The sequence below is a fragment of the Pseudomonas sp. FSL R10-0056 genome (assembly GCF_009600105.1).
Classification (GTDB): Bacteria; Pseudomonadota; Gammaproteobacteria; order Pseudomonadales; family Pseudomonadaceae; genus Aquipseudomonas; species Aquipseudomonas bubulae.
Map to the genome: position 1 here is coordinate 55,826 of NZ_WIWL01000011.1, position 40,852 is coordinate 96,677.

Here is a 40,852-nt window from a genome sequence, read left to right on the forward strand (position 1 = left end):
TCGGTATAAGTAGGGAAACCCTCTACCAGTACCTTCGCAGGGATGACTGACACATGCTCCGTCGCTCGATCCTTTCGGCCACTGAGCGCGACACCCTGCTTGCCCTGCCGGATAGCCAAGACGACCTGATCCGCTATTACACCTTCAACGAGTCCGACCTGTCGCTGATCCGTCAGCGCCGGGGTGATGCCAATCGCCTTGGCTTTGCGGTGCAGCTCTGCCTGCTGCGCTACCCCGGTTACGCGCTGGCCAGCGACAGCGTGCTGCCCGATCCGGTCATTGAGTGGGTGGCCCGACAGGTTCAGGCGGCGCCTGAAAGCTGGCCGAAGTACGGCGAGCGCGATGTCACCCGCCGCGAACACGCCCAGGAGCTGCGCACCTACCTTGGATTGCTGCCGTTCGGGCTTTCGGACTTTCGCGCTCTGGTACGCGAGTTGACCAACTTGGCCCAGCAAACCGACAAAAGCTTGTTACTGGCCGGGCAGGCCCTGGAGAGTCTGCGTCAACAACGGCGGATCTTACCGACATTGACGGTGATCGATCGGGCCTGTTCTGAAGCCGTGGCACGAGCCAACCGCAGGGTTTACCGTGCCTTGATCGAGCCGCTGAGCCAGCAACATCGGAACAAGCTCGACGAACTGCTAACCCTCAAGGCCGGCAGCAATAGCACCTGGTTAACGTGGCTACGCCAGTCTCCACTAAAACCGAACTCGCGGCACATAATGGAGCACATCGAACGGCTGAAGATCTTCCAGCTGGTGGGTTTGCCCGAAGGGCTCGACCGGCTAATCCACCAGAACCGGTTGCTGAAGCTGGCCCGTGAAGGCGGGCAGGAACAACGCTGGGCGCAGGACCACGATCGACTGCAGAGCACCCTGCACACGTCCCAGGAGTCGCTGATCCTCAGCCGCAGCGCACAGGAGCAGTTGGCACGGCAACTCGCCGAGCTGAAACAGATCCATCAGGCACTGGAGCAGCGGCATGTCCAGGACGAACAGTGCTTGGCTGATACGCGAACGAAGTTGGCTGTGGCCGAGCGGGAGCGGCGTCTTCTGACGGACCGTTTCACCCAAGCAGAATCCCAGTTGACCGAACTTGCCAGAGAGCAACAACGTCTGCTCCAAGACAACGCGGTGTTAAACAGCCAACTTGTGGAACTCAGAACGTTGCCACCGAACCCGCCGTTGGCATCTTGAATGGGCGTTATGCAATGAGCTTGGAGAGTGTCTAGAAAATCAGGGGCGATTCAGTCTGTTATGTAATATTGCGCACATGGGTTGCTCACTGGCAGCTTGCGGCCCAGAGTGTGTAAAAACGCCCGTACAAACCCTTGCTATGATTTCTGAGACTGTCATCGCAAGGGACGCCCATGAAACGGTTTATCCAGGGTGAACACCGAGGTCAAAGCACCTTACTCCCCGAAAGCCTCGACGATTACGTCAGCGATACCAACCCAGTGCGCGTGGTCGACGTTTTCGTCGACGAACTCGACCTAGCCACGCTAGGTTTTGATGGCGTCATTCCAGCCGAAACCGGAAGACCGGCTTACCACCCTGCGATCCTGCTGAAGATCTATATCTATGGCTATCTAAACCGCATTCAATCGAGCCGGCGTCTTGAGCGAGAAGCTCAGCGCAATGTCGAACTCATGTGGTTAACCGGGCGATTGATGCCCGACTTCAAGACCATCGCCAACTTCCGAAAAGACAACAGCAAAGCCATTCGCGGCGTTTGCCGCCAGTTCGTTTTGCTCTGCCAGCAGTTGGGCCTTTTTAGCGAAAACCTGGTTGCCATCGACGGCAGTAAATTCAAGGCGGTGAACAACCGAGACCGGAATTTCACCAGCGCCAAACTGAAGCGGCGCATGGAAGAAATCGAGACGAGCATAAGCCGTTATTTGGCTGCGCTCGATGTGGCTGATCGACAGATTCCTAGCGCCTCCGCGCCAGACACTGCCAGCCTGGAAGATAAAATCGCCAAGCTCAAAGCGCAGATGAAAGAGCTTCAGGGGGTCGAAGCTCAGCTCAACGAATCGCCAGACAAACAGGTTTCGCTGACCGACCCGGATGCCCACTCAATGATGACGCGCGGCAGCGGTATCGTCGGCTACAACGTGCAGACGGCTGTCGATACGCAGCATCACCTGATAGTTGCTCACGAGGTCACCAATAGAGGCTCCGACCGTGACCAGCTCAGTTCAATGGCGAAGCACGCTCGTGAAGCCATCGGCGCAGAAACGTTGTCGGTAGTCGCCGACCGAGGCTACTTCAAAAGCGAAGAAATCTTGGCCTGCCATGACGCAAACATCACCGCCTATGTACCAAAGCCGATGACTTCAAGCGCCAAGGCAGAAGGACGGTTCAACAAAGATGCCTTCGTTTATGACGCGACGAAAAACGAATACACCTGCCCGGCTGGAGAGGCACTGATCTGGCGTTTCTCCAGCGTTGAAAAAGGCATGAATTCCTATTAGTTGGACGTTTCGGATGAAGTCGTTGACGGCTGGGTGATGGTCTTGCGAGACGATCTCAATAGGAGGCATTTCAAGGCGCTCACTGAATCGCTCATGGGCGCTACTCTTGAATCCAGCATTGGCTACCTACCGCATGAGCCGGTAGCCAGATACCGTCAGAAGCCCTCCAGAACGATCTTGCCCTTTGCCTTGCCGCTCTCCAGCAAGGCATGGGCGCGACGTAGGTTTTCGGCGCTGATACGCCCGTAGTTTTCGCCAACGGTGGTGCGCAACACACCCGCATCGATCTGGCGGGCCACTTCATTGAGGATGTTGTGCTGCTCCTGCATGTCCTCGGTCTCGTACAGCGAGCGCGTGTACATCAGCTCCCAGTGCAGCGACAGGCTCTTGCGTTTGAGCGGTACGACGTCCAGCGTGGCCGGGTCATCGATCAGGCCCAACCTGCCCTGTGGCTTCAGTGACTCGATGATCTGCTCGTAATGCCGATCGGTCTGCGTCAGGCTTGCGACGTAGCTGACCTGCGGAAGGCCGATGCGCTTGAGCTCTTCGCTCAGTGGCTTGGTGTGATCGATCACGTAATGGGCGCCGAGTTCGGTGACCCAGGCCTGGGTTTCAGGGCGCGAAGCCGTACCAATGACGGTCAGGCCGGTCAACTGACGCGCCAGCTGAGTCATGATTGAACCCACCCCGCCTGCAGCGCCAATGATCAGCAGCGTTTCGCCACGGTCGGTGGTGTCGCGCGCTACGCCGAGGCGATCAAATAGCAATTCCCAAGCGGTCAGAGACGTCAGGGGAAGCGCCGCGGCCTGGGCGAACTCCAGCGACTGTGGCATCGATCCGACAATGCGCTCGTCTACCAGCTGCAACTCACTGTTGCTGCCCGGGCGGATCAGCGACCCGGCGTACCACACCTTGTCACCGGGCTTGAACAGCGTTACGTCGGAACCGACCGACTTGACCACGCCGGCAGCGTCCCAACCGAGGATGCGCGGCTGTGTTTCGTCTGTATGCGGCACGTAGCCCTGGCGGACTTTGGTATCGACCGGGTTGACCGATACGGCCTTGACTTCTACCAGCAGGTCGCGCGGCCCCGGCACTGGCTCGGGTAGATCGATCTCCACGAGGGCGTCAGGGTTCTCAACAGGCAGACATTTGAAGTGTGCAATGGCTTTCATTCGGAGCTCCTCAGGAGACGCGGTACATTTTCATGACGGAGAATTTTTCGGCGGCGCGTTCGATGACGGGCAGCGCTGCCTGGAAATGCGGGGTGGCCTCGTGCGCAGTCAGCGCCGCTTCGTCTCGCCACTGCTCAACCATATGGAAGGTGCGAGGCTGTTCTGCATCTTTATGAAAGTCGTATTGGATGCAGTCTGCTTCGGCGCGACTTGCGCCTTGCAGATCCTGCAGCGTCTGCTGGAGCTCATCTTCGGAGCCGGCCTTGGCGACCAATGTGGCAACCAGTGTGAGTGGGGTGGTCATCGAACCTCCTGTCTGTGCATGTGTGAGAGACGCATCGAGCTGGCATGGGCTTATCGACAGTGACCCTACCGGCCATGCCGCGAAGACCTGCACGTGGTTTAAAGCGTTACAACAATCTTGCCCACCTGGGCATTCGATTCCATGTACCGGTGAGCCTCGGCCATCTCGTCGAAGCTGAATGTACGGTCGATTACCGGCTGCAGCTGCCCAGAGGCGAGCCCTTCGTTGATGAAGTGCTTGGCCCGTTCGAGTTTTTCTCGATCCTGGGTGATCTCGAACAGCTGATAACCACGCAGCGTCAGATGCTTGCCGAGCAGGTCCATGACCGACACAGGGATATCCCGAGTGTCCAAAGCGCCGTACTGGAAGAAGATTCCGTGGTTCGCCAGTGCCTTGAGCACCAAGGCCACTTCGGGCCCGCCAACGGGATCGAAGGCCATGCGAGCGCCTTTGCCATGAGTCATCGTCATGACCTCGGCCACCATGTCCTGCTCCTGCGTCGCAATGACTGCCGCCGCCCCGGCCTGAAGTAAGGCCTCGCGCTTGTCGCTGGTGCGGGTCAGCGCGACAGGAACGGCGCCCACCATGTTCGCAATCTGGATAGCGGCAAGCCCCACGCTGCTGGACGCCGCACGGATTAGCACCGTCTCGCCGGCCTGCAGCCCACCAAGCTCGATCAGTGCGCCATAGGCAGTGACAAACTTCATCCAGGTCGCCGCTGCTTCCGTGAAAGAAAGCGCTTCCGGGTGTTTGACCACCGCGTGAGCCGGCGCGTTGACCAATTCACCGTACAAGCCGTATTCGTCAAAGGAGAACGCGGGCACTACGCTGACCGCATCGCCAACAGCGAAGCCGACCACACCGGGACCCACTGCAGATACGGTCCCAGCCGCTTCATAGCCCAGCATGGCGGGAAACGTCGGTTCGATGACGTACTGGCCTGTGCGGTACATCACTTCAGCCCGGTTGATGCCGAGCGCCCTGACGTTGATTTGAACCTCGTTCGCGCCGGGAGCCGGCACGTCGATCTCGTCGATCTGGAGAACCTCCGGTCCACCGGTGCGATGAAAGCGTATGACGCGAGACATAGCGTAATCCTCAGCTATCTATCGGAAGGGCCGAGCCATGAGCGGCCCAGCCAGGTAGCCACCAGCGCACATCGGCGCTGAGGCAGCGGGCGATTAGGCCATGACGGCCGTCTTCGCCCCGACGGATCACTTGTAGCGTTCAAGCCAGTGGGCATAGGGAGCCGGCAAGGTCCAGGACGCACGCTCTACGCCCAGCTCTTGGGCGGCAAGATAGGACCAATTTGGATTGGCCAGATGTGCTCGCCCAATCATCGCCAAGTCCAGCTGACCGCTCTTGACCGCTTCTTCGGCAACGCTTGGCGTGCCGAAGCCCCATGCCGAAGCCACTGGTATCCCCGCCTCACGCTTCACGCGCTGGGCAACTTCGCCCATGAAGCCAGGCGCCCAGGGAATGTTGGTTTCCGCGATGGTGAAACCAATGCTGACGCTCAGCAGATCCAGGCCACCATCTTTGAAGCGACGTGTCAGTTCGATAGCCTCGGTCAGCGTCTGTTCGTCCCGGCCGTCGTATTCGATAACCCCTAGACGAGCGGTTAGCGGCAGGTGCTCCGGCCAAACCTCACGAACAGCCGCCAGCGTTTCAAGCAGGAAGCGGCTACGGTTGTCGAAACTGCCGCCGTAGGCGTCATCGCGATGGTTGGAGTGTTCGGAAAGGAACGACTGGGCCAGATAACCATGGGCGAAATGCAGCTCCAGCCACTCGAAGCCAGCGTCACGCGCACGGCGAGCGGCTGCGACGAAATCCTCACGCACACGGGCAATGTCTTCCAGCGTCATGGCTTGCGGCTGCTTGGCCAGGTGACCGCCAAAAGCTATGGCCGATGGAGCGATGGTCTGCCAGCCACGGGCGTCATCTTCAGCGATGTGGTCATCACCTTCCCATGGACGGTTTGCGCTTGCCTTGCGACCGGCGTGGGCGATCTGCAGGCCGGGGACCGAGCCGGCTGCCTTGATCGACTGCACCACCGGTACGAAGGCCTGGGCCAGCTCATCGTTCCAAATACCCGCACAGCCAGGAGTGATCCGCCCTTCTGGCGCTACAGCGGTTGCTTCGACAATCACCAACCCCGCCCCGCCACGCGCAAGGGAGGCGTAGTGAACACTGTGCCACTCGTTGATCAGGCCATCGTTTGACGAGTACATGCACATAGGGGGAATCGCAATACGGTTGCGAAGCGTGACGTCTTTAAGCGTGAAGGGTTGGAACAGCGCAGACATTGGTTTCTCCGAGGGTTGTCTATTACGTTAATTCGATAGTATTCGAACTATGGAGATAGAGCAAACCCGTGTATGCTTCGTTCATGCGCCCCTACAAACACCCTCCCGTCACTGAATTCGTCCTCGAGCGTCTGCTATACGCCTTGAGCGATCCTGTGCGCCTGGAGATCGTCCGACGCCTTGCCGAACTGGGCGAAGCCAGCTGTGGCGAATTGGACGGTGGCCGACCAAAGTCCACCATGTCCCATCACTTCAGGGTGCTGCGAGATGCCGGGTTGGTCCAAACCCAAACCATCGGCACGACCCATATGAACTCGTTGCGCAGGGATGATTTGAACAATCGATTTCCTGGTTTGCTCGAGACGATCTTATCTCAGCGCGGCTAAGGCTGGCTTGAGAGTCAATTCATCGAGGAAGACGCTGAAGACGGCCTGCTTCGAAACCCTGGGCTCCAGTGAGCTCAGGGACTACCTCGCCGCTGACTGCGGAAGCATGACTAGTCCCGACGTAAACGCCTTACCCAGATGGCCTCAATCGAGCAGCTGGAGCGTTTCGCTTGTGCGCAGTATCGGTGGCTCGTCTACAGATTATGCCGCTTACGACAGGCCGCTAGTGGCCGATAGCAGCCTGTCACGAAGGGCTGCTCACGGCCACAAGCAGCCTCTCGGAGGTATCTACGAAGCTTGAGGCGATTCAGATTTCAAGGCTTTAAAAGAAAACTAGGGGCGCCGCTCTTGCAATAACTGACGGGCGGAATCAGCCATCACCGGAAGAGCGCCGGCCAGCATCAAGAGATCTTTGAGCACTAGGCGTCCTGCACCAGACAGGAATGGAAAGCCATGTTCACCATCACCAAGATCCGGTACCCAGGCTTCAGGTGTGGTGAGCAGGAAGGTTAAGGTCACCAGCGGTGTACCGAAGGCCAGCGCCCCACCAAGCAGACCGGCGCGTCGCGAGATCGGGTTGGAAAGCACCAGCAGACCGATCAGAATTTCTACTACGCCCAGGCCGTTGGAAAAGATGTATGTGTTATTTGCGGTCTGCCAGACGCGCTTTTCCGCATTCAATTCACCCTCGTGGGTCAGGTGTGCCTTGTAATCCTCGGGATGTTCATAAAAAAAAGACATAAACGGGCTGTTGGCGACAAATGGGGTAATGCTATCGGCTTCGTAAGGCGCGAATTTGAGCGCCCCGATCCACAAGAAAACTACGGCGATCGCCAGTCTCATGAGGTGTGTGCCAAGGGTGTCGAGCTTGCTGATGAATTGCAGCCATGTAGTGAATGAAGCGAGCATCAGACTTATCCGAATATTTGGAATGTGAAACCAGTCTGAGGCTTAGCCGCGAGACGCTTTTGTGCGTCATGCTCAAGTTATTGTTCGATCGTCTCAACAAGTGGCTGACGTCTGGATGTATCAGGTAAGCCCCGGCACGTTTAAGTGTGCGGGGCCGGTGGAGTTATGGCGAAAGAGCTATTTTTTCAAGGTGTCGTACGCCTCAAGAGCGCGCAGTGAATAAATATAAGCGGCGCCTGCGTTCAACGAGATCGCAGTGGCCAAGGTCGCAGCCACTTCCTCGCGGCTCGCACCAGCCTTAATGGCCGCATCAGTGTGAGCTGCAATACAGCCGTCGCAGCGTGTAGTGATGGCGACTGCAATGGAGATCAATTCGCGGGTCTTGGTGTCGAGCACATCGTTTTCGGCAGAGGCTTCTCCGAGGGCCATGTAGGCTTTGACCATTTTTGGATTACTTTTGCCCAGCGCGCCGAAAGCTTTCTGGATGGAGGGTAATAATTCGGACCAGTTAATGAACATTGCGGTAACTCCTGAGGGGGGTTGGGTGTAATGTTTAACCTTGTTTAGTGTATGCCCTAGTCCTATTTTGATTAGTTCGATACGCTCTGTTTTTTCTGCGATGCGCTCAAATGAATTCGATCGACAAGCTCATCAGCCTCGCCAATGTTCGTGGCAGTCTGGATTTACGTTGCCAATTTCAGGGTGACTGGTCCCTGGAGCATGAGCAGGAAGCGCTGGGCAAAGCGCCATACCACGTGGTGCTGTCGGGTGAGTGTCGGGTGGAGCTTCCAAGCGGGCAGCGTCTTTCTATGCGCGCCGGCGACGTTCTGCTCCTGCCGGGTGGTGCGCCGCATGTGCTGCATAGTCCGGGCAAAGCTGTTGCGCCAACATTGGTATCGGCAAAGCGTATCGACGCTGGCATATTGCCCATACATCGCATTGGCGGCGTGAGTGCGGATCTGGACATGCTATGCGGCTGCTTTCACTTCAACCGAACTTCGTTGCTATTTGCTTCATTACCTGACTACCTGTTGATACCCAGCGGCACGCTCCCAGCGGATGGACCATTACAGTCTCTGGTCGATTTATTACGCGGGGAAGCAGACGGCGATCAGATTGGAGCAAAATTTTTGCTCGATGCTCTTTCTCAGGCGTTATTCACCCTGATCCTTCGCGCCCATCTATCTAGCCATGGCCAAGACATCGGCACGCTCGCCTTGCTCAGCGATAAACGTCTGGGCCCCGTATGGCAGGCGATGTTGGCTGATCCTGCGCACGAGTGGACCATCCAAAATCTAGCAGATATCGCGTGCATGTCCCGAGCATCTTTCATGCGGGCGTTCGTTCGTGTGGCTGGTGTGTCGCCATGGGTATTGCTTACGCAAGTCCGTATGGAATTGGCGTTCAGCCTGCTGAGTCATTCGCATCTGGGATTAAAAGATATTGCCTTGCAGGTTGGTTACCAATCGCAGGCGGCGTTCAGCAAAAAATTTAAGGAGGTTTATGGGGCGCCTCCAGGGAGAATGCGCCGCAGAATTTAGAGCTGTCACTTAGGTAGGGGTGACCAGAGATGGCCGTTTTCTGCCTGTTGTGATCGGCGGAGAGCGGCCAATAGCGTCCCTTCAAATATTTGAGTTGTAAACTGTTGGAAATACAGACGCCATGATTAAGGTCGAGGTGATCTAGGGTGTCTGAGCGTCGGTTCAGCCAGACGGCTTCGCTTAGGGTGCAAACGTAGGAATTGCCGAATCACGCTCCCATGGCGGACAAGGCGACCAAGCCTCCACAAGCTTATCGATGAAGAGACGAATTTTTGGAGAGAGATGTCGCTTGCTAGGGTAAATCACCCGAATAGGCTCTGCGGCCTCTGCATACCCTGCGAGCAATTGAACGAGTTTGCCGCTCCTCAAATCGTCATTTACCACATAGGAAGGAAGAGTCGCGATGCCTAGGCCAGCGACAGCTGACTGGTGCAATGACTCAGCACTGTCCATCTGTAGCCTTCCACCATGAGTAACGGGCACGGAGCTACCATTCACGCGAAAATTCCAAGGAAGCAATCTCCCACCGCTCACGAAATGCAGGCACTGGTGCTCGGACAAATCCTCAGGCGTTTTGGGCTCGGCATGCTCAGCCAGATACTTGGGTGAAGCGCAGGTAATCATTTGTTGATAGGCCACGGTACGCGTGAGCAACCGAGAGTCTTCCTTCGGTGGCCCGATGCGCATGGCCAAATCAAATCCCTCATCGATCAGATCGACCAGCCTGTCGGAAAATGTGATATCGACGCTCAAGGAGGGCCAATCCTTAAGACAGCACTCGATGTGCTGAAGGACATGAAGTCTGCCTAATGCTACCGGCAGGCTCATCCGCAGTCGCCCACTGGGTGTTGAACGACGAAACGCAAGGGCATCCTCCACGTCGTCCAGATCCTGAAGAACGCCCACGCAACGCTCATACAGAACCTGGCCGTCATCCGTCATGCTTAAACTGCGCGTAGTACGATTCAGTAAACGTACCTGTAAACGAGCCTCGAGCCTGACTATCGACTTCCCCACTGCAGAGCGCGTAAGGCCAAGCTGCTTGGCCGCCGCAGTGAAGCTTCCAGCGTTTACCGAGCTTACAAACGCTGCGATATCATTCAGGTTATGGAGTTCCATGGGGCCTCAAGGGTCTCAACGTTCGGGCGGCTTAGCACCTGTTATGGGGAACCCTATTCCCCAATACTAAGCATAGTATCTCAATTAGCTAATCCACTCCCATCGATCAATTGAGGTCATTATGAACACTAAAGTCCAAGCAGCCGTCCAAACCTGGGCCAACAGCCTTAGCGATCTGGTACCCGTTCTTAAGGGAATTGATACCACCACAAAAATGAGCGACATCCGCGACTCTTACGCAAAAATGCTCGCGCAAAATCCAGCGCCAGCTGGCGTTAAATTCGAAGCAGTCAACATGGGCGGCGTCCCCGGCACACTGGTTACCCCGGACGAGATCAAAACTGACGCAGTAGTGATGTATATCCACGGCGGCGCCTACATTGTAGGTCGTCCAGACGGCTACCACGGCATCGGTGGCAATTACGCGAAAATGCTCGGTGCTCGTGTGTACATGCCAGACTATCGTCTTGCTCCTGAGCACAAGTTCCCAGCCTCTGTTGACGACACATTGCGCGCCTACGAATGGCTGCTTGAGCAGAAAATCCCAGCTAACAAAATTGCGTTCTCTGGCGAGTCGGCTGGCGGCGCGATGGTTGTCAGCATCATGGTTGCTGCTAAGTCGAAAGGGCTTCCATTGCCTGCGGTTGGCTCCTCCATCTCACCATGGGCGAACCTTGAACACACCGGTGCTTCCATGAGCAACCGTGAAGGTCTGGATCCTCTGAACTCCAAGCCTGTCCTGGACATCCTCGCCAGAGCATTCCTAGGCGACACATTGGCCAATCATCCTCTGGCCTCACCTGTGTTCGCGGACGTCACCGGTCTTCCACCAATCCTGGTGCAGATCGGCGAGAACGAGCTGATGTTGAGTGATGCAATGCGCCTTGCAACTCACCTGGCTGATAACCGCGTTCGCGTAAACCTGGAAGTATGGCCTGCGATGTTCCACGCCTGGCACTTCTACGCCACCATGCTGCCAGAAGGTCAGCAGGCCATGGAGAGTTCGGTGCGCTTCATTGAAGCAGGCTTGGCCGAGGCTAATCCTTAACGCGTAGATCAGCCGCGACAACTATCCCGGCTGTCGCAGTTAACACATTGACATTAAAGCAAAGGTGCTAACCCAGGATGGGTATGAGCCTGCGCTGACGACGAGGCCCAAAGCTAGAGTTTTTCCGGCGCTCATGTTGAGTCGCCCCTGCTTTAGTTGACGGTCGATGACCGCTATTGGCCGGTAGTCGCCCGTTACGATGAACTGAACTCCGCTAAAATTACTGCCATCTGCGACCCGAATCTTGAGCTTGGGCGGCAGCGCATGTAGATACGCGGTCATCGGTGATCGAGCAATGCGCGAAATATAGCGATATCTAGTGATGTATAGCGAAATTCGCTATACATCACTAGATATCGCTAGACCTTCCTATATTTTGTACGCCAGCTCAGTGTGCGGATCGTTAAGAGTGCTGGTGCGGTGCGGCATTGTCGACATTTCTGGGGAGTCAGTTACCTGAGTTTTGCGAATTCGTGCTAGGAGCAGCTCCGATGCCGGCCGCCTCCTTTTGGCCGGTTTTTGCCTCTCGCCACAGGCCGAAAACGGCCCAGAGTGTGTAAAAACGCTCATGGGCCCTATCGTCTTGAAGCATTGACGTTCGTTGGCTGAGTGATCGCACAGTAAATGCTTCGGGTCTGGGTAGCGACCTGGAACAGGTCAACGCTGCTTTACAGCCTCTCGGATGGGCCAAAGTCAGCCTTTTTTTTGCGCCGACAGCGCCTTCATCAAACCATTAACGCCGATGATTTTCATAACCCGTTTCAAATTATAGGCGAGCACATTCAAGCTCAACTCTGCGCTCACTCCGGCCAGCCTTCGGGTCAGGAAGCGCGTCACACCCATCCATTGCTTTAGCGTCCCGAAGGGATGCTCAACCGTCCGCTTTCGGACTTGCATTATCTCCGGTGATTTGCTCAGCAGGTTCTGCATTTCCTCCGATACAGCATCATGTTCCCAGCGTCTATATCTGCATCGTGATACCTGACAAGGAGGCACGCTTAGAAAAGTTAAGTTTTGGAGTTGAAATTGGCTCAAAATCATCAAAACCTAACTAAAATCTTTGCCCTGATGCAGGACTGAGAGCGAAAAAATGCTGGGTCGGCTGGAGAACTAGTAACCGTCAGGGCTCGGCTTCAGATCGTAAAACATGACTAAAATATAATAGGGTAGATCCACGCATTGAGCCATGGATAACCTAGGGTCAGTGACGGGTGAATAAGGCGCGAGCAATGCCCGGATCAGGCCATAGCAGAAAGTCAGGGACTGATCGAGATCAATGCCTGCTCGCAGAAAAAGCACAAATGTAGACCCCAGAATCTACCTGAATGCGTGATGCAGGGCAAACCAGCGCAGACCAGAGGACTGGCACTTTGCCACAACCCAAGGCATGCTTGGCGCCTTTAGGGGGCCTCGCGCCATTGCCGCCAAATCGCAGGATCACAAGTTGCCCAATGTCACCCCGCCCACTCGTGTCAAAGCGTCCAGCCAATTACTCGGGACACCTGTGCGCGGAACGTTGAAAAGTGCATTGGCGACCCTGGTTTTACTGCTGCTGGCGATGCTGTTCTGGCTGTTGGTCGAGCAGTTTCAGGAAACCCTGCAGCAAGAGCGCCAGACCAGCATCAACTACAGCGCCGACCTGGCCGACCATATCGGCCTGAGCATGGCCTTGCGGGCCGAAACCGCGCTCAATCTGCTGCCCGTAGACAAGTCGCCAAGAAACCAGCGCCAGCAACAGGCGCTGGTCAAGCAACTGGGCCAGTCCTTGCCATCCCTGCAAAGCCTGGCCCTGCTCAGTCCGGCCGGCGAAGTGTTGCTCGACAGTACCGGGACCAGCCCCGACGCTGCGTATCTGGCCGACTGGGTCAAACGCAGCCCGTCGCGCAACCGCACTGAAGGTTACTACTTCAGCAACAACAGTGATGCCAGCATCATCTACCTGTTGCTGCGCCAGCCCAGCGGCGCCATCGACGGCTACTGGCTGCTGCGCATGAGCCCGGACCTGCTGCAAAACCTCACGCATCAGAACGCCAACAGCAGCAACCGGCCGCAGTGGCTGGTGGAAAACAGCCAGACCCGCAAGGTACTCAGCCGCGCGGATAAAAACGTCTCGCCCCCCTCGGCCCTGAGCCAGCGCGATGAAGACGACACCGTACTGCTGGCAGCTATCAGCCATAGCGACTGGCAACTGCGCGGGCTGTTCAATGACCGCCAGGCAATCGAGCAGCTGCTGCCCGGACTGATCGGCAAATGCCTGCTCGGCTTGGTGTTTTCGTTGCTGCCCATTATGGCGCTGTTAAACATGCGCCGCCGCCAGCGCCAGTTGCATGAAGGCCGCCGGCGTTACCACGATATTTTTGAAGGCACCGGGGTCGCCCTCTGCGTGCTCGACCTGTCCAGCCTGCCAGGATTTCTTGAGCGCGAAAAACTCCATGACACTGATGCCCTCAAGCATTGGCTCAGCGATCATCCGGAACATCGTCGCCAGTTATTCGAGCAACTGCGCATCACCGAAGTCAACCAGGTAGCCATGCAGCTGCTGGAGGTCGATTCAGGAGAAGGTGCCTGGCACAAGCTGATCAACGGCTGCCCGCTGAGCAGTTCAGCCATTGGCTATCAGGTCGTCGAGGCCGTGCTCGACCAGCAGCAACAGCTTGAGCTGGAAATAAAACTGACCGATGCCAGCGGTCGCGACCAGCACTTATGGCTGGTGCTGCGTCTGCCTGTGGATCAGCAGGACTACCATGCAGTCATTTTGAGCATCAGTGATATCACCAGCCGCAAGTTGATCGAACTGTCCCTGCAAGAGCGCGAAAGCTTCTGGTCCGATGTGGTGCGAACCGTTCCCGACCATCTATATGTACAAAATGTAATCAGCCAGCGGATCATTTTCAGCAACCATCACCTTGGCCAGACCCTGGGCTATAGCGCTGTTGAACTGCAGGAAATGGGCGCTTACTTCTGGGAGTTGCTGTTGCACCCTGAAGACGCCGAGCGCTATCACCAGTTGCGCAAAGAGCAGCAGGAAAACGGTTACAAGCAACTGATGCAATGCCAACTGCGGTTTCGCCATCAGCAGGGTACCTGGCGGCGCTTTGACATCCGTGAGCAAGCCTTTGCCCGTCATACAGGTGATCAAGTCTCGCGAATTGTAGGGGTGGCCAAGGACATCACCGACCAGATTGAAGCCAGCGAGTCATTGCGCGACAGCGAGCAACGCTACCGGATGCTGGCCGAAAGCATCAGCGACGTGATTTTCTCCACTGACAGCTCGCTGCGCATGAACTACCTCAGCCCCTCCATACAGACTGTACTGGGCTATGACGCACAATGGGTATTCGACAATGGCTGGCAGTCTATTATTGCCACGCCGCAACAGCTGGAGGGTATCTACAACCTGATCGAGCGTATCCGTGGCGCACTGCACAAGCCCCAGCAACTGTCGGCTTTGCGTGCCCAGGTACAAACCCAGCTGTTTCTGTTCGACTGCCTGCGCGCTGACGGGCACAAGGTGCCCATCGAACTGCGTTTGGTGCTGGTATGGGATGAAGACGACGGTTTTGAAGGCATTCTGGGTGTTGGTCGCGACATGAGCCAGCAACGCCGTGCCGAAAAAGGCCTGCGCATGGCCGCCACGGTTTTTGAACACTCCACCTCGGCCATCCTTATTACCGACCCTGCAGGCTATATCGTGCAAGCCAACGAGGCTTTCAGCCGGGTCAGCGGTTACGCCGTCGCACAAGTCCTCGACCAGCTACCAAGCATGCTCACTGTCGATGACCAACAACGCGCACACCTCGCCTATGTGCTCAAGCAACTGCATTTGCACGGCACATGGGAGGGTGAAGTCTGGCTCAAGCGCCTGAACGGCGAACACTACCCGGCCTGGGTCGGCATCACGGCAGTGCTCGATGATGAAGGCGATCTGGCCAGCTATGTGTGCTTCTTCAGTGATATCAGCGAGCGCAAGGCCAGCGAACAGCGAATCCACCGCCTGGCCTACTACGACGCCCTGACTCACCTGCCCAATCGCACCCTGTTCCAGGACCGTCTGCACACCGCGCTGCAACAGGCCGAGCGCAACAAGTCGTGGGTGGTGCTGATGTTTCTTGACCTCGACCGCTTCAAACCGATCAACGACTCCCTGGGCCACGCAGCCGGCGACCGCATGCTCAAGGACATGGCCATCCGCCTGCTTGCCTGTGTGGGTGACGACGATACTGTGGCGCGCATGGGCGGTGACGAGTTCACCCTGCTTCTGCAGCCTCGCACCACCCGTCAGAAGGCCTTGAACCGCGCTATCAATGTGGCCGAACAGATCCTCGCCAGTCTGGTAAAGCCCTTTGTACTCGAAAGCCGCGAGTTCTTTGTAACTGCCAGTATTGGTATTGCCTTGAGCCCGCAAGACGGCAACGAACTCAGCCAGTTGATGAAAAACGCCGATACCGCGATGTATCACGCCAAGGAGCGCGGCAAAAACAACTTCCAGTTCTACCAGGCAGACATGAACGCCAGCGCTCTTGAGCGCCTTGAACTGGAAAGCGACCTGCGTCATGCCCTGGAGCAGCAGGAATTCATTCTTTATTACCAGCCGCAGTTCAGCGGCGACGGCAAACGTCTGACCGGCGTTGAGGCACTGTTGCGCTGGAATCACTCAAGGCGCGGGCTGGTGCCACCCGGCGACTTTATCCCGGTACTCGAAGAACTGGGACTGGTGGTCGAAGTCGGCGACTGGGTGCTGGCCGAGGCCTGTCGCCAGCTCAAGCTCTGGCATCAGGCCAAGGTTCGCGTGCCCAAAGTCTCGGTCAACATATCGGCGCGCCAGTTCTCCGACGGCCAGTTGGGTACGCGCATTGCCAATATCCTCAAGGAAACCGGCCTGTCCCCGGCCTGCCTGGAGCTTGAGCTGACCGAAAGCATCCTCATGCGCGAGGTCAGCGAAGCGCTGCATATCCTGGCCAGCCTGAAAAACCTCGGCCTGAGCATTGCCGTGGACGACTTTGGCACCGGTTATTCGTCGCTCAACTACCTCAAGCAATTCCCCATCGACGTACTGAAAATCGACCGTACCTTTGTCGACGGCCTGCCCTCCGGGGAGCAGGACGCGCAAATCGCCAGGGCCATTATCGCCATGGCCCACAGCCTGAACCTTGCGGTAATCGCCGAAGGTGTAGAGACCCACGAGCAGCTGGATTTCTTGCGTGAACACGGTTGCGACGAAGTGCAAGGCTATCTGTTCGGGCGACCGATGCCGGCGGGCCAATTGGTGGAGCAACTGCAAGCGGCAAGCGCGGATCTACAAGCTTGAAGCTCATAGTTGCTCACCGTGAATCGCATTCATATGCCAGATAAAACCCATTGAGTTAGAATGCCCTCCTTTTCTGCCCCCGATCCTTGAGGACCGCCATGTTCAGCCGTGATTTGACACTTGCCAAGTTCGACGCCGACCTTTTTGCCGCCATGGAGCAAGAAGCTCAGCGCCAGGAAGAACATATTGAGCTGATCGCTTCGGAAAACTACACCAGCCCAGCGGTGATGGAAGCTCAAGGCTCGGTTCTGACCAACAAATACGCCGAAGGCTACCCTGGCAAGCGCTACTACGGCGGCTGCGAATACGTAGACGTGGTAGAGCAACTGGCTATCGACCGTGCAAAAGAACTGTTCGGCGCCGATTACGCCAACGTTCAACCGCACGCCGGTTCCCAGGCCAACAGCGCCGTTTACCTGGCCCTGCTGTCGGCTGGCGACACCATCCTGGGCATGAGCCTGGCTCACGGCGGTCACCTGACCCACGGTGCCAGCGTTTCGTCTTCGGGCAAGCTGTACAACGCCATCCAGTACGGCATCGACGCCAATGGCCTGATCGACTACGACGAAGTTGAGCGCCTGGCCGTTGAGCACAAGCCAAAAATGATCGTGGCTGGCTTCTCTGCCTACTCGCAGGTTCTGGACTTCCCACGTTTCCGTGCCATCGCTGACAAAGTTGGCGCCTACCTGTTCGTGGACATGGCACACGTAGCCGGTCTGGTGGCTGCTGGCGTTTACCCGAACCCGGTTCCATTCGCTGACGTAGTGACCACCACTACCCACAAGACCCTGCGCGGTCCACGTGGTGGCCTGATCCTGGCCAAGGCCAACGCCGACATCGAGAAAAAGCTGAACTCGGCTGTTTTCCCGGGTTCGCAAGGCGGCCCGCTGGAGCACGTTATCGCGGCCAAGGCCGTGTGCTTCAAAGAAGCTCTGCAACCAGAGTTCAAGGCTTACCAGCAACAAGTGGTAAAAAACGCTCAGGCCATGGCTTCGGTATTTATCGAACGCGGTTTTGACGTGGTTTCGGGCGGTACTGAAAACCACCTGTTCCTGCTGTCGCTGATCAAGCAGGAAATCTCCGGTAAAGACGCCGACGCTGCTCTGGGCAAAGCCTTTATCACCGTAAACAAAAACTCCGTACCAAACGATCCACGCTCCCCGTTCGTCACTTCGGGTCTGCGTTTCGGTACTCCAGCTGTCACCACTCGCGGCTTCAAAGTTGAAGAGTGCCGTGAGCTGGCTGGCTGGATCTGCGACATCCTGGCAGATATCAACAACGAAGCCGTTATCGACGCCGTTCGCGAGAAAGTCAAAGCCATCTGCGCCAAGCTGCCGGTATACGGCAACTGATCGCAAATAGCTGAATAAAAAGCCCGGCTTTCAAGCCGGGCTTTTTATTGCATCTGTTATTTTGAAACACTTGGCCGCTCCCCCCGAACAATAACAGCCTAGTCTGAATTTATGCATTCTTATCAACTGCAGAGTTCAGACAATGACTAACGATTCGCAACACTCCTTTATCGCCACCTTGCATATACCGAACCATAACCTTCATCTTTTAGGGGCTCTTCATGGCCAATCGGTCATAGTAACTGACTTGCTGGGCAGTGGCGGTGTCTTCTCCGGCAAACCCCAGTTGAGGGACGACTCCGCAGCCATGGGCATTCAAGCCCACGCCACAGGCGGGATCAAGGCTACGCTCAAGCTTTATTTCCGGCATACCGCCAAGGGCTATGAAATACATATCAAACACCCTGGCCAGTATGACCGGCACCGGCTGGCCATAAACCATATGGATATACTCTATGCGAGAAGTCCGACACTAAAGCATCCACTTGCCTTCACACTACTCGATCAAAACAACCGAACAGTGACAGAGAGGAACTTGAGTGAACCCCATACCCTCATCACACTTAAAACCCATAACAACAAGTATATCGGCGTAAGAAAAGCCAAGGGCTCACCTCATTACTATCTTGGCGAAACAGCCGAACATAAAAAAATGGTATTTCTTTTAAATATTATTGAAAGAAATGTGTCCTATTGATTTTACAACCGTGAAGTTGTGCGAAATAGCTGTTATTGCAGTAAGACAAAAAAAAATCAAAAGCCCCTGACCCTCTCCCGGAGGGAGAGGGTCAGCTATCACTCAAACCCCAAGCCGGGCAAAACCCTCGCGAATCTTGGCCTCTGGCAAATCATCGGCAATAAACACCATCACACTTTCACGGGCTTCACCTTCGGCCCACTCGGTGTCCCAATCAAAGCCATACAACTTGAGCACCCCCTGAAACACCAGTCTGCGATCTTCACCGGCAATGCTCAGCACGCCTTTGTAGCGCAGCAATTGCTTGCCGTGCTCTTCCAGCAGCTCGTTCATGAAGGCGCTAAGGCTGTCGATATCCAGCGGCTTATCGGTGCGTAGCACCAGACTGGAGATACGGTCGATAGAGGCCGCAGGCTGTACCGGGCGCAAGCTCAGGCCACCCCCCAAGTCTGCGTTGAGGTTAAACCCGCGCACATCCAGTAATTCGGCCAGATCGATCTTGCCGTGCTCAACCACGCGGATCGGCGCCCGGCGGTTGATACGGGTCAAACGCTCGCTCAAGGCATCAAAGGTGGCGTCATCCACCAGATCGCGCTTGCTCACCAGTAAGCGGTCAGCAAAACCGATCTGCGCCTGGGCAATGGTCTGACTCAAATGCACATCGGCGTGGGCTGCATCCACCAGGGTAATAATGCCGTCCAGCAGATAACGCTCGCGCAGCTCTTCATCGATAAAAAAGGTTTGCGCCACCGGTGCCGGGTCGGCCAGGCCGGTGCACTCGATCACCAGGCGGTCGAAGGCAATTTCGCCATTGTCCAGACGCTCAAGCAGCAGGTACAGCGCCTTGGTCAGGTCGGTGTGGATGGTGCAGCACACACAGCCATTGGCCAGGGTCATGACTTGCACCGGCTCGTCCCCCAACAGTTGGGTGTCGATCCCGGCATCGCTGAATTCGTTTTCGATCACGGCGATTTTCAGGCCGTGTTCTGCCTTGAGCAAATAACGCAACAAGGTGGTTTTACCGGCCCCCAAGAAGCCGCTGAGAATGGTGACGGGGATTGGAGAGGTCATGCAGTGCCTCCTTAAACATAACGCCAAAACAAATGTGGGAGCGGGCTTGCTCGCGATTCAGGCGACACGGTGTCACTGACACACCGCGCCGCTCTTATCGCGAGCAAGCCCGCTCCCACAGTCAGATACAGCTCAGCCCTGACGGGTTAACAACACTTGGGCCCGCCCTTGCCGCCGTAACGCGCTTCCTGGCGTTCACGAAAGAACGCCTCGTAGCTCATCACCGGCTTGTCCGGGTGCTTGGTTTGCATATGCTCGACGTAGTTGTCGTAGTCGGGCATGCCGACCATCAGGCGTGCGGCCTGACCGAGGTATTTACCGAGGCGACTCAGGTCATTGAACATGGTTGCAACCCTCTATCAAGCATCTGGCATGGCTTGGTACGGCGACTCTTTATCCGTACGTTCTTTGCTGCCCCATGCAGCGACACCCACTTTGATCGCAAAGAACAGAATGCTGAACACCACGAACAGAAACAGCACGGTCAGACCGGCGTTGGTGTAGGCGTTGATGATCACATGTTGCATCTGGTCGATGTTTTTCGCCGGGGCAATCACCTGGCCGGCTTCCAGCGCAGTGCTGTATTTGTTGGCCAGGGACAGGAAGCCCACTGCCGGGTTGGCGTCGAACAGCTTGATAAAGCCTGCCACGGTGGTGCAGATCAGCAGCCAGACGGCTGGCAGCATGGTCACCCAAATGTAGCGCTGGCGCTTCATTTTGATCAGCACAACGGTTGCCAGCATCAGCGCGATACCCGCCAGCATCTGGTTGGAGATACCGAACAGCGGCCACAGGGTGTTGATGCCGCCCAGTGGATCGATCACGCCCTGATACAGCAGGTAGCCCCACATCGCCACACACAGGCCGGTGGCCAGCAAGTTGGCGCCCCAGGACTCGGTACGTTTGAGTGCAGGCACAAAGCTGCCCAGCAAATCTTGCAGCATAAAGCGACCGGCACGGGTACCGGCGTCAACTGCGGTCAGGATAAACAGGGCTTCAAACAAAATGGCGAAGTGATACCAGAACGCCATAGTGTTTTCGCCCGGCAACACGTTGTGCAGGATCTGCGCGATACCCACCGCCAGGGTCGGTGCACCGCCGGCACGTGCCAGGACGGTGGTTTCACCGATGTCCTTGGCCAGCGCGGTCAACGCATCCGGGGTAATGGCAAAGCCCCAGTTGGTGATGTTTTGCGCAACGGTAACCACGTCACCGCCGACAATCGCTGCCGGGCTGTTCATGGCGAAGTACACACCCGGCTCGATCACCGAAGCAGCAACCATCGCCATAATGGCCACGAAGGACTCCATCAGCATGCCGCCGTAACCGATATAACGGGCGTTGCTTTCGTTATCCAGCAGTTTTGGCGTAGTACCCGAAGAAATCAGCGCATGGAAGCCCGATACCGCACCGCAGGCAATGGTGATGAACAGGAACGGGAACAGGCCGCCTTTCCAGACCGGGCCGGTGCCGTCGGTGAACTGGGTCAGCGCGGGCATTTTCAGCTCGGGCATGGTGACCAGGATGCCGATGGCCAGCGCAACGATAGTGCCAATCTTGAGGAAGGTCGACAGATAGTCACGAGGTGCCAGTACCAGCCATACCGGCAGAACCGCCGCAACAAAGCCGTAGCCGATGAGCATCCAGGTGATTTGCGTACCGGTAAAGGTGAACACCGGCGCCCACTCGGGGCTCGCCGCAATCTGGCCCCCCAGCCAGATGGAGCCAAGTAGCAGCAGCACACCGACGATGGAGATTTCACCGATGCGGCCCGGGCGGATGTAGCGCATGTAAATGCCCATGAACATCGCGATCGGGATGGTCGCCATCACCGTGAACATGCCCCACGGGCTCTCGGCCAGGGCCTTGACCACGATCAGCGCCAGCACCGCGAGGATGATGATCATGATCAGGAAGCAGCCAAACAGCGCGATGGTGCCCGGGATCTTGCCCATTTCCTCGCGCACCATATCGCCCAGGGAGCGACCGTTGCGGCGGGTGGACATGAACAGGACCATGAAGTCCTGCACCGCACCGGCCAGCACCACGCCGGCGATCAGCCAGAGCGTGCCCGGCAGGTAGCCCATTTGCGCGGCCAATACCGGCCCGACCAGAGGGCCAGCGCCAGCAATAGCGGCAAAGTGGTGACCAAAGAGAATGTGTTTGTTGGTCGGCACATAGTCCAGACCGTCGTTGTTGAGCACCGCAGGTGTTGCGCGGCTGGAGTCCAGTTGCATCACCTTGGTGGCGATAAACAGGCTGTAATAACGGTAAGCAACCAGATAAATGGCAACAGCTGCCACAACAATCCACAAGGCGTTGATCGCCTCGCCCCGGCGCAATGCCACTACGCCAAGGGCGCAGGCTCCTACAATTGCCAGCACCAGCCACGGGATGTGGCGGAGCAGGCTATTTTTATTATTCATTTTTTTAATTCCGGCCAGTTGGACAAGAAAGACTGCACTCGGAGTTTAGCGCTACTGGCTTTAAAGACCAGCCCCCAACATTGGTCTAGAGCCTTCTTTTGCGGTTTTTTGGCAGGCGGTGCTGCACATTTTTTCCGTGCAACGCCGCTGTCTGTCCCAGGCTGTCAGCCCGATACCGCGCCCAACCCTTGCAGATTTTTTACACCTTTGAACGCTTATTCGAACAACGCATCCAACGCCTGTTCCAGACGGGTAACGCCAATGACTTTCAGCCCCGGCGGCGACTCCTTGGGCGCATTGCCCTTGGGCACGATGGCGCGCTTGAAACCGTGCTTGGCCGCTTCCTTGAGCCGCTCCTGGCCGCTTGGCACAGGGCGCACCTCACCCGACAGGCCGACTTCACCGAACACCAGCAGATCATGGGGCAACGGACGATTACGCAGGCTGGACATCACGGCGGCCATGAGCGCCAGGTCCGATGCGGTTTCCAGCACCTTGACCCCGCCCACCACGTTCAGGAAAACATCCTGATCGTGGGTTGGAATACCGCCGTGTCGATGCAATACGGCCAATAACATGGCCAGACGATTCTGGTCCAGGCCCAGGGTCACCCGCCGCGGGTTGGACATATGGCTGTCGTCCACCAGCGCCTGCACCTCCACCAGCATCGGGCGAGTCCCTTCCCAGGTGGCCATCACCACACTGCCAGGGACTTCTTCCTGGGCGCGGGTAAGGAAAATTGCGGAAGGGTTGGAAACTTCCTTCAGGCCTTTGTCGGTCATACCGAATACGCCCAGCTCGTTGACCGCGCCAAAACGGTTTTTCACTGCCCGCAGCAAGCGCAGCCGCCCGTCGGATTCACCCTCGAAATACAGTACGGTATCCACCATATGCTCCAGCACCCGCGGCCCGGCCAATGCGCCTTCTTTGGTCACATGGCCCACCAGGAAAATCGCCGTGCCGCTGGACTTGGCATAACGCACCAGCAAGGCCGCACTTTCACGCACTTGCGACACGCCGCCGGGGGCCGATTGCAGTTGCTCGGTAAAGATGGTCTGAATCGAGTCGATGACCATGACCTTGGGCTTTTCCAGCTTGGCAGTGGCGATGATGCTTTCAATGCAGGTTTCGGTCATCACCTTGAGCTGATCCTGCGGCAGCCCCAGGCGCCGGGCGCGCATGGCCACTTGCTGCTGGGACTCCTCGCCAGTGACGTACAACGCAGGCATGCGTGTAGCCATCTGACACAAGGTTTGCAGCAGGATGGTGGATTTGCCGATCCCCGGATCGCCACCAATCAACACCACCGAGCCATCCACCAGACCGCCGCCAAGCACCCGATCCAGCTCGCCAGAAGCGGTGGAGAAGCGCGGCAGTTCCTCGATGCTGACTTCAGCCAGGGTCTTGAGCTGGGCCTGTTGTCCGGTCCAGCCGGTACGGCCGCTGGGCGGCGCCGCAGCCCCGCTTTCAACGATGGTTTCCACCAGGGTGTTCCAGACGCCGCACTCGCCGCACTGCCCGGCCCACTTGGGGAAAGTTGCGCCGCACTCGGTGCAGCCGTAAATGCGCTTGGGCTTGGCCATCTGAACTCCACGGAAAAACCGCGATGATAGCCCACTAGGCTTTGGTCAGCGCGCTACGGGCATGCGGATTTCGCCATTGGCCAGCCGAGCAGCACTGTTGCCCGATGCATCTACGGCATTCAGGTCAGCCCCTTTGCGGGATAAATCCTTGAGCAACTCGACCCGCTGGAACAGGCCTGCATACATGGCCGCCGTCTGCCCTGCACCATTGCGCTGATCAGGGTTGCAGTCGGCTGCCATCAGGCGGTGGGCAATCTTGAGTTCACCCTTGAAAATCGCCCCCATCAGGGCCGTGTTACCGCGTTTGTCCTGCACGCAGGCATTGGCGCCTGCCTTGAGCAAATGCTCCACCGCCTTGGGCTGGCCGTTATAGGCAGCCAGAATCAGCGCGGTATAGCCTTTGCTGTCTTGAATATCGAGGGTGTAGCCGGATTCGATAAAGGTCTCGAGCATTGGCACATCGCCACGACGGGCGGCATCAAAAAAGTAATCCTGAAGCTGGCCCCGGGTGTCGGCCCCATCGGCCAGGCTCAGGCCGCTGAAAAACAGCAAGGCCAGGGAAATAAACGTTCGCATGCTTCTCTCCTGAATCAAAAGCCCTCACCCCGACCCTCCAAAAGGGAGAGGATCGGGGTGAGGGCTGCGGGTTAATCCGCCAGCTTGGCAGCCAGCGCCTTGACCCGACTCAGATCGCCCTTGGCCACTTTGGCTACGCCAGTGCCGTACTCAGGGTCGGCCTTGTAAAGGAACGACAGGATGATGTGCTTGCTTTCATCGTCTGTAGTTGCCAGCGAACCACCGAAGCTTTCAATCAAATCCTGACGCTCTTTCTGGCTGAATGAACGGTAAAGATCACCGGCCTGCTTGAAGTTCTGCTCACGCTGAATCTTCGCTTGCTGGGTAGTACCCGCCAATGGCATTTCGCTGTAGCGCGCAGCTTGCGGCTCTTCACGCGGCATCAAGCGGCTTGGCTGGTAGTTCACCCCCGACGTGGTGTGGCCCAGGTTCATCGCGCCGTCCTGGTTGCCATTGTTTACCGCGACCCGGGGGGCGTTGATCGGCAATTGCATGGCATTGGCACCCAGGCGGTACATCTGCGTATCGGCATAGGAGAACACCCGGCCCTGCAACAGACGGTCTTCGGAAGGCTCGATACCTGGTACCAGGTTGGCCGGGGCCATGGCGACCTGCTCGGTTTCCTGGAAGACATTGGCCGGGTTGCGGTTCAGGACCATTTGCCCGACTTTTCGCTCAGCCACGTTAGGCCAGATCTTGGTGGCATCCAGCGGGTCGAAATCAAAGGATTTCAAGTCTTCAGGCTTGAGGACCTGCACATACAAGTCCCACTTGGGGAAGTCACCCTTATTGATATGCGTAACCAGATCGTTGGTCATGTGGCTGTAGTCTTGGCCCTGAACCTGCGTCACTTGTTTCGGATCAAGGTTTTTCAACCCCTGCAGGCTCTTCCAGTGAAACTTCACATAGCGCACGTCCCCCTTGGCATTGACCAGTTTGTAGGCGTGTACACCGTTACCATCCATTTCCCGGTAACTGGCGGGGGTACCCGCGTTGGAGTACAGCTCGGTCAGGGTGCGTGTGGCTTCCGGTACGTGAGAGAAGAAGTCGAAACGGCGCGAGTCGTCATCCAGGTTGGTACGCGGGTCAGGCTTGAAGGCGTGAACCATGTCCGGGAACTTGATCGCATCACGGATAAAGAAGGTGGGGAAGTTGTTACCCACCAGGTCCCAGTTGCCGTCCGCGGTGTAGAACTTGGTGGCAAAACCCCGTGGGTCACGCAGGGTTTCTGGGGAGTGGGCGCTGTGTACCACGGCCGAGAAACGCACAAATACCGGGGTGGTTTCGCCTTTGGCAAATACTTTGGCCTTGGTCAGGTCGCTCAAGTCATTGGTGACTGTAAACGTGCCGTGTGCGCCTGTGCCACGAGCGTGAACAACTCGCTCCGGGATACGCTCGCGATCAAAACGCTGCAGCTTTTGCAGCAGCTGCACGTCTTGCAGCAGAACCGGACCATTGGCCCCTGCCGTCTGGGAGTTCTGGTTGTCACCGACAGCGGCACCGTTGTCACGGGTCAGTGTGGCGGCCTGGGCTGTAACCGACAGCAGGCTGGCGCTTAATACACACAGCAGGCGGCGCTGTGAAAGCGCGCCGAAGCCTAGGGGGGTGGTCATGCGTAAGTCCTCTGGTTATTGGTTGCGCAATGGAGCGCTGACCAAAGGCTAGAGGCATGCAACGCAAACTCTAAATAGAAAGGTCTCAAGCCGGCCATTGAGAAAAAGGTCTGGTATTGCGCCATTCAATCGCGTAGTGAAAGCCAATAGAAAACTTCTCACGGCCAAACGGGTCGATTGCTTACCCGCAAACAGCTGTACGGGCAAGATCAGCCATGCTGATTTACACTGCACCCACCAACCTCATCTGTAACAAGGAATAACCTATGGGCGTGATAAGTGAGTTCAAGGCCTTCGCGGTCAAAGGGAACGTGGTCGATATGGCCGTCGGTATCATTATCGGCGCGGCATTCGGCAAAATCGTTTCGTCCTTTGTGGGGGACGTGGTCATGCCACCACTGGGGTTGCTGATTGGCGGAGTCGACTTCAGTGACCTGGCCATTACGCTGAAAGCCGCCGTTGGCGATGCGCCAGCAGTGGTTGTGGCCTACGGCAAATTCATCCAGAGCGTGATCGACTTTATCATCGTCGCGTTCGCTATCTTTATGGGTGTAAAGGCAATCAACCGCCTGAAACGCGAAGAGGCGGTCGCTCCGAGCGTACCACCGCTGCCCTCTAAAGAAGAGGAACTACTGGGCGAAATTCGCGACTTGCTCAAAGTTCAAAATAACCGGCCATAAGTGCTCAATAAAAACAACGGCGCCCTCAGGGGCGCCTTTGTTTTTCCATGTCACACACAATACAAAACAACTACCAATAGTTCTCAACAGCAACTTGACCTGGCCGGCGGCTCAGACTCAACTGCATGTCCCGTGCCTTGAGCAACTTGCGCGTGTCATCGATCATTTGCGGGTTACCGCACAACATGGCCCGTGAGTGCTCACTGCTCAATTCAATACCTGCGGCGTGTTCAAGTTCGCCATTTTCGATCAATGCAGTAATGCGCCCGTTCAATGCACCGGGTACCTGCTCCCGGGTAACCACCGGTATGTAGATAAATTTGTGCGCATAGTCGGCCAGGTATTCACGGCTGCATAACCCGGCGATCAGTTCCTGATAGGCCATTTCGCAGGCATGGCGGGCGCTGTAAACCAGCACGATGCGCTCGAACTTTTCCCACACCTCAAAATCCTGCAGGATCGAGAGGAAAGGCGCGATGCCAGTGCCGGTTGCCAACAGCCACAGGTCACGACCGTCGACAAAGCGGTCCAGAGTCAGGAAGCCGTAGGCCTGACGCTCCACCAACAAGGTGTCACCCACTTCCAGGCGACTGAGCTCACTGGTAAATTCCCCGCCTGGCACCACGATCGAAAAGAACTCCAGAAACTCGTCATGGGGGGAAGAGACCATTGAATAGGCGCGCCACACCGTGCTGCCATCGGCCTTGGTCACCCCCAGCCTGGCGAATTGCCCTGCGCGAAAGCGAAAACCCGGATCACGTGTGGTACGCAACGTGAACAGGCTGGGCGTCAGCGGTGTGACGTCGAGAAGCGTCTGTTGGGTGAATTTTTCTGCAGTGGCAGTCATGGGGCACTCCAATGGCGAATGCCCTAGTGTCGCGCAAAGAGGGCCTGAGAAAAACCGATGGTTTGTGATGGCTTTACGGCATCCAGCCGCATCGCAAACACCGCCCGGACTGCAGCCGGAAAGATAGCTTTGCATTGAGCTTTTGGATCCGGTGCCGTTAACCCCACGCAACTGCTATATAGAAACACCCGAAAACGTATAATTAGATACTGTTATTACATGAGCACCCACATCTACAACTAACAAAGTTTTCACATACCAACCCCTACTTTCGAATAATTAGCATTATTCGAAACAGCACCTAAAATCTTCTTAACGGACTATCTCACAACACCGCTTACTTACTGCCGGGCCGCAGGAGCGCCTTATGACCGCACATCATTCAATCAGTAAAAACCATTACCTTTCTTGCATAAGCGAGGCTGAACTCTGTTCAAACACACTCAAACGAATAGAAGAATACGGCTTTGACTATTTCTTCTTTCGAATGATTCCTCGCCTTGGAAACATCACAACGAATAGCAAAGCAATTACAAACTATCCAAATGACTATGTCGATAGATATGAAAAAGGTCACCTCTCGCAAAAAAACCCTCTGCTGACCCACTGCCAGTTATCGATCCTGCCCATTATCTGGAGTTCTGATGTCTTTCGTGAGACGCCTGACCAGTGGAGAGCCACGCAAAACTGCGGGCTGACCTATGGCTGGTCGCAATCGGTACACGACCCCAATGGCGCTGTGAGCATGTTGAGCCTCGCCAGAAAAAGCACGCCAGTCACCGAGGACGAGTTTTCAGATAAGGCTGCCAATGTGTTGTGGCTCTGCAACCAACTGCACAGTGCCATGCTCGAGCGCTGCCACCTTCATCACCGGCTGGAGATTCATATCATCCGCCTGTCTTGTCGCGAGCTGGAGATATTGAAATGGACTGCCGAAGGTAAAATCGCTTCCGACATCGGCATGATTCTGGGCCTGAGCACCCGTACCGTGAACTTTCACATCAGCAGCGCCATGAAAAAACTGGGGGCCAACAACAAAACCTCCGCGGTGGTCATGGCGGCCAAGTCAGGCCTGTTGTAGGCCTGCCCTGCGCAGCAGCAATAAACCCATCAGGTAATCTTCGGTAAAAAAAAGTAAAATCACCGCCACCTGTAAAACCCACGGACGCTTCTGCTTGCCAGACTCCCTCAGGGGCAGGCCATGCAACAGTTGATTCCTCAGAGTTTGTATAAATGCCCGTGCTAGAAAGCCCTTTCGCCCAACTTCGCCTGATCCGCCAACCCGAGCAGCAGAACGAGCCCTTGCAGGCCTTTGATGCGGCGGATGAGTATTTGCTTAATCACTTGGCCGAACAGGCGCTGCCCGCAAACAGCCGGGTGCTGGTGCTCAATGACAGCTTTGGGGCCCTGGCGATCAGCCTGGTGGGCACAATGCAGGTCACCAGCAGCAGTGACTCCTTCCTGGCCATGCAAGCGCTGGAAAAAAACCTGGTGCACAACGGCCATGCTTACGATGCGGTCTCGATCATTCCGGCCAGTGAACCACTGGCAGGGCCATTCGACTGCGTGCTGGTACGCGTGCCGAAGACCCTGGCCTTGCTTGAAGAACAACTGATCCGCCTGCAAGGTCAGCTGGCACCGGGTGCCCAAGTGATCGCGGGCGCGATGGTCAAGCACCTGCCGCGGGCTGCTGGCGATTTGCTGGAGCGTTATATCGGCCCGATGCATGCCTCGCTGGCGGTCAAGAAGGCCCGGCTGCTGATCGCCACAGCACAGGGCCTGGGACCATTTACCTCGCCCTACCCTACCCGCTATCGACTGGACAAGCCGGCCATCGAGCTGCTCAACCATGCCAACGTGTTCTGCCGCGAAGACCTGGATATCGGTACCCGGGCGTTCCTGCCCCACCTGCCGAAAAACCTGGGCTCGGCCCGGGTTGCCGACCTGGGCTGCGGCAACGGCGTGCTCGCCATTGCCAGCGCACTGGCCAACCCGCAAGCGCAGTACACGCTGGTCGACGAGTCGTTTATGGCCGTGCAGTCCGCCCGGGAAAACTGGCAAGCGGCCCTGGGTGATCGCGAAGTGACAGTGCGGGCCGATGACGGGCTGGCGAGCCAGGCACCGGACTCACTGGACGTGGTGCTGTGCAACCCGCCGTTTCACCAGCAACAGGTGGTGGGGGATTTTCTGGCCTGGCGCATGTTCCAGCAGGCGCGTGAAGCGCTGGTGGTGGGCGGGGCGTTGTATATCGTCGGCAATCGCCACCTGGGCTATCACAGCAAGCTGGCCAAGCTGTTTCGTGGTGTCGAGCAAGTGGCCGCCACGCCCAAGTTCGTGATCCTCAAGGCGCGCAAGTAAACCTGATCCTTGCAAGCCCCTTGTGGGAGCGGGCCTGCCCGCAAAGCGCCGACTCGATTGAACCGACAAGCGCGCAGCGCCTGTATCGCGAGCAGGCTCGCTCCCACAGAAGACAGTACAAAAAAAACCCGCCGAAGCGGGTCATAAAACCGTAGCCGCAAGGCAACGGGATGGGAAGTCAGTGGCTTTTCATGCCTGCCGCCGTCATGAACATGCGGATCAGCCAGGCAAATACTGCCAGGGTGGCCACACTGCCGGTCCAGATCACCAGCAGCCAGCCTATGCGTTGCCATAAAGGCTTCTTTTCGCATTCTTGCACGTCGTGTAGATAATCCTTGCCAGCCATGTGGGGCCTCCTCTTGGGGAAAAGGCTGTGGCCCTCAGGCCACAGCGGCACTTGCTACTAGTGATAACCGTCTTCGTGGGTCACCTTGCCGCGGAACACGTAGTAGCTCCAGAAGGTGTAGCCCAGAATGAACGGGATGATAAACAGGGTGCCCACCAGCATGAAGCCCTGGCTTTGCGGCGGTGCCGCCGCGTCCCAGATCGAGATCGAAGGCGGAATGATATTCGGCCACAGGCTGATGCCCAGGCCGCTGTAACCCAGGAATATCAGCACCAGGGTCAGCAGGAACGGCGTGTAGTGGGCCTTGCGCGCGATTGCTTTGAGCAGACCGTACATGGTCACCAGCACCAGGATCGGCACCGGCAGGAACCAGAACAGGTTAGGCAGGGTAAACCAGCGGGCCGCGATGTCTGTGTGGGCCAGCGGCGTCCACAGGCTGACAATGCCCATCAGCACCAGTACGGCCAGTGCCAGCGGGCGACCCAGTTTGTGCATGCGCTCTTGCAGTTCGCCTTCGGTCTTCATGATCAGCCAGGTGCAACCCAGCAGGGCGTACGCCACGATCAGGGCAATACCGCAGAACACCGTGAACGGTGACAGCCAGTCCAGCCCGCCACCGGCGTACTGGCGGTTGACTACCGGCAGGCCATCAATAAAGGCCCCCAATGCCACGCCCTGAAAGAACGTCGCCACCAGCGAACCGCCAATAAAGGACTTGTCCCAGATATGGCGTTTTTCCGGGCGCGCCTTGAAGCGGAACTCAAAGGCCACGCCGCGGAAGATCAGGCCCATCAGCATCAGGATCAGCGGCAGGTACAACGCCGACAACACGACCGAATAGGCCAGCGGGAAGGCGCCAAACAGCGCTGCACCGCCCAGTACCAGCCAGGTTTCGTTACCGTCCCAGACAGGGGCGACCGTGTTCATCATCACATCGCGGTCTTTCTCACCCTTGATAAAGGGGAAGAGGATGCCGATCCCGAGGTCGAAACCATCCATGACCACATACATCATGATCCCGAAGATGATGATGATTGCCCAGATAAGTGGCAGATCAATACCCATGACTCAATTCCCCTTCGTCAGGCTGTCGCTGTGGCCTTCATCTGTACCCTCATGGGCTGCAGACAGAGGACGGGCAGGCGTGCGTTGCTGGCCTGGGCCACCGTGGGTTTCGTCATCGCCTTCGTGGGTGATCGGGCCCTTGCGTACCAGACGCATCATGTAGCCCAGACCTACACCGAACAGCGAGAAATACACCACGACAAACATGACCAGCGTGATGCTCATTTGCGTGACGCTGTGGTTGGACGAAGCATCAGCCGTGCGCATCAGCCCGTAGACCACCCACGGTTGACGACCAATCTCGGTAGTAAACCAGCCCGCGAGGATCGCGATCAGGCCCGATGGCCCCATCCACAGCACCAGGCGCAAGAACCAGCGGTTCTCGTAGAGGGTGCCGCGTTTACGCAGCCACACGCTCCACAGGCCGATAAAGATCATCAACATGCCCAGCGCAACCATGATGCGGAAGGTGAAGAACACGATGGTCGAGTTCGGACGATCCGCTGCCGGATAGTCCTTCATGGCCGGGATCTGCTTGTCCAGACTATGGGTCAGGATCAGGCTGCCCAGGTATGGCACCTCGATCTTGTAGTCCGTGGTCTCGGTTTTCATGTTGGGAATGCCGAACAGAATCAGCGGCGTCGGTTCACCCGGCTTGTTTTCCCAGTGACCTTCGATCGCGGCGATTTTCACCGGCTGATACTCAAGGGTATTCAGGCCGTGGGCGTCACCAATAAAGGCCTGCACCGGCGCAACCACCAGGGCCATCCACATCGCCATCGAGAACATGCGACGAATGGCCGGTGTATTGCGACCGCGCAACAGGTGCCAGGCGGCCGAGGCACCGACGAAAAATGCCGTGGCAACAAAGGCGGCCGTGGCCATGTGCGCCAGACGGTAAGGGAACGACGGGTTGAAAATCACCGCCAGCCAGTCCACCGGAATGACTCGGCCATCGATGATTTCAAAACCTTGCGGGGTCTGCATCCAGCTGTTGGAGGCCAGGATCCAGAAGGTCGAGATCAGTGTGCCGATGGCCACCATGACGGTCGAGAAAAAGTGCATCCCGCGACCGACGCGGTTCCAGCCAAACAGCATGACCCCCAGAAAACCTGCTTCAAGGAAGAATGCGGTGAGTACTTCATAGGTCAGTAGCGGCCCGGTAACAGCACCGGCGAAGTCCGAGAACCTCGACCAGTTGGTACCGAACTGATAGGCCATGACCAGGCCCGACACCACGCCCATCCCAAAGTTGACGGCGAATATCTTCGACCAAAAGTGGTACAGGTCGCGGTAGGTGTCGTCACGGGTTTTCAGCCACATGCCTTCGAGCACCATGAGATAACTGGCGAGACCGATGGTAATGGCGGGAAAAAGAATGTGGAACGACACGGTAAACGCGAACTGAATTCGGGCGAGATCGAGAGCCTCCAAACCGAACATAAGTCTTCCTCTATCAGGTATCAGGTCGTTGAGGACCCGAGCGTCGCGCCCGGATCCAACTTCCCCGCAAGCCATGGCCGCTGCGAATCGCTGCTCGCTTTTTAACCACAACAAAAAGGGATCTGGCCGACTGGCCACTCAGACAAAACCGGAGAGGTTTTGATCTGGATCAAGCATGGTGGAAAGAGTAGTCCATTCCTGACACACGGCTAATGTGGTTTGTTGTCGCGTGACACGATGCCTCAGCCCTTGATATAGACCGTTGCAAGAAGTGCAGGGAATCGCAGAAATCCCTTATCAGGCTCCCGGAGATCATGATGTTTTGAGTCATTATTTGTTACAAAACAGTGATAATCTCGGCCTCCCCCACCCCTTCAGCACGATCCTCCCACATGACCAGCCAGCCCCTTCTGCTACGCCATCACCGACCCTTTGTGGCCTTCTGGTTTGCTCGCATCTTCACCGCCAGTGCATTTCAGATGCTGACAGTGGCCATCGGCTGGAACCTCTATCAGCTCACCGGCAACGTGATGGACCTGGGTTGGGTGGGCTTGATCGAGTTCGCTCCACGCCTGCTGTTCATGCTGCACACCGGGCATGTGGCCGACCGCTATGACCGCCGCAGGGTGGCCGCCGTGTGCCAGTCACTGCAGGCGATGATTGCCCTGACACTGGCCATTAGCAGTGCCAGCGACCATATCACCCGGGAAATGATCTTTATCCTCGCGTTTTTGCTCGGCGCGGCCCGCTCCTTCGAAATGCCTGCCACCCAGGCGCTGCTACCTTCCATCGTGCCAGTTGAACTGTTTCCCCGGGCCGTGGCGGCGGCACAAGCGGCACAGCAATCGGCCACCATCGTCGCACCGGCGTTTGGCGGCCTGTTGTATGCCTTTGGCAGCGTGTGGGTGTATGGCCCGAGCGTGGCGCTGTACCTGATTGCGGCACTGCTGATGAGCAACCTGCCAGCCCGTCAGTTGCCGTTGAACAAGGCCAAGGCCACGCTGGACTCATTGCTGGCGGGCATTCGTTTTATTCGCAGTCGCCCGGACGTGCTGGGCGCTATCTCCCTGGACCTGTTTGCCGTGCTGCTGGGCGGGGCCACGGCGCTGCTGCCGGTGTTTGCCAAGGATATTCTGCTGACCGGCCCCTGGGGTCTGGGCATGTTGCGTTCGGCACCGGCGATCGGCGCCTTGCTGATGTCATTGTGGTTGGCCAGATTCCCGGTGGAGCGCAAGGTGGGGCGCGTGATGTTCACCGCTGTGGGGGTCTTCGGCGTTGCCACCATCGCCTTCGGCCTGTCGACCTCGTTCTGGTTTTCATTGGCGGTACTGGTGGTACTCGGCGCGGCGGACATGATCAGCATGGTGATTCGCGCTTCGTTTGTGCAACTGGAGACTCCGGACGAGATGCGTGGCCGGGTGAGCGCGGTTAACGGTCTGTTTATCGGCGCGTCCAACCAGTTGGGGGAGTTTGAATCCGGGGCCACGGCTCACTGGCTGGGCACAGTGCCTGCTGTCGTGCTGGGCGGCGTCGGTACGCTGATTGTTACCGGGCTGTGGATAAAACTGTTCCCGGGGCTGGCCAATCGGGACCGGATGGTGGAAGAGCGCAATACCCTCTAGATATTCTGTTCCCGATCAAGCCCTTCCGTGGGAGCGAGCCTGCTCGCGAAAAGCGTTCGCGAGCAGGCTCGCTCCCACGGCGGAGGTTTTCTGTAGCCGCTGCTACCTTATATATAGCTTCACACCCAGCCGATTGTGCGGCGGTACCAGCGAACTGTTACTGAACTCGAACCAGCCACCGTTCTTGTTACCCAGATCAAAGGTGTACAAGTGCCCCACGGTGGTGCCTGAACCGTTACAGGCCACCAGCCCCTCGCCCTGATTGCATACCGGCGCCCGTACGCCATCCACTTCCTGGCCGTCCAGAGTCACATTCGGCTGGCCGCCGTAACCGCGTTCCAGCACATAGACCTTGATATGGGGGCCGTTATGGTCGCAGCGGGTCTGCTCGCGACCATCGGACACATCCTCCACCGCACAGGAAACAGACGCTACCTTGAGGATCTCGACAGTGCTCAAAGGCATGGCAGGCGCAGCGCTGACAGCGGCACTTATAAAGAGGCCAACACAGGCTGAAACAGGTTTGATGAAGTGCTTCATGGGTCCCTCCGAAAACTGGCACGCAGTATGCCTGCCACATCAAGGTTATAAAACATGGCCTCGCAAGGTAACCAAAGCAGCCATATCCACGAGCTGCTGGTATGATGCGCGGCTTTTTCCGACAGACAGAAAATCTTCAGGCGGTCCGCGTCTGTGCTTTGCTGTTGAAAACGATTTAATCACGGCGCATTTGGCGCCACGGGGACTGGCATGCTGGAAAGGCTGTTTCAACTCAAAGCACACAACACCAATGTGCGTACCGAGATACTTGCGGGTATCACCACCTTCCTGGCGATGGCCTATATCCTGTTCGTAAACCCGAGCATCCTCGGTGAAACGGGCATGGACAAGGGCGCCGTGTTTGTTGCCACCTGTCTGGCGGCCGCCATCGGTTCAGCCACCATGGGCATTATCGCCAACTACCCGATTGCACTGGCACCGGGCATGGGCCTGAACGCCTTTTTCACCTACACCGTGGTGCTGCACCTTGGCCATACCTGGCAGGTCGCACTGGGCGCAGTGTTTATCTCGGCAGTGCTGTTCTTCCTGCTGTCGATCTTTCGCATCCGCGAATGGATCATCAACAGCATCCCGCTACCGCTGCGCTCGGCCATTGCCGCCGGTATCGGCCTGTTCCTGGCGCTGATCGCCCTGGGCAACGCCGGTATCGTGGTTGCCAACAAGGCTACCCTGGTAGGTATGGGCGATCTGGCTCAGCCAAAAGTGATCCTCGCCTCCCTGGGCTTTGCCCTGATCGTGGCCCTTGAAGCGATGAAAGTGCGCGGGGCGGTGCTGATTGGCATCCTGGCCGTGACCATTGCCTCGATTGCCATGGGCGTGACCGATTTCGGTGGTGTCGTGTCGATGCCGCCCTCCCTGGCTCCGACCTTCCTGCAGCTGGATATCAAAGGCGCGCTGGATATCGGCCTGATCAGCGTGATCTTCGCTTTCCTGTTTGTTGACCTGTTCGACAACTCCGGCACCCTGATCGGCGTTGCCAAGCGCGCCGGGCTGATGGGCAAGGACGGCCACATGCCGAAAATGGGCCGCGCCCTGATCGCCGACAGCACCGCGGCCATGGCCGGTTCGCTGCTGGGCACTTCGACCACCACCAGCTACATCGAGTCGGCAGCGGGCGTGAGCGCCGGTGGCCGTACCGGCCTGACCGCCATTGTGGTTGGCATCATGTTCCTGCTGGCGCTGTTCTTCTCGCCATTGGCGGCCAGCGTTCCAGCTTTCGCCACCGCCCCTGCGCTGATGTTCGTGGCCGTACTGATGATGAGCGGCCTGGCCGAAATCGAATGGGACGACGTGACCGTTGCCGCCCCGGTGGTAATCACCGCCCTGGCCATGCCGTTCACCTACTCCATCGCCAACGGCATCGCCTTCGGCTTTATTTCCTGGACCGTGATCAAGCTGCTGTCGGGCCGCGCCCGCGAGTTGAATGCACCGCTGATCATTTTGTCGGTTCTGTTTGTGGTCAAGCTGGGTTGGTTTAACGCATGAGTGCCTTGCCGTTTGATTCTGCTACCTACGCCGTTGAGCTTGAAGCCAAGGCCAACCGTCTGCGTGAGCTGCTGGCGCCCTTCGATGCGCCTGAGCCGCAGGTGTTCGACTCGCCGCTCAAGCACTTTCGCCTGCGGGCCGAGTTCCGTCTGTGGCGCGAGGGTGGTGAGCGTCACTACGCCATGTTTGCCCAGGACGACAAGCGCACACCGATCCTGATCGAAGACTTCCCGATCGCCAGCCTGCGCATCAACCAACTGATGCCCCAGCTCAAGGCTGCCTGGCAAGCCAGTTCGGCCCTGAGCCACAAGTTGTTCCAGGTGGAGTTCCAGACCACCCTGGCAGGCGATGCAATGGTCACCTTGTGCTATCACCGCCCGCTGGACGAGCACTGGCAAACCGCCGCCGAGCAGTTGGCCAAAGACCTGGATATCAGCGTGATCGGTCGCTCCAAGGGCAAACGTGTTGTGATTGGCCGCGATCATGTAGTCGAGAAGCTGGAAGTGGCAGGCCGCACCTTCACGTATCAACAGCCTGAAGGCGCGTTCACCCAGCCAAACGGTACGGTCAACCAGAAGATGCTCAATTGGGCATACGACGCACTGGGCGAGCGTTCGGATGATCTGCTGGAGCTGTATTGCGGCAACGGCAACTTCACCCTGCCGCTGGCTACCCGTGTGCGTAAGGTACTTGCCACCGAAATCAGCAAGACGTCGGTATACGCCGCGCTGAACAACCTGCGCGACAACGCTGTGGATAACGTCACGCTGGTACGCTTGTCGGCCGAAGAGCTGACCGAAGCCCTGAACGAAGTACGTCCGTTCCGTCGCTTGCAGGGCATCGACCTGAAAAGCTACGAGTTCGGCAGCGTCTTCGTCGACCCGCCTCGCGCGGGCATGGACCCGGACACCTGTGAGCTGACCCGCCGTTTCGACAACATCCTGTATATCTCGTGCAACCCGGCGACATTGGCCGAGAATATCGCCCAACTGCACGATACTCACCGTATCGAGCGCTGCGCGGTATTTGACCAGTTTCCGTGGACGCACCATATGGAATCGGGTGTGTTGCTGGTTCGTCGGTAAACACAGGTTCTGATACACCGTGTCGACCGAATCGCGAGCAAGCCCGCTCCCACAGGATCAGCGCAATACCTGTGGGAGCGGGCTTGCCCGCGATGGTAACGCCGCAATATGGCCATGTTTAATGGGCCCGAAAATACCCTGCCACCTGCCGTAAATCCCCTTCGTTTAATACCCCCGCGTAATACCTGAGCTGTACCCGTGCCAATAAATACGCATAGCGTGCCTCGGCCAGATCCCGCTTGGCACTGAACAACTGCTGCTCGGCATCCAGCACATCCAGATTGACCCGCTCGCCGCCACTCACGCTTTTCTGCGTCGCCTGCACCAGGGCACCGGCGGACTCCACCGCCATTTCATAGGCCCGCACCTTGGCCGCGGCACTGCTATTGAGGTTGTACTGCTTGCGCAGGTCCACCAGCGTGCTGGCTGTTTGCGCGTCCAGTTCATACTGGGCCTGGGACAATTGCCGCGCGGCCTGGCGGGTCGATGCCGACACCGATCCCCCCGCAAACAACGGCACGGTGAGCTGAATGCCGACACTGTTGGTGTCGTATTTCTGGTTATAGGTACTTTCGGAGTCAGAACTGGTCTGACGGCTGCTGGCATACAAGCTGAGTTTGGGTAAGTGCCCGGCGCGCTTGCGCTCCACCTCGTACTCAGCCGAGGTCAGCGCATGCTGCTGCGAGGCCAGTTCCGGGTTATTGGCCAGGGCCAGTTCGCGCCAGCTTTCAAAGCGCTGCGGCTCCAGCGGCGCAATCACAAAGTGCGCCGCCAGCGGGGCCAGCTGCTCGATCTGCAACGGCTCCCCAAGCATCGCCTCCAGCTCCCGCAGGGCAGCGTCCTGATTGTCTTGCGCCTCGATTTCTTCGGCCACCGCCATGCTCAGGCGCGCCTGGGTTTCCAGCACATCTGTGCGGGTGCCCTCGCCGCCCTTGAGCAATCGCTGGTTAAGCTGCAAACGCTCGGCAAAAGCACGCTTTTGCGCACGGCTCAGTTCAATGCGCTCCTGTGCCAGCAAGGCCTGGCTATAGGCATTAAGCAGCCGCACCGCCAGATACTGGCTTTTGCTGCGAAAGCGTTCATCAGAAAACAACGCCTGCGCCGCGCCCTGGCGGAATCGTGCGTAGGCTTCGTAGTCCAGCAGTGGTTGCTGCAAGGTCAAGGTTGCCGCATAACTGCGGTAGTCGCGATCGGTCCGGGTGCTGGCCTGGGTGACTTCAGACTCGTTGCGTGAGTTGTTGTAGTTCCACGACAGGGTCGGCAGCAACGCGGAGCGGCCAAGGGCGCGGTTCTCCTCACCGGCGGCACGCTCTTCGATGGCGGCCTGGAAGGTCGGGTCATTGCACACGGCCAGATCGTAGGCGTCCAGCAACCCCAATGCCTGCACCGGCCCCGTGCACACCATCAATAATCCACATACAAACTGGCGCACGGTCATTCTTCCACCAATGCCATGTGAGTACGGTCGAGCAGCGGTTTGAACAGGTAATTGAGCATCGAGCGCTCGCCCGTGCGCACAAATGCCTCAACCGGCATGCCCGGGCGAATCTGCAACCCTGCCAACTGGGCCATGCCTGCTTCAGTGACCTGGGCACGCAGTGTGTAAAACGGCTCGTCCGTGCGTTCATCGACCTGGCGATCCGCCGACACCAGCATCACTTCCCCCGCCACCCGCGGCGTGGTGCTCTGGCTAAAGGCCGAAAACATCAGCTCCACCGGCAACCCGGCGTGCACCTTGTCGGCCAGCTCGACCGGCACCCGGGCCTCGACCAGCAGGGGCTCGCCCTGGGGCACGATTTCCATCAGCGCCTGACCGGGCTTGATCACCCCACCTTCGGTAAACACATCCAGGCCCACCACAATCCCGGCCACCGGCGCGCGCAACTGACTGTTGGCCAACTCAAACTCGGCCGACGCCAGCCGATTGCGCAGGTCTTCAGTGCGAACCCGGGTATCGGCCAGTTGCGTACGCACTTCCTTTTGATACTCCTCGGCCAGTTGCCGAATTTTCAGACGCATCTCCAGCACTTGTCGCTGCAATTGGCCGATGCGACCGTAGTCTTCACTGATCGAACCCAGCACCTGGGCGTACACCCGCTCGCTGTCCAACAGGCGATTGCGCGGGATATAGCCTTCACGGGCCAGCTCACGCAAACCCAGCAACTGCTCGGTCAGGGCAGTGCGTTGCAGAACCTTGCTGGCCTGGGAGTCACGTACCCCACGCAACTGCGCCTCGGCGCCCGCGATGCTTTCATCGATACCCTGCTGATCCAGCAGCAATGCCTGACGCCGGCTATCGAACAATTGCCGTTGCAAAGCCAGATTGGACGCCACCTCCCGCTCGCTCGCCAATGCCGTCAACTCGGTGGGAAAGCTCACACTGGCCACACCGTCGCGCTCGGCATTAAGCCGCGCTTCACTGGCCAGCGAGCCATAAAACTGGCTGCGCAAGGATTGGGCCTGACCCAGCAGCGGGGTTTCCTTCAAGCGAATCAGTACCTGGCCTGCGACCACCTTGTCGCCGTCGCGCACATCGATGCGCTCAACAATCCCGCCGCTGGGGTGTTGCACCACTTTGCGATGGCCCGAAACCATCACCTTGCCCGACACCGCAACGCCCTTATCCAGCGGTGCCAATGCGGCCCAGCCGAGAAATCCGAGAAAGCCGCCGAGCATCAACAACCAGCCCAGGCGCGCATATCGGGTGTCATCCAGTTGCAGCACATTGCTGTCGCCAACGGCCTTGGCATTTAACTGCGTCATGCCTTGTTCGCCTCTGCAGTGCCGAGCCGGTAGCTCACGTTCATCGCCGGCTTGGGCGCCGCAGGTTTAGCTGCAGCGGGCGCGCCGAGCACCTTGGCCGTGGGGCCAAAGGCTTGTAGCTGGCCTTCGCGCAGGATCAACAGTTGGTCGGTGAGGGTCAGCACATTGGGTTTGTGGGTGATCAAAATCAGGGTTCGCTTGTGCTGTTTGAGCTGGGTAATGGCCTGCAACAAGGCCTGCTCCCCGGCTTCATCGAGGTTGGAGTTGGGTTCGTCGAGCACGATCACCGCAGGCAGACCGTACAGCGCGCGGGCCAGGCCGATGCGCTGCTTCTGCCCGCCGGACAAACCAGCGCCACCCTCGCCCAGGCGCGTTTCATAACCGTCGGGCAATTGCAGAATCAGCTGATGCACACCCGCCAGTTGCGCGGCGGCCAGTACCTTGTCGGCATCCACCTCGGCAAAGCGTGCGATGTTTTGCGCGATGGTGCCGGCAAACAGCTGAATGTCCTGGGGCAAATAACCCAAGTGCGGGCCAAGCTGGTGTTTGTCCCACTGCGACAGCTCGGCACCGTCCAGCCGCACCTTGCCCGCCAGCGGCTGCCATACGCCGATCAGCAGCCGGGCCAGGGTTGACTTGCCGCAACCAGAAGGCCCGATCACCCCCAGCACCTGCCCGGCCGGCAGGGTAAAACTCAGGTTGGCCAGGGT

At 57.8% G+C, this 40,852-nt stretch carries 34 protein-coding genes and 3 pseudogenes (1 of these 37 only partly in view); 15 read left to right on the forward strand and 22 right to left on the reverse strand.

What is annotated here, in order from left to right; all coding sequences use genetic code 11:
- The 3 genes and pseudogenes from GHO42_RS00770 to GHO42_RS00780 form a co-directional block, all read left to right on the forward strand.
- Positions 1-50, forward strand: the end of a protein-coding gene (locus tag GHO42_RS00770) for a recombinase family protein (protein WP_048388137.1). The gene continues 511 nt to the left of window position 1, outside the view; 50 of the gene's 561 nt are visible here — the last part of the coding sequence; the start codon falls outside the window, past its left edge; its stop codon occupies positions 48-50.
- 3 nt (positions 51-53) lie between these two features.
- Positions 54-833 (forward strand): annotated as a pseudogene (locus GHO42_RS00775) (DUF4158 domain-containing protein); the annotation flags it as partial.
- Positions 834-1,369: 536 nt separating this feature from the next.
- A pseudogene (locus tag GHO42_RS00780) lies at positions 1,370-2,461 on the forward strand (IS1182 family transposase); the annotation flags it as partial.
- Between the two features lie 167 nt (positions 2,462-2,628).
- Here the strand turns inward: GHO42_RS00780 and GHO42_RS00785 are convergent.
- The 4 genes from GHO42_RS00785 to GHO42_RS00800 form a co-directional block, all read right to left on the reverse strand.
- Positions 2,629-3,648: a zinc-binding alcohol dehydrogenase family protein gene (locus tag GHO42_RS00785; RefSeq protein ID WP_003288728.1), complete on the reverse strand. Its 1,020-nt coding sequence runs from the start codon at positions 3,646-3,648 to the stop codon at positions 2,629-2,631.
- A gap of 10 nt (positions 3,649-3,658) precedes the next feature.
- A complete protein-coding gene (locus tag GHO42_RS00790) occupies positions 3,659-3,952 on the reverse strand; it encodes a putative quinol monooxygenase (RefSeq protein ID WP_003288729.1) in 294 nt (97 codons plus the stop codon).
- A gap of 98 nt (positions 3,953-4,050) precedes the next feature.
- A complete protein-coding gene (locus GHO42_RS00795; protein ID WP_003288730.1) occupies positions 4,051-5,040 on the reverse strand; it encodes a zinc-dependent alcohol dehydrogenase family protein in 990 nt (329 codons plus the stop codon).
- A gap of 126 nt (positions 5,041-5,166) precedes the next feature.
- On the reverse strand, positions 5,167-6,258 hold the full coding sequence (locus GHO42_RS00800; RefSeq protein WP_013983157.1) for an NADH:flavin oxidoreductase/NADH oxidase: 1,092 nt from the start codon (positions 6,256-6,258) through the stop codon (positions 5,167-5,169).
- 83 nt (positions 6,259-6,341) lie between these two features.
- Here GHO42_RS00800 and GHO42_RS00805 point away from each other — a divergent pair, with 83 nt between their 5' ends.
- Entirely contained in the window at positions 6,342-6,644 is a 303-nt protein-coding gene (locus GHO42_RS00805) for a helix-turn-helix transcriptional regulator (RefSeq protein ID WP_025297873.1), read from the forward strand.
- Between the two features lie 333 nt (positions 6,645-6,977).
- Here GHO42_RS00805 and rclC read toward each other — a convergent pair whose 3' ends face one another.
- Both rclC and GHO42_RS00815 read right to left on the reverse strand, forming a co-directional pair.
- The gene (rclC, locus tag GHO42_RS00810; protein WP_016779378.1) at positions 6,978-7,553 is read right to left on the reverse strand and encodes a reactive chlorine resistance membrane protein RclC; all 576 of its coding nucleotides are present in this window, start codon (positions 7,551-7,553) and stop codon (positions 6,978-6,980) included.
- 177 nt (positions 7,554-7,730) lie between these two features.
- On the reverse strand, positions 7,731-8,072 hold the full coding sequence (locus GHO42_RS00815; protein WP_016779377.1) for a carboxymuconolactone decarboxylase family protein: 342 nt from the start codon (positions 8,070-8,072) through the stop codon (positions 7,731-7,733).
- Positions 8,073-8,182: 110 nt separating this feature from the next.
- Between GHO42_RS00815 and GHO42_RS00820 the strand changes: the two genes are divergently transcribed.
- On the forward strand, positions 8,183-9,094 hold the full coding sequence (locus GHO42_RS00820) for an AraC family transcriptional regulator (RefSeq protein ID WP_047273856.1): 912 nt from the start codon (positions 8,183-8,185) through the stop codon (positions 9,092-9,094).
- A 180-nt stretch (positions 9,095-9,274) separates the two neighbouring features.
- Here the strand turns inward: GHO42_RS00820 and GHO42_RS00825 are convergent, their stop codons facing one another.
- Positions 9,275-10,213 carry a LysR family transcriptional regulator gene (locus tag GHO42_RS00825; protein WP_016779375.1) on the reverse strand — a complete coding sequence of 313 codons (939 nt, stop codon included), beginning with the start codon at positions 10,211-10,213 and terminating at the stop codon, positions 9,275-9,277.
- A gap of 121 nt (positions 10,214-10,334) precedes the next feature.
- On the opposite strand from GHO42_RS00825, the gene GHO42_RS00830 reads away from it, so the two are divergent.
- Positions 10,335-11,261 (forward strand): alpha/beta hydrolase, encoded by a 927-nt coding sequence (locus GHO42_RS00830; RefSeq protein ID WP_016779374.1) that lies wholly within the window; start codon positions 10,335-10,337, stop codon positions 11,259-11,261.
- 693 nt (positions 11,262-11,954) lie between these two features.
- Here the strand turns inward: GHO42_RS00830 and GHO42_RS00835 are convergent.
- A pseudogene (locus tag GHO42_RS00835) lies at positions 11,955-12,230 on the reverse strand (transposase); the annotation flags it as partial.
- A gap of 475 nt (positions 12,231-12,705) precedes the next feature.
- On the opposite strand from GHO42_RS00835, the gene GHO42_RS00840 reads away from it, so the two are divergent.
- The 3 genes from GHO42_RS00840 (at position 12,706) to GHO42_RS00850 (ending at position 18,618) form a co-directional block, all read left to right on the forward strand.
- The gene (locus GHO42_RS00840; protein WP_153327039.1) at positions 12,706-16,569 is read left to right on the forward strand and encodes a bifunctional diguanylate cyclase/phosphodiesterase; all 3,864 of its coding nucleotides are present in this window, start codon (positions 12,706-12,708) and stop codon (positions 16,567-16,569) included.
- A 98-nt stretch (positions 16,570-16,667) separates the two neighbouring features.
- Positions 16,668-17,921 (forward strand): serine hydroxymethyltransferase, encoded by a 1,254-nt coding sequence (glyA, locus tag GHO42_RS00845; RefSeq protein WP_088378929.1) that lies wholly within the window; start codon positions 16,668-16,670, stop codon positions 17,919-17,921.
- 142 nt (positions 17,922-18,063) lie between these two features.
- Positions 18,064-18,618, forward strand: a complete 555-nt coding sequence (locus GHO42_RS00850) for a hypothetical protein (RefSeq protein ID WP_133143787.1) — start codon at positions 18,064-18,066, stop codon at positions 18,616-18,618.
- A 102-nt stretch (positions 18,619-18,720) separates the two neighbouring features.
- On the opposite strand, the gene yjiA is transcribed toward GHO42_RS00850, so the two are convergent.
- The 6 genes from yjiA to katB all read right to left on the reverse strand — a co-directional run bounded on the left by yjiA (position 18,721) and on the right by katB (position 25,887).
- The gene (gene yjiA, locus GHO42_RS00855) at positions 18,721-19,689 is read right to left on the reverse strand and encodes a GTPase (RefSeq protein WP_094999362.1); all 969 of its coding nucleotides are present in this window, start codon (positions 19,687-19,689) and stop codon (positions 18,721-18,723) included.
- Between the two features lie 146 nt (positions 19,690-19,835).
- On the reverse strand, positions 19,836-20,033 hold the full coding sequence (locus GHO42_RS00860; protein WP_007937254.1) for a YbdD/YjiX family protein: 198 nt from the start codon (positions 20,031-20,033) through the stop codon (positions 19,836-19,838).
- Between the two features lie 15 nt (positions 20,034-20,048).
- A complete protein-coding gene (locus GHO42_RS00865; protein ID WP_094999363.1) occupies positions 20,049-22,115 on the reverse strand; it encodes a carbon starvation CstA family protein in 2,067 nt (688 codons plus the stop codon).
- 215 nt (positions 22,116-22,330) lie between these two features.
- Positions 22,331-23,698: a DNA repair protein RadA gene (radA, locus tag GHO42_RS00870; protein WP_083369766.1), complete on the reverse strand. Its 1,368-nt coding sequence runs from the start codon at positions 23,696-23,698 to the stop codon at positions 22,331-22,333.
- 45 nt (positions 23,699-23,743) lie between these two features.
- The gene (locus tag GHO42_RS00875; RefSeq protein WP_095018386.1) at positions 23,744-24,274 is read right to left on the reverse strand and encodes an ankyrin repeat domain-containing protein; all 531 of its coding nucleotides are present in this window, start codon (positions 24,272-24,274) and stop codon (positions 23,744-23,746) included.
- Between the two features lie 71 nt (positions 24,275-24,345).
- On the reverse strand, positions 24,346-25,887 hold the full coding sequence (gene katB / locus GHO42_RS00880) for a catalase KatB (RefSeq protein ID WP_094999365.1): 1,542 nt from the start codon (positions 25,885-25,887) through the stop codon (positions 24,346-24,348).
- A 266-nt stretch (positions 25,888-26,153) separates the two neighbouring features.
- Here katB and mscL point away from each other — a divergent pair, with 266 nt between their 5' ends.
- On the forward strand, positions 26,154-26,567 hold the full coding sequence (gene mscL, locus GHO42_RS00885; protein WP_094999366.1) for a large-conductance mechanosensitive channel protein MscL: 414 nt from the start codon (positions 26,154-26,156) through the stop codon (positions 26,565-26,567).
- A 70-nt stretch (positions 26,568-26,637) separates the two neighbouring features.
- Here the strand turns inward: mscL and GHO42_RS00890 are convergent, their stop codons facing one another.
- Entirely contained in the window at positions 26,638-27,414 is a 777-nt protein-coding gene (locus tag GHO42_RS00890; protein WP_094999367.1) for a ferredoxin--NADP reductase, read from the reverse strand.
- A gap of 367 nt (positions 27,415-27,781) precedes the next feature.
- Here GHO42_RS00890 and GHO42_RS00895 point away from each other — a divergent pair, with 367 nt between their 5' ends.
- On the forward strand, positions 27,782-28,495 hold the full coding sequence (locus GHO42_RS00895) for an autoinducer binding domain-containing protein (protein WP_133143789.1): 714 nt from the start codon (positions 27,782-27,784) through the stop codon (positions 28,493-28,495).
- Positions 28,496-28,647: 152 nt separating this feature from the next.
- Positions 28,648-29,772, forward strand: a complete 1,125-nt coding sequence (locus GHO42_RS00900) for a class I SAM-dependent methyltransferase (RefSeq protein ID WP_133143790.1) — start codon at positions 28,648-28,650, stop codon at positions 29,770-29,772.
- 178 nt (positions 29,773-29,950) lie between these two features.
- Here GHO42_RS00900 and GHO42_RS00905 read toward each other — a convergent pair whose 3' ends face one another.
- From GHO42_RS00905 to GHO42_RS00915, 3 genes are read right to left on the reverse strand one after another with little or no spacing between them, the layout of a single operon-like run.
- Complete coding sequence (locus tag GHO42_RS00905) at positions 29,951-30,118, reverse strand: DUF2474 domain-containing protein (RefSeq protein ID WP_016779358.1); 168 nt, start codon at positions 30,116-30,118, stop codon at positions 29,951-29,953.
- A 57-nt stretch (positions 30,119-30,175) separates the two neighbouring features.
- Positions 30,176-31,183, reverse strand: a complete 1,008-nt coding sequence (cydB, locus tag GHO42_RS00910; protein WP_095018389.1) for a cytochrome d ubiquinol oxidase subunit II — start codon at positions 31,181-31,183, stop codon at positions 30,176-30,178.
- A gap of 3 nt (positions 31,184-31,186) precedes the next feature.
- Entirely contained in the window at positions 31,187-32,626 is a 1,440-nt protein-coding gene (locus GHO42_RS00915) for a cytochrome ubiquinol oxidase subunit I (protein WP_094999371.1), read from the reverse strand.
- Positions 32,627-33,018: 392 nt separating this feature from the next.
- Between GHO42_RS00915 and GHO42_RS00920 the strand changes: the two genes are divergently transcribed.
- On the forward strand, positions 33,019-34,248 hold the full coding sequence (locus GHO42_RS00920; protein ID WP_095018390.1) for an MFS transporter: 1,230 nt from the start codon (positions 33,019-33,021) through the stop codon (positions 34,246-34,248).
- A 102-nt stretch (positions 34,249-34,350) separates the two neighbouring features.
- On the opposite strand, the gene GHO42_RS00925 is transcribed toward GHO42_RS00920, so the two are convergent.
- The gene (locus tag GHO42_RS00925) at positions 34,351-34,788 is read right to left on the reverse strand and encodes a DUF4879 domain-containing protein (RefSeq protein ID WP_133143791.1); all 438 of its coding nucleotides are present in this window, start codon (positions 34,786-34,788) and stop codon (positions 34,351-34,353) included.
- A 210-nt stretch (positions 34,789-34,998) separates the two neighbouring features.
- Here GHO42_RS00925 and GHO42_RS00930 point away from each other — a divergent pair, with 210 nt between their 5' ends.
- Positions 34,999-36,294 carry an NCS2 family permease gene (locus GHO42_RS00930; protein ID WP_094999374.1) on the forward strand — a complete coding sequence of 432 codons (1,296 nt, stop codon included), beginning with the start codon at positions 34,999-35,001 and terminating at the stop codon, positions 36,292-36,294.
- Positions 36,291-37,379 carry a tRNA (uridine(54)-C5)-methyltransferase TrmA gene (trmA, locus tag GHO42_RS00935; RefSeq protein WP_094999375.1) on the forward strand — a complete coding sequence of 363 codons (1,089 nt, stop codon included), beginning with the start codon at positions 36,291-36,293 and terminating at the stop codon, positions 37,377-37,379. Before GHO42_RS00930 ends, trmA begins: the two co-directional genes overlap by 4 nt.
- A 118-nt stretch (positions 37,380-37,497) precedes the next feature.
- Here trmA and GHO42_RS00940 read toward each other — a convergent pair whose 3' ends face one another.
- From GHO42_RS00940 to GHO42_RS00950, 3 genes are all read right to left on the reverse strand, one after another.
- Positions 37,498-38,784, reverse strand: a complete 1,287-nt coding sequence (locus GHO42_RS00940) for a TolC family outer membrane protein (protein WP_133143867.1) — start codon at positions 38,782-38,784, stop codon at positions 37,498-37,500.
- 29 nt (positions 38,785-38,813) lie between these two features.
- Positions 38,814-40,142, reverse strand: coding sequence for an HlyD family type I secretion periplasmic adaptor subunit (locus tag GHO42_RS00945; RefSeq protein ID WP_133143792.1), 1,329 nt, complete (start codon positions 40,140-40,142; stop codon positions 38,814-38,816).
- The coding region (locus GHO42_RS00950; RefSeq protein WP_153384076.1) for an ATP-binding cassette domain-containing protein at positions 40,139-40,852 on the reverse strand (714 nt) is incomplete at its 5' end. The genes GHO42_RS00945 and GHO42_RS00950, both read right to left, overlap by 4 nt.

Coding starts and splice junctions, on each gene's coding strand:
- GHO42_RS00785 (WP_003288728.1), bottom strand. CDS start 3,648: ATGAAAGCCATTGCACACTTCAAATGTCTGCCTGTTGAGAACCCTGAC.
- GHO42_RS00790 (WP_003288729.1), bottom strand. CDS start 3,952: ATGACCACCCCACTCACACTGGTTGCCACATTGGTCGCCAAGGCCGGC.
- GHO42_RS00795 (WP_003288730.1), bottom strand. CDS start 5,040: ATGTCTCGCGTCATACGCTTTCATCGCACCGGTGGACCGGAGGTTCTC.
- GHO42_RS00800 (WP_013983157.1), bottom strand. CDS start 6,258: ATGTCTGCGCTGTTCCAACCCTTCACGCTTAAAGACGTCACGCTTCGC.
- GHO42_RS00805 (WP_025297873.1), top strand. CDS start 6,342: ATGCGCCCCTACAAACACCCTCCCGTCACTGAATTCGTCCTCGAGCGT.
- rclC (WP_016779378.1), bottom strand. CDS start 7,553: ATGCTCGCTTCATTCACTACATGGCTGCAATTCATCAGCAAGCTCGAC.
- GHO42_RS00815 (WP_016779377.1), bottom strand. CDS start 8,072: ATGTTCATTAACTGGTCCGAATTATTACCCTCCATCCAGAAAGCTTTC.
- GHO42_RS00820 (WP_047273856.1), top strand. CDS start 8,183: ATGAATTCGATCGACAAGCTCATCAGCCTCGCCAATGTTCGTGGCAGT.
- GHO42_RS00825 (WP_016779375.1), bottom strand. CDS start 10,213: ATGGAACTCCATAACCTGAATGATATCGCAGCGTTTGTAAGCTCGGTA.
- GHO42_RS00830 (WP_016779374.1), top strand. CDS start 10,335: ATGAACACTAAAGTCCAAGCAGCCGTCCAAACCTGGGCCAACAGCCTT.
- glyA (WP_088378929.1), top strand. CDS start 16,668: ATGTTCAGCCGTGATTTGACACTTGCCAAGTTCGACGCCGACCTTTTT.
- GHO42_RS00850 (WP_133143787.1), top strand. CDS start 18,064: ATGACTAACGATTCGCAACACTCCTTTATCGCCACCTTGCATATACCG.
- yjiA (WP_094999362.1), bottom strand. CDS start 19,689: ATGACCTCTCCAATCCCCGTCACCATTCTCAGCGGCTTCTTGGGGGCC.
- GHO42_RS00860 (WP_007937254.1), bottom strand. CDS start 20,033: ATGTTCAATGACCTGAGTCGCCTCGGTAAATACCTCGGTCAGGCCGCA.
- GHO42_RS00865 (WP_094999363.1), bottom strand. CDS start 22,115: ATGAATAATAAAAATAGCCTGCTCCGCCACATCCCGTGGCTGGTGCTG.
- radA (WP_083369766.1), bottom strand. CDS start 23,698: ATGGCCAAGCCCAAGCGCATTTACGGCTGCACCGAGTGCGGCGCAACT.
- GHO42_RS00875 (WP_095018386.1), bottom strand. CDS start 24,274: ATGCGAACGTTTATTTCCCTGGCCTTGCTGTTTTTCAGCGGCCTGAGC.
- katB (WP_094999365.1), bottom strand. CDS start 25,887: ATGACCACCCCCCTAGGCTTCGGCGCGCTTTCACAGCGCCGCCTGCTG.
- mscL (WP_094999366.1), top strand. CDS start 26,154: ATGGGCGTGATAAGTGAGTTCAAGGCCTTCGCGGTCAAAGGGAACGTG.
- GHO42_RS00890 (WP_094999367.1), bottom strand. CDS start 27,414: ATGACTGCCACTGCAGAAAAATTCACCCAACAGACGCTTCTCGACGTC.
- GHO42_RS00895 (WP_133143789.1), top strand. CDS start 27,782: ATGACCGCACATCATTCAATCAGTAAAAACCATTACCTTTCTTGCATA.
- GHO42_RS00900 (WP_133143790.1), top strand. CDS start 28,648: ATGCCCGTGCTAGAAAGCCCTTTCGCCCAACTTCGCCTGATCCGCCAA.
- GHO42_RS00905 (WP_016779358.1), bottom strand. CDS start 30,118: ATGGCTGGCAAGGATTATCTACACGACGTGCAAGAATGCGAAAAGAAG.
- cydB (WP_095018389.1), bottom strand. CDS start 31,183: ATGGGTATTGATCTGCCACTTATCTGGGCAATCATCATCATCTTCGGG.
- GHO42_RS00915 (WP_094999371.1), bottom strand. CDS start 32,626: ATGTTCGGTTTGGAGGCTCTCGATCTCGCCCGAATTCAGTTCGCGTTT.
- GHO42_RS00920 (WP_095018390.1), top strand. CDS start 33,019: ATGACCAGCCAGCCCCTTCTGCTACGCCATCACCGACCCTTTGTGGCC.
- GHO42_RS00925 (WP_133143791.1), bottom strand. CDS start 34,788: ATGAAGCACTTCATCAAACCTGTTTCAGCCTGTGTTGGCCTCTTTATA.
- GHO42_RS00930 (WP_094999374.1), top strand. CDS start 34,999: ATGCTGGAAAGGCTGTTTCAACTCAAAGCACACAACACCAATGTGCGT.
- trmA (WP_094999375.1), top strand. CDS start 36,291: ATGAGTGCCTTGCCGTTTGATTCTGCTACCTACGCCGTTGAGCTTGAA.
- GHO42_RS00940 (WP_133143867.1), bottom strand. CDS start 38,784: ATGGTGTGCACGGGGCCGGTGCAGGCATTGGGGTTGCTGGACGCCTAC.
- GHO42_RS00945 (WP_133143792.1), bottom strand. CDS start 40,142: ATGACGCAGTTAAATGCCAAGGCCGTTGGCGACAGCAATGTGCTGCAA.